We start from the raw sequence: 57,671 nt of genomic DNA, 5'->3' as shown, positions 1-57,671 counted from the left end.
CGCATGAAAGAGGTGCGCGACCAGAGTACGGTGCTGGCACGCGACGTCGAGAATGCCCAGCGCTCGTACGACCTGCTGCTCAACCGCTACAACCAGAGCAACCTGGAAAGCCAGAACCGGCAGAGCAATGCCTCGATGCTGGCCCGGGCGACACCACCGGGCGCGCCGTCGTCGCCGAAGGTCGCGGCCAACCTGATGATCGGCATCTTCTTCGGCATCGCTGTCGGCCTCGGTGTGGCGTTCTCGCTCGAGCAGTTCGACAAGCGCATCCGCGTGCCGGGTGACGCCATCACCGCGCTGGGCTTGCCTGTGATCGGCATCATGCCGACGCCGACGATCGGGCGCCGCATGCGGGTGCAACTGGCCCAGGCCCAGGACCGCATGATCTCGGGCCGCCGCCTGCCCGCGCCGGGCAAGGGAAGCTAGTGCGCCATGGCACGTAATCGCGGGACAGGACACTAGATGAGCGATACCGGGGACCCCACCCAGCACGACTTCTCCGATTCGATCCATGCGCCGCTCGCCGAGACTGACAGCAAGGTTCGTGCGATCGGCGAGTTGATCCGCGATGCGCGCAACCTGAGCGCCGAGGACGTCGAGCGCATCAGCAAGTACCAGCGCGAGCACAAGATGCGCTTCGGCGAAGCGGCGATCGCGCTCGGCCTGGCGAATGCCGAGGACGTGCTGTACGCGTTGTCGCAGCAGTTCCAGTACGCCTACGGCGACGAGGACCGGCGCAAGGCCAACCCGGAGCTGGTCGCGCTGACCCAGCCCTTCGGCCACCAAGCCGAGGCGTTTCGCGCGATCCGCAGCCAGATCCTGCTGCGCACCCATTCCGACGACGGGGCGCAGCGCCACGCGCTGGCGGTCGTCAGCACCGACAGTGGTGACGGCAAGACCTATTTCTGCGCCAACCTGGCGGTCGCACTGGCGCAGCTGGGCGGCAAGGTGCTGGTCGTCGATGGCGACATGCGCGGCGCCCGCCTGCACCAGATCTTCGGCGTCGACAATTCGCGCGGCCTGTCCAACCTGCTGGCCGGCCGCGGCGGCAAGAACGTCGTCAAGGCGGTGCCGGACGTGCCCAACCTCTGGGTCATGCCGGTCGGCACCCAGCCGCCCAACCCGCTCGAGCTGGTCGAGGGCCCGGCCTTCGGCCTGCTGCTGCGCGAGTTGACCTCGAAGTTCGACCATGTGCTGATCGACTCGCCGGCGGCCGTCTTCGGCACCGATGGCGTGGTGATCGCCGCCCGCTGCGGCGCGGCGCTGGTCGTGGCGCGCCGCAACACCAGCAAGGTGGCCCGGCTGCAGGACCTGGTCGCCTCGTTGCAGGCCGCCCAGACGCGCCTGGCCGGCGTGGTGATGAACGAGTACTGAGGCGGAGCCCCTGTTGCAGCCCATGGCCGCCAGCCCGAGCGCTGCGCCGCGAAGCTCGGCGCCCTGGTTGCCGTGGGCGTTGGCCCTGGCTGGTCTAGCCGTGCTGTACGGGCCGACGCTGCGCGACCTTGTGCAGACCATCTGGTCGACCGACGAACAGGGCCATGGACCGGTCGTGCTGCTGTTGTGTGCCTGGCTGTTCTGGCGCCAGCGCCAGGCGCTGGCCGGCGCGGCCGGCGAGCCGGATGCCACGCGGCCGGGTTGGGCCTGGGCCTGGCTCGCGGTGGCGCTGCTGTTGCACGTCTTCGGTCGCTCGCAGCGCATCCTGAGCGCGCAGGCGTTGTCGGCCATCCCGGCGCTGATGGCGGTGCTGCTCATGCTGCGCGGGCCGCAGGCCGTCAAGGCCGTCTGGTTTCCGCTGTTCTTCATGCTCTTCCTGGTGCCACTGCCCGCGGCACTGGTCGAGGCGGTGACCCAGCCGATGAAGCTGGCGGTATCGACGGTGGCGGCCAACCTGCTGTACAGCGTGGGCTATCCGGTCGCGCGCAGCGGCGTGATCCTTCAGGTCGGGCCCTACCAGCTGCTCGTGGCCGATGCCTGCGCCGGCCTGTACACGCTGTTCACGCTCGAGGCGATGGGGCTGCTGTACCTGAACGTCGTGCGCTCGTCATCGCTGTTGCGCAACGTGCTGCTGGCCCTGGCCATCGTGCCGATTTCCTTCGTGGCCAACGTGATCCGCGTGATCGCGCTGTCGCTGATCACCTACCACCTCGGCGACGCGGCGGGCCAGGGCTTCCTGCATGGCCTGGCCGGCATCGTGCTGTTCCTGTCGGCATTGATGCTGATCGTCGCCTGCGATTCGCTGCTGCGCTGGCTGCGGCCGTCGGCATGACGACAGGCGCCCCGCCGCTGGCCCGCCGCGCGGCGCTGATGGCCGCGTTGATGGGCGCCGCCTCGCTGCTCGGCGCGGCGCTGATCCCGACCCGCCACATGGCCGACCGCCGGGGCGCGTTCTCGCTCGCCGAGGCCGTGCCGACCCGCTTCAACGGCTGGGAGCTGGATCCGGTCGGGCGCGGCATCGTCGTCAACCCGCAGACCGAGGCCTTGCTGCGCCGGCTCTACACCGAGACGCTGGAGCGGATCTACGTTCGCGGTGCCGGCGAGCGCATCATGCTGTCGATCGCCTATGGCGCCGACCAGTCGGACGTCAGCCTGCAGATGCACTACCCCGAAGTCTGCTACCCGGCACAAGGCTTTCAACTCGAGCGCAAGCGAGAGGACCAGCTCGATCTGCCCTTCGGGCGCTTGCCGGTGCGCCGCCTCGAGACCGTGTTCTCGACCATCCGGCACGAACCGGTGACCTACTGGACGGTGATCGGCGACGAGCTGACGATGAATGCGCTGGACAAGCGGCTGGCCGAGATCCGCCACGGCCTGCGCGGCGAGATCGTCGACGGCATGCTGGTGCGTGTGTCGTCGATCAGCACCGACACCGACGGCGCCTTCGCCCTGCAGGACCAGTTCATCCGGGACCTGCTGTCCAGCGTGACGCCGGCGGCGCGCCGGCGCCTGGCGGCATTGCCCTGATACCGCCCGTTACGACGGCGCCCGACTGCAGCATTCACTTACCAATTGCGCGGCCCCTGTGACGCCTGCCGCGGCGCCTCGCATGCATCATCCGCCGCTGGCGCGCAGCCCCCTAGGTCAGGGGAGCGTCGCACAACGAACGATACGAGGGCATGCACTTGGCGGAGGGCTTGGCGGAGGACATCCACGGTCGACGTGGTCGCCTGCGGCAGATGGCCGCCGGCGTGCTGGGCGCCGCGCTCATGTCGTCGGCGCTGGCCGCTGCGGCGCCGCGTGCCGGCGTCGGGCTCAACCTCGCGAGCTGGGAGTACTTCAGCCCCGACTTTCCGCTGATCGACCAGTTCAAGCGCAGCTCCGGGTGGCTCACGCAATGTGAGCCCTCCCGCGACGCGCGCTGCCGCGACTTCGCCGGCCAGGCCAGCGCCTGGGACACGCTGGAGGAAGCTCGGCTCGACCTGGATCCGCAGGGCTGGCCGCGCCGGCTGCCGGCGGCCGACGACCCGGCGACACGATACCGGGCCGTCGCGGTGCTGCTGTTCAACGGCAACGGCCATGCGCACCCGGCCGGAAAGTATGTGGTCACCTACGACGGCAAGGGCGTGCTGGCGCACGACCTGATCGGCCGCAAGATCGACCGCGAATCGCGCCCTGGGCGCGACGTGGTGGAGGTGTCGAACCAGATCGACGGCGGCTGGCGGATCACGATCCGCGCGACCGACCCGAAGGATCACCTGCGAAACATTCGCGTCTATCCGCCCGGCGGCGGCTGCCAGCGCAACCTGGACCGCTACGCGGCCAGCACCGCCGACTGCGATCCCAAGGCAGACGGCGCCTTCGTCCCGTTCGAGAAATACCCCGCCGACCGCTACTGGCACCCCCGCTTCCTGCAGGACCTGCGCGGCTTCCGGGTGCTGCGTTTCATGGACTGGGGCAAGACGAACAGCAGCCCACTGGCACAGTGGCGCGACCGGCCGCAGCTCGACGCAGCCAGCTGGTCGGGCGACGGCGGCGTGCCGCTGGAGGCGATGCTCGCGCTGAGCCGGGCGGCCGGCGCCGACCCATGGCTGAACCTGCCGATGCGCGCCAGCGACGACTATGTGAAAGGTTTCGCCCGCCTGTTGAAGGAGCAGCTGGCGCCCGGGCAGGTGGCGATCGTCGAATACGCCAACGAGCCCTGGAACGAGGCGTTTCCGGTCGCGCGCTGGATGCAGCAGCAGGCCGCGGCCCAGTGGCCCGGCGCGGCGGCCAAGGCGGGCGGGCCCGCCGCGCTGGCGGCCAGCTGGTATGCCCGCCGCTCGGCCCAGATCTGTCAGGCAGTCAAGGCCGAATGGGGCGGCCCGGGTGCGCCGGTGCGCTGCGTGCTGAACGGCCAGGCGGCCAACCCCGACCTGCTTCGCCAGCTGCTCGCTTGCCCGCAGGCCGCGGCCGAGCTCGGCGCGCCCTGCGCCAAGCGGGTCGATGCGCTGGCCATCGCGCCGTATTTCGGTGCCTACCTGGCCGAGCCCCGCCTGCGTGCGGCGCTCGCCGACTGGCCGCGCGACCCGGACGGCGGCCTGGGCCGGCTGTTCCAGGAATTGCTCGGCGAGGATGCGCGGGGCGCCCCGGTGCGCCCGCCGCTGCAAGGCCGGCCCGAGGCCGCCGATGGCGGCGCACTGGCCCAGGCCCGCGGGTGGATGCGGGCGGCCAAGGCGCAGGCCGATGCCTTTGGCCTGCCGCTGTGGGCCTACGAAGGGGGCCAGCACCTGACGCTGCCGCCGGACCTCGATGACCCGGCCTGGCTGGCGCTGATCGTCGCGGCCAACCGCGACCCGCGCATGGGCCGGGCCTACGAGCGCCACCTGGCCGACTGGCGCGCGGCCGGCGGCCAACTTTTCGTGTGGTTCAACCACATGGCGGTGCCTTCGAAGTGGGGCGCCTGGGGGCTGAAGGAGACGCAGTTCTCCGATGCCGGCGTGAAGTGGCAAACCGTCCGCACACAGAGGGACAGCCTGACCTGCTGGTGGTCGGGCTGCGAGCGCTGATGCGGCGCAGCCAGATGGACCGCGGCCGGATCCGGCCCGCCCGCGAGCTTGCCTTACCCCGGGCCCTGAGCCCGTGATTCGCGAAATAGAGCATGCAAGACCGGCCAGTTGCCACTGGTTGCAGACGCTTGGCTTTGCTTGCTTTCGACCCAGGGTGTGGGGCCGATCAACTGTGCATCGCTGATGCAGATGTCTCGGTGAAGCGATACGGCCCCTCCGCCCCTATGCCTGCATGGCCCTGTTGAAGAAGGTTCATCCGATGAAACTCAAGCTTTTCTCCCGTCCCGCCTGGCTGGCCTCGGCTGCGGCGGTCGCTCTGACGGCCACCATCTCGCTGCCGGCGCATGCGGTCGGGGTTCCGTCGAACCACGGTGCGGGCGTCAACCTGGGCTCGTTCGAGTACTGGTCGCCCGACTTCCCGACGATCAACCAGTTCAAGCGCGGCGGCGGCTGGCTGACCCAGTGCAGCTACCCGAAGGATGCGGGCTGCACCAACTTCACCAACGGGGCGAGCAGCTGGGACACGCTCGAGCAGTCGAAGATGAACGTCGACGAGTTCGGCTACCCCACCAGCCTGCCGGCGGCGGGCGACACCAGCGCCAAGTACCGCAAGGTGTCGGCGCTGATGTTCCAGGACGACGGCCGCGTGCACCCGGCCGGCAAGTACACCGTGCTGTATGACGGCGCGGGCACCATCGAATACGGCCTGGCCGGCACCAAGGTGGGGGCAGAGTCCAAGCCGGGCCGCGACATCGTCAGCGTGACGAACAGCGACAGTTCCGGCCTGCTGCTGTCGATCACCGCGACCGACCCGAGCAACCACATCCGCAACGTCCGCGTGCTGCCCCCGGGCGGCGTGTGCAGCCTGGACAAGAACCAGTTCGCGCTGACCTCGGCCGACTGCTCGGCCAAGAACCTGGGCAGCCTGATCACCTTCGAGAACCTGACGGGCCGCATCTGGCACCCGCAGTTCGTGGCCGACCTGAAGGGCTTCCGCACGCTGCGCTTCCTCGACTGGAACAAGGTCAACTCGTCGCAGCTGGCCAACTGGGCCGACCGCCCGAGGCGCGATGACGCCCTGTGGACCGGGCCGGACGGCGTGCCGATGAACATGCTGATCTCGCTGGCCAACGAAGTCGGCGCCGATCCCTGGATCAACCTGCCGATGAAGGCGACCGACGACTACGCGAAGTACTTTGCCCGCCAGGCCAAGGCCACGCTGGCGCCGAAGCTGAACCTGATCCTCGAGTACAGCAACGAGCCCTGGAACTACGCCTTCCCCGCGTCCCACTGGATGCGTGAACAGGCCCGCAACACCTGGCCCGACCAGATTGCCAAGGGCATCAGCGACTACGAGCTGCAACCCAGCTGGTATGCGATGCGCTCGGCCCAGCTGTGCCAGATCGTCAAGAAGGAGTTCGGTGCCGACGCGGCCCGCGTGAAGTGCGTGTTCAACGGCCAGGCCTCCAACTCGTGGATCAGCGCGCAGCAGCTCGACTGCCCGTACGCGGTGTCCAAGCTCGGCCAGGCTTGCTACAAGATGGTGGATGGGCTGGCGATCGCCCCGTACTTCGGTGCCTACATCGGTGACGCGTCGGTGCGCAGCACGGTCAAGACCTGGTACGCGGACTCCGACGGTGGCCTGGGCAAGCTGTTCCAGGAGATCCTGGGCCAGGACGCCAATGGCAACAAGGTCACCCCGCCGCTGTACGGCAAGACCGGTGAGTCCTACATCGACGGCGCCGTGGCGCAGGTCAAGACCTGGATGGTGGCGAACAAGAACATCGCCTCGGCCCGCGGCCTGCCGCTGCTCTCCTACGAAGGTGGCCAGCACCTGATCATGTACGGCGGCGACACCGACCAACAGTGGCTGAACCTGATCACCGCAGCGAACCGCGATCCGCGCATGGGCACCGCCTACACCCGTACGCTGAACGATTGGCAAGCCGCCGGCGGCCAGATCTACGCCCTGTACAACCACGTGTACAAGCCCAGCAAGTACGGTATGTGGGGCCTGAAGGAGAACGAGTACCAAGAGGGCAACGTCAAGTGGCAGGCGGTGCTGCCGTACCGCGACACCAAGCAATGCTGGTGGACCGGTTGCACCCGCTGACCTGAAACGCTGAAAACTTCAAGGCCGCCGGCGCTCAAGCGCCGGCGGCCTTTTTCTTGCATGCGGCATCGGCCAGAATGGTCGCGCCAGGGCCCACCCCGTGCCGCTGTCCTCCCCCCCATGAAGTTGCTCGTCGTCATCCTCAACTACAAGACCGCCGATCTCACCTTGCGCACGCTCGATGCGGTCGTCGCGCAACTGGACCAGGTGGGGGGCGCAAGCCAGGCCTGGGTCGTCGACAACTGCTCGCCTGACGACTCCGTGGCGGTGCTGCGCGCCGGGCTGGCGGCGCGCAGCTATGGTGAGCGAGTGCGCCTGCTCGAATCGCCGCGCAACGGCGGCTACGGCGCCGGCAACAACCTGGCGTTCCGGGAAGCATCGAAGCTGGCCGACCCACCCACCTACTACCACGTCCTCAATCCCGATGCGACGCCCGACCCAGGCACCTTGCGTTGCCTGGTCGAGTTCATGGACGCGAACCCGCGCGTGGGCATTGCCGGGGGCCTGCTGCGCTACCCGGACGGCCGGCTGCAGTGCTCGACCTTCCGCTTTCCGTCGCTGCTGAGCGAGGTCGACAGCTACCTGCGGCTGGGCTTCGTCACCCGGCTTCTGCGCGAGCACACGCTGTACATGGATCCGCCGCCGCCCACGTCACGGCCGGTCGACTGGGTCAGCGGGGCCAGCTTCGTCGTCCGGCGCGAGGCCCTTGACCGTGCCGGGATGTTCGACGAGACCTTCTTCCTCTACTTCGAAGAGATCGACCTGTGCCGTCGCGTGCGCGCGGCGGGATATTCGATCCATTTCGTCGTCGACGCGACGGTGTGTCACGTGAACGCCGTCTCCACCGGCATGACGCTGCCGCAGCAGCGCATGCCCGAATACTGGTTCGCGTCACGCCGGCACTACCTGCGCAAATTCCATGGCGCAGTGGGCCTGGCCGCATTCAACGTCGTCGCGCTGATGTGCCTGGCCCTGCAGCGCACGCGGCAGGCCATCGGCGGGACCGCCGTCGACACCCCCTTCTTCCTGCGCGATTTCGTGCGGTTCAATTTCTTCGGCCGTCGCGCCGGCATCGATCATTGAGCGGCTCCGCCCGTTGATGGCATCGGGGCCGGGGAGGGACCCATGGAACAGAAGAACATCCTGCTTCTCACCGCCACGATCACGCCGATGCCCGGCCTGCCCTCGCTGGCCCGGGTGGACCCGAAGGCCCGGCTGGACGACTACCTGACGGCCCTTCGGTTCTACGCGCCGTTGCTGGGCCGCTGCTTTGACGCCATCGTCTTCGCCGAGAACTCCAACTCCGACGTCCAGGCCCTGAAGGACCACGTCCGGCAGGCCGGGGTGGCGGATCGGGTCGAATTCGTTTCCTTCGACGGGCTCGATTTCCCCGCCTCGCATGGCCGCGGCTATGGCGAGTTCAAGCTGGTCGATCATGCGATGGCGCATTCCGCCATCCTGCGCGAGCGCAGCGACGCGGTGGTCTGGAAATGCACAGGCCGCTATGTCGTGGAAAACATCGAGCAGCTCGTGCGGGGCCGCCCACCCGTCGACCTGTACTGCCACAAGCGCGACTACCCGTACCGCTTGTGCGAGCTGTTCATGCTGTCGTACACCGCCAAGGGCTACGACAGGCTGATCCGCGGCGTCTACCGACAGCTCTGCAACGATGTCGTGCCGGGCGTCCATTCCACCGAGGAGGTCCTGTTCCGCACCATCATCGATGCGGCGACTCGGGACGCGACGGTCTGCCCCCGCTTTCGATCGACTCCCCTCATCAGGGCCATCCGGGGCTGGAACAACGCCAGCTACCGCAGCCGCACGGACCCGCGGATCATCCTGCGCCAGGTCGCCAACGTGATCGCGCCGTGGCTGTGGATCTGAGCCCGCCTGCCCCGCTACCATGACCGACACGCCCACGCCCACGCCCACGCCGACGCCCACGATGCCGTTGCTCGTCATCCTGATCGCCCCCAACGTATCCGAGCAGATGGGCGGCGAGGCGATGAAGGCCCTGCAGATCCTGCGTGAGATGCGGCGTCCGCTGCCCGAGACCTTGCAGGTCACCCACGAGCGCAACGCGACCGAAGTGCGGCGCCTGCGGCTCGACGGGGTGCATCTCGTCGAGGACACCTGGCTTGCGCTGGCGATCTGGCACTCGGTGGTGCTGCGTTTCCTGCTCGGGCCCTGGTTCTCGTGGAAGGCGGTGCGCCTGGCCGAGCGCCTGGCCGACGCCCATGCGCGCCAGGGCACGAAGGTCCTGATCCACCAGGTCGAGCCGAACTCGCCGGTGATGCCGCGCTGGCTGTCGCGGCGGTTCCCGAACGTCCTCGGGCCGGTCAACGGCAACATCTACTACCCAGCGCCGTTTCGACGCCACGAGACGCTGAGCGCCTCGCTGCGGCGGCAATGGCACATGCCGATCCAGTGGTTGCGCCGCTGGCAGCCGTTCCGGCGCCGCGGCGCGGAGCTCATCCTGGTGGCCGGCGGCGATCGAACCCGCCGCTCGCTGCTGGCCGCCGGTGACGACCCAGCCAGTATGGTCGACACCGTGGATTGCGGCGTCCCCGAGGCGCTGCTCGACCGCCCGCGCATCGAGCACCACGGCGTCAACCCGCGCTTCGTGCATTTCGGCCGGCTGGTGTTCCACAAGGGCACCGCGTTGATCGTGCGGAGCCTGGCGCACACCCGGCTGAAGATCGAGCTGGACATCGTCGGCCGCGGCCCCGAGCTCGATCGCTGCCGGGCCCTGGCGCAGGAGCTGCAGCTCGGCGAGCGGGTGCGCTTCATCGACTGGTACGAGCGCCACGAGGACCTCATCGCCTCGTTCCAGGCCTACCGCGGCATGGTCCTGCCGAGCCTCGAAGACGCCAACGGCATCGTGGTGCAGGAAGCCCTGGCCCTGGGCCTGCCGCCGATCTGCCTGGATTGGGGCGGCCCGCAGCTGCTCATCCAGCATGGCGTCAACGGCTTCCTCGTCGATCCCTCTACCGAAGACGCCATCGTGCGCGGCATCGCCGGCCATCTGGACGCGCTTGCTGCCGACCCCGGCCTTGCCGAGCGCATGTCGCAGGCCGGGCGCGTTGCCGCCGAAGCCTGGCGCTGGCCCAAGGTGATCGCCGAGTGGATCGCCCTGTACAGGAAGCTGGCGACGCAGGCTAGCTGACGAGCCAGCCGGCGCCCCAGCCGACCGGGACGATGGCCAGCACGCCCAACTCGAAACGCCAGTCGATCAGCCCGCGGGCATGCTGGACCTTGAGCAGGAACGGCACCGCCCCGAACTGCGCCAGCAGCACGCCGATCAGCGCGCCACGCATGCCGCCGAGCGAGAAGCCGACCGGCACGGCCGTGTACAGCATGAGGTTCTGCAGCAGGGCGCGCTTGAAGAGCTGATTCGTCTCGCCGGTGGCGATGAGGTATTGGTCGGTGACCGTGTAGCGGTGGGCGATCAGGCCCAGGCCAAGGATCGACAGCGCCTGGCTGGCGCCGCTGTAGCGGCCGTCGTAGACGAGGCCGATGATCCGCCCGGCAGCCGCGTAGAGGAAGCCGGCGCCGAACAGGCAGACGGCGTCGATCGGCCAGCGACACCGCAGGTAGGCCTCGCGCAGGCGCGCCGGCTGCTCGCGGGCCACCTCGGCCAGCGCCGGCATGCCGACGAAGCCGGCCAGGCGGTAGACCACGTCGCGTGTCGCGTTGACCAGCAGCACCCCGATCGCATAGATGCCGAGCTCCGCGGGGCTGAGCATGCCGCCGAGCAGGATGCGGTCGCCTTCTCTGAACAGGTAGTGCAGCGCCGACGCGAGCAGGATCCACTTGGAGAAATGCCAGGCGGCGGTGGCGGCCGAGGCCTCCCAGCCGAGCCGGTTGCGCGGGCCGGGCAGCGTGACGTGGCTCAGCGCCGTGGTCGCGCCCGCCATGAGGACCCAGCCCAGCGGCAGCACCCAGTACGACGGCCAGTGCAGCGACAGCACGATCATCAGCGTCGTGACGCCGAGCTGGACGATCACCTCGTTGCGCACCACCTGGCCCATCGCCAGCGCCCGCTGTGCGCGGGCCAGGTTGGTCGATTCGAACCCCGTCGCGACCGGAACCAGCGACAGGATCGCGATGACGGCCGGCAGGTGCGGATCGGCGTAACTGCCGCGTAGCAGGCCAGGCCACCAGCCGGGGGCCACGAGCAGCCCGAACGCGATCAGGTTCATCAGCAGGCAAATCGCGAAGCCGCGCATCAGCTGCATCGACCAGATGGTGTTGAGGAAGGCCGGGTCGTCGCCGCGCGGGTTGTGGATGACGCTCTGCGAGAAGCCGAAATCGGACATCAGCACGACCGCGGCGATGATGACGGTGCCGATCGCGACCAGACCGTACATCTCGGGCGCCAGCAGGCGGGTCAGCACGATGCTGCTGCCCAGCCGGATCGCTTGGGTCAGCGCGAACCCGAGGCCGATCCACAGAGCCGCCGAGCCCGCCCGCTGGCGTAGCGTGCTCGAAAGCGGCGGGGTGGCGGCGGGGGGCGGCGGCATGGAGGGCATCGCGAAGCGGCCTATTGTGTCGCCATTCGCGGCCTCGATCGGCCCACCGCACGGGCCGCTGCGACGAAGCGGTCGCGTGGGTAAGGTACGCTTGCGCGGCCGCCTCTCCGCGCCCCCTCTTCCCGCATGTCTTCCCACCTCAAGGCGTTGCCGATCATCCTCGCGGCGGCGCTGCTGCTGTTCTGGATCGCCGGCCTGGCCTGGCCCGGGCTGGCGCGCGAGGGCGAAATCCGCCGGTTGCGCTGGGCCTTCATCCTGGTCACGGTGATCGCGTTCGTCTCGCCCAGCATCTGGGTCTATGCGCTCGCCATGCCGGTCGTCGTGCTCGCCTTCCTTCTTCCCGGCGGCGAGCGGGCCGAGCGCGCGGCCACGCTGTGGGCACTGCTGCTGCTCGCGGTGCCCAACGTGGGCAGCTACATCCCCGGCTTCGGCAGCATCGGCAACTTCTTCGAGATGACGCATTCGCGGGCGCTGAGCTTCGCCCTGCTGCTGCCCACCGTCGTGCTGATGCCCCGGGGCCCGCGGCGGCCAGGGCCCCTCGGCATGGTGACCGACTGGTTCGTGCTGGCCTATTTCGCGGTGCAGCTGGCGGTGCTGCTGCCCTACGCGTCGCGCACCGACCTGATCCGCCAGGCCTTCGTGCTGGCCATCGACACGCTGCTGCCGTACTGGGTGTTCAGCCGCGCCTTCGGCAGCATCGACGGGCTGCGCGGCGCGCTGCGCGCCTACGTGCTGACCGCGATGCTGCTGTCGGTGCTGGCGATGTTCGAATCGGTGCGCCGCTGGCCGCTGTACGACGCGGTGCCAGTGGGGTGGAACCTGTATTGGGACTTGACGGTGTTTCTCGAACGCGCCGGCTTCCTGCGCGCCAAGGCCTCGGCCGGCCACTCGCTGATGTTCGGCTTCGTGCTGGTGCTGGCATTGGGCTTCTGGGGCATCGTTCGCACCGACGTGCGCCACCGCGGCCTGGCCTGGCTCGGCACGCTGGCGCTGCTGGGCGGCCTGGCGGCCTCGCTGGCGCGCGGCTCGTGGCTGGGCGCCGTGCTGCTGTTCGTGCTGCTGATCGTGCTGGGCGAAGGCGGGCTGAAGCGGCTGCTGCTGTTCGGCATCGGCGCGGTGGGCTTCGTCGCGGTGGCATCGCAGGTCTCGGCGCTGCACTTCGTCGTCGACATGCTGCCCTTCATCGGCCAGGTGGATGCCGAGAACGTCGAGTACCGCAAGCGCCTGCTCGAGATCTCGATGAGCCTGATCGCGGGCAGCCCGTGGCTCGGGGTGCCGGGCTACCTGAACTACATGGAAGAACTTCGCCAGGGGCAGGGCATCATCGACATCGTCAACTCCTATGTCGCCATCGCGCTGGCTACCGGCGTGATCGGGCTGGCCTGCTTCGTCGGCATCTTCGGCTCGATGATGGGCTCGCTCTGGCGCCTGCGGCGCGACCCCGAGGTGTCGGCCGACAGCCGCCAGCTGGCGAACTACCTGATCGCGACGACGCTGGCGGTGATGTTCGTGCTGGTCACGACGAGCAGCATCGTCGTCGTGCCGCAGCTTTGCTACATGCTGGCCGGGCTGGGCGTGTCGAGCGCGCGGCTGCTGCGGCCCGAGCGGCGCTCGGCGGCGGAGCTGGGCGCCTTGGTCGGGGTGCATCGATGACGGCAGCCGCGCGCGCGCCTGCCGCCGGCGTCGTCGTCATCGGTCGCAACGAGGGCGCGCGACTGGTCGCCTGCCTGCAGGCGCTGCGTGCGCAGCCGCGGCCGGTGGTCTATGTCGATTCGGGCTCGTCCGACGGCAGCCTGGAGCGGGCGCGGCCGCTGTGCGACGCGGTGCTGCCACTGGATCCGGCGCGGCCGTTTTCCGCCGCGCGCGCGCGCAACGAGGGGGCGGCGTTGCTGCGCGCGCGCCACCCGGCGCTGCGCCACGTGCAGTTCCTCGATGGTGACTGCCTGATGCTGCCGGGCTGGCTGGATGCGGCCGAGGCCGCGCTCGATGCCGAGCCGCGCTGCGCGGTGGTACTCGGCCATCTGCAGGAGCGGCACCCCGACGCGACGGTCTACAACCGGCTGTGCGCGCTGGAGTGGCGCGCGCCGGCCGGCGTGATCACCAACTACGGCGCCCTGGGCGGCATCATGATGGTGCGGGTCGATGTCTTCGAGGCGCTCGGCGGCTTCAATGCCGAGGTCATCGCGGGCGAGGATTCCGAGTTCGGCGTGCGGGTCGGCGCAGCCGGCCACCAAGTGCGCAAGCTCGACGCGGCGATGGCGCAGCACGATGCCGACATCCGCCGCTTCGGCCAGTGGTGGACGCGTGCGGTGCGCGCCGGCCACGCGATCGGCCAGCGCGCCCACCTGCACGGCCAGGGCCCCGTGCGCGACTGTGCGCGCGAACGCCGCAGCACCTGGTTCTGGGGCCTTGGCGTGCCGCTGCTCGTGCTGGCCACCGCCATCCCGACGCGCGGCGCGAGCCTGCTGCTGCTGGGCGGCTACGGGCTGCTCGCGTGGCGCATCTTCCGCTTTCGCCGCGGCCGGGGCGACAGCGCAGCCGACAGCTGGCTCTATGCGCGCTTCAACCTGCTGGCCAAATGGGCCAACGCCTGGGGGCTGTTGAAGTTCCAATGGAACCTGGCGCGCGGGCGCTACCGGATCATCGAATACAAGTAACAAGCAAGAACACGACCGAACCATGACCCCACCCCGATTCCGCGTCGGCCTGCTCGGCGCCGGCTACATCCTGCAGGCCCACGCGGCAGCGCTGCGGGCGCTGCCCGGCGTCGAGCTGGCGGCCGTGTGCGACGTCTCGCGCGCCCGCGCCGAAGCGGCTGCGGCGAGCCACGGCATCGCGAGGAGCTTCACCTCGCTCGACGAGATGCTGGCTGCGGGCGTCGACGCGGTGCACGTGCTGGTGCCGCCGCAGCTGCACGTGGACCTGACGCGGCGCATCCTCGAAGCCGGCGTGCACGCCTTCGTCGAGAAGCCGATGGGGCTGGACGCGGCGGCCTGCGAGGCGCTGGCCGAGCTGGCCGCGGCGCGCGGCGTGAAGCTCGGCGTGAACCACAATTTCCTCTTCCTGCCGAGCTACGAGCGGCTGCGTGCGCAGGCGAAGGACGGCACGCTGGGTCGGCTCGACCACCTGTCGCTGCGCTGGCTGTACCCGCTCGGGCTGATCCAGTTCGGCCCCTACAACAACTGGATGCTGCGTGCCGAGGCCAACCTGCTGTTCGAGCTCGGGCCGCACCTGGTGGCCTTCCTGCTCGACCTCGTCGGCCCGCTCGATGCGCTCGAAGCGCGCGCTTCGCTGCCGATCGAGCTGCCCGGCGCGCAGCGCGTGTGGCGCCACTGGAGCCTGATCGGCCGGCGCGGCGACACGGGTGTCAGCCTGGAGCTGTCGGTCCAGCCCGGCCAGCCCGACCGCAGCCTGCGCCTGCGTGGCTACGCGGCGAGTGCGGCGCTGGATTTCGAGCACGACCTGCTCTTTGGCGAAGAAGCGCGCAGCAACAGTGCGCTGTTCGACGGCCTGCGCAGCGGCCGCGAAGGCGCCGCGGCGTGGCGGGCCCAGGCCTGGGCCAATTTCCGCCGCCAGTTCGTCTCGACGCTGAGGAAGGGGCCGCATGGCAACCCCTTTCTGGACAGCATCGCGCGCAGCGTCGCGGTCTTCTACCAGGGCGTGGCGGCCGGCTCGATCGATCCGCGGCTCGACGGGCGCTTCGGCGCCGAAGTGATCCGCACCTGCGAGCGCATCGCGGCCAGCGCCGGCGTGCTGGCCACGCCGCGGCCGGTGCCGGCGCCGCCGGCGCCCGAACGGCCGTCGACGGTGCTCGTCGTCGGCGGCACCGGCTTCATCGGCAAGCGCCTGGTGCGTGCGCTGCTCGCGGCGGGCCACGGCGTGCGTGTGCTGTCGCGCAGCGCCGCCTCGGCGCGCTACGAGCTCGAGGGCCTGGCCGTCGAGGTGGCCGAAGGGGCGCTCGACGACCCGGCGGCCGTGGGCCGAGCGCTGCAGGGCATCGAGGTGGTCTACGACCTGGCCAAGGCGGTCGGCCAGCGCTGGCAGGACTATGTCGACAACGACCTGCGGCCGACCCGCGTGCTGGCCGAGGCCGCGCTCGCTGCCGGCGTGAAGCGCTTCATCTACACCGGCACCATCGACTCCTACGACGCCGAGAAAGCCTCGACGGTGATCAGTGGCGAGACGCCGCTCGACCCGGCGATCGCGTCGCGCAACCTGTATGCGCGATCCAAGGCCGCCTGCGAGGCGCTGCTGCGCGAGCTGCATGTCACCCGCGGCCTGCCGCTGGTGATCTTCCGCCCGGCGGTGGTGATCGGCGAAGGCTGCCCCCCGGCCCACTGGGGTGTCGGCATGTTCCACAGCGACACGCGGGTGCAGTACTGGGGCAGCGGCCAGCACAAGCTGCCGCTGGTGCTGGTCGACGACGTGGCCGATGCGCTGGTGCTCGGGCTGGACAAGCCCGGCCTCGAGGGGCAGGCCTTCCTGCTGACCGACGCACCGCTGCTGACTGCACGCGAGTACGTCGACGAGGTCTCCCGCCTGACGGGCACGCGGCTGCGCGCGACGCCGACGCCGGTATGGAAGTTCTTCCTGCTCGACGTGGCGAAAGAGGCCGTCAAGAACGCCATCCGTCACCCGAACCGCAAGCGGCCGAGCTACCACGACTGGGCTTGCCGCCAGCTCGCCGCGCGTTTCGACAACCGCCGCAGCTGCGAGCTGCTGGGCTGGCGCCCGGCCGGCACGCGCGAGGCGCTCGTCGAGCGCGGCATCGCCGCCTCGGTGCGCCACTACCTGCGCTGAAGATGCGCGTCGCGTACCTCGTCAACCAGTACCCGAAGGTCAGCCACACCTTCATCCGGCGCGAGATCGCGGCGCTCGAGCGCCAGGGCGCGACGGTGCTGCGCTTCGCGCTGCGCGGTTGGGACGCCGAGGTGGTCGACGCCGAAGACCGGGCCGAGATCGGGCGCACGCACTACCTGCTGCGCGACGGGCTGCTGTCGCTGCTGGGGGCCGCGTTCACGCAGGCGCTGGCTTCGCCGCAGCGGTTCGGCGCCGCGCTGGCGCTGGCGTTGCGCATGTCACGACGCGCTGACCGGCCCTGGCCCTATCACCTGGTCTACCTGGCCGAAGCCTGTGCGCTGGTGCGTGCGCTGCGCGGGTCCGGTGGTGCCGGCCAGCTGCACGCGCACTTCGGCACCAATGCCGCCGAGGTGGCGATGCTGGCGCACGCGCTCGGTGGGCCCCCGTTCAGCTTCACGGTGCACGGGCCGGAGGAGTTCGACAAGCCGCAGTTCCTGGGCCTGGCCGAGAAGATGCGCCGGGCCAACGTGGTGGTCGCGATCAGCGCCTATGGGCGCAGCCAGCTCTGGCGCTGGGCGGCGCTCGCCGACTGGCCCAAGGTGCGCGTCGTGCACTGCGGCCTCGAGGCGGGGTTCTTCGGCGACGAGGCGGTGGCTCCGAGCAGCGCGGCGCGCCTGGTCTGTGTCGGCCGGCTGTGCGAACAGAAGGGCCAGCTGCTGCTGGTCGAGGCGGCGGGCATGCTTGCCGCCGAGGGGCTCGATTTCGAGCTGGTGCTGGCGGGCGACGGCGAGATGCGGCCCGACATCGAGGCCGCGGTGCGGCGCCTCGGGCTGGAGGCCAAGGTGCGCATCACCGGCTGGATCTCGAGCGCGCAAGTGCGCGGGGAGCTGGTGGCGGCGCGTGCGATGGTGCTGCCGAGTTTTGCCGAAGGGCTGCCAGTGGTCATCATGGAAGCGCTGGCCGTCGGCCGGCCGGTCCTCAGCACCTATGTCGCCGGCATTCCGGAGCTGGTGCGCGATGGCGTCGAGGGCTGGCTGTTCGAGGCCGGCTCGCCGGCCGCCGCCGCGCGCGCGATGCGGGCCTGCCTGGCCGCGCCGCCCGAGGCGTTGGCGGCCATGGGGCAGGCCGGCCGGGCACGCGTGCTGGCGCGCCACCAGATCGACACCGAGGCGGCCCGGCTGCTGGCGGCGTGGTCCGAGGCGCAGGCCGTGGCGGGGAGCGTGACGTGATCGCGGTGCTGGCGGGCCTTGCTTCGCTGCTGCTGACCCTGGCTGCGCTGGTGCTGGCGGTGCCGGTCGTGGTGTTCGTGTTGGAGATCGCGGCCGCTTTCCTGCCCGCGCGACGCGGGCTCGGCGCGGTGCCGCGGCCGCCACTGGCGGTGCTGGTGCCTGCGCACGACGAGGCGGCCGGCCTTGCGGCACCCTTGGGAGCGATGCGAGCCCAGCTGCGCGCCGGCGACCGGCTGCTGGTGGTGGCTGACAACTGCAGCGACGACACGGCCGCCGTGGCGCGTGCCGAAGGCGCCGAGGTGGTCGAGCGCAGCCACGACACCGAACGCGGCAAGGGCTACGCGCTGGCCTTCGGCGTCGCGCACCTGCGCGCCGCGCCGCCGCCGGTGCTGGTGATCGTCGATGCCGATTGCCTGCTGCAGCCCGGTGCGCTGGATGCACTTGCGGCGGCCTGCGTGCGCTGGGATGCGCCGGTGCAGGCGAGGTACCTGATGACCCATGCGGGGCCGACCGGCGTCAATGGCCGGGTCGCGGAGTTTGCCTGGCGGGTGAAGAACTGGGTTCGCCCACGTGGCGCGACCCGGCTCGGCTGGCCCTGCCAGCTGACGGGCAGCGGCATGGCCTTTCCATGGGCGCAGGTCGAGCACGCGCCGCTGGCCAGCGGCAGCATCGTCGAGGACATGCAGCTCGGCCTCGCGCTGGCGCGCGCCGGCCATGCGCCGCGGTTCTGCGAGGCGGCTGGCGTCCAGAGCCACTTCCCTTCCTCCGCGGCGGCCGCGGCGACGCAGCGCACGCGTTGGGAGCACGGCCATCTGGGCATGCTGAGCCAGCACGCCGTGCCGATGCTGCGCGACGCGCTGGGCCGGCGCGATCGGCGGCTGTTCGGCCTGGCGCTGGACCTCGCGGTGCCGCCGCTGGCGTTGTTGATGCTGCTGGCTTTCGCCCTGTGGGGGCTGGCCGGCGCGGCGGCCTGGGCTGGCGTCGGCGCGGTCGCCTGGGTGGCCGCGAGCGGCCTGCTCGCCCTGCTGGGAGCGGCGGTGCTGGCCGCGTGGCTGCGCTGGGGCCGCAGCGTGCTGGGCCCGTGGGACCTGCTGCGTGCGCCCTGGTATGCGCTGTCCAAGCTGGGGGTCTACCTGCGCTTCTGGTCACGGCGCCAGAAGGATTGGGTGCGCACCGAGCGCAAATGAGCTGGCGCTCGCCGCATGTCAGAATTTTCCGGCCCACCCCTTGCTGACCCAATGAGCCACGTACCGCCTCGGATCTCGCAGACTGCACCTGTCACGGCTCCCCGCGTTTTTGCGATCGCCGGGCGGCCGTGGCGCCGCGTGCCGCTGCTGAACGTATGGGCCGACGACCTGACGATGCCGCAGCTGCTCGACCGGCTGGACGCCGACGGCGGAATGGTCTTCACCATCAACCCCGACCACCTCTACCACCTGCAGACGAGCGCGCCCTTTGCCGCGGCCTACCGCACGGCCGACTTCATCACTGTCGACAGCCACTACGTCTGGTGGGCGCTGCGCTGGCAGGGCCACGGCGTGGCCGAGAAGATCACCGGCTCGGATCTTTTCCCCGCGTACTGCCGGCGCCACGCGGCCGACCCGGCGGTGCGCATCTTCCTGTTGGGTGCCAGGCCCGGCGTTGCCCAACGGGCGCGGGAGCGGATCAACGCGATGGCCGGGCGCGAACTGGTCGTCGGCGCCCACGGGCCATCGATGGACTTCGTCGACGACCCCGACGAGATCGCGTCGGTGCTGGGCATGGTGCGCGCCAGCGGCGCGACCGCCCTGATGGTCGGCCTGGGCGCACCCAAGCAGGAGGTCTGGCTGGCCCGCCACCGCGCCGCGCTGCCCGGCGTGCGGGTGCTGATGGGCATCGGGGCGACAATCGACTACGAGGCCGGCGAGGTCAAGCGTGCGCCGGTCTGGATGCGCCGGCTCGGCCTCGAATGGGCCTACCGCGTGCTCAGCGAGCCGCGCCGCTACGGCTTGCGCTACCTGCGCAACGCGCGCTTCCTGTGGTGGATGGCGCAGGCGCGTGCCGGCCAGTACCGTGACCCATTCCCCCAGGCCGGCCCCGCGCCGCGCCCCATCATTGGAGATTCCCCGTGACTCATGCCATGACGCCCGCCCGCAAAGGCATCATCCTCGCCGGCGGCGCCGGCACCCGTTTGCACCCGGTGACGCTCTCGATCAGCAAGCAGCTGATCCCGGTCTACGACAAGCCGATGGTGTACTACCCGCTGTCGGCGCTGCTGCTGGCCGGCATCCGCGACATCCTGCTTATCAGCACGCCGCAGGACACCCCCCGCTTCGAGCAGTTGCTGGGCGACGGCGAGCGCTGGGGCATCAAGCTGCGCTACGCGGTGCAGCCCAAGCCGGAGGGTCTGGCCCAGGCCTTCCTGATCGGCGAGGAGTTCCTCGCCGGCGCCCCCAGCGCACTGGTGCTCGGCGACAACATCTTCTATGGCCACGACCTGGGCCGGCGGCTGCAGGCCGCGGCGGCGCGCCCGTCCGGCGCCACGGTGTTCGCCTACCCGGTGACCGACCCCGAGCGCTATGGTGTCGTCGAGTTCGATGCCGGCGGCCGTGCGGTCAGTCTCGAGGAAAAACCAGCGCAACCCAAGAGCCGCTATGCGGTGACCGGCCTGTACTTCTACGACCACCAGGTCGTGGGCCACGCGAAGGCACTTGCACCGAGCGCCCGCGGCGAGCTCGAGATCACCGACCTGAACCGGCGCTATCTCGAGGCCGGCGAACTCGACGTGCAGATCTTCGGCCGCGGCGACGCCTGGCTCGACACCGGTACGCACGACAGCCTGCTCGAAGCCGGTGCCTTCGTGCAGACGCTGGAGAAGCGGCAAGGCCTGAAGGTCTGCTGCCCGGAAGAGATCTGCTGGCGCCAGGGCTGGATCGGCGACGAGCAACTCGCCGGCCTGGCGGCGCCGCTGGCCAAGAGCGGCTATGGCCAGTACCTGCAGCAGGTGCTGCGCGACCGGGTGTTCTGAGAGACGTGTCGATGACCGCCACGCCAGACGCCGAAGCTGCCAGCGCCTGCCCCTTGTGCCGAGGCGAGATGCACCGGTTGTTCGAGGCGCGCGACTACCGCCGGCCGCAGCTGGCGCAGACCTTCCGTGTGGTCTGGTGTTCGCGGTGCGGCTACGGCAGGGTCGCGGCGCGCCTTTCGCCACAGGATGTCGCGGCGTTCTACCGGGTCGACTACTACACGCACGCCGAAGCGGGCGACGCCGCGGCGCCGGCGGCACGCCGCCTGCTCGACCGGTTGCGCACCCACCTTGCGTGGCGCTTTGACCGCGGGGCGGATTTCGCACCGCAGGAGCTTGGCGCGCCGGGCCGAATCATCGACATCGGCTGCGGCGCCGGCCCCAACATGGCCAAGCTGCAGGCGGCAGGGTTCGAGGTGGTCGGCATCGAGCCGGACCCGGCGGCACGCCAGGTCGCGAGGCAATTCGGCCCGGTGCACGAGGGCACCGCCGAGGACCCGCCGGCCGAGGCCGGCACGGGCTTCGACTATGCGTTGATGTCGCACGTGCTGGAGCACACGATCAACCCGGCCATGGCGCTCCAACGCGTCCATGGCCTGCTGCGCCCCGGTGGCACTGCGGTCGTCGAGGTGCCGAACTGCGCCGCGCCGGGCTTCGGCCGGTTCGGCCCGAGCTGGCCCTGGACCGATCTGCCGCGCCACCTGCACTACTTCACGCGTGGCTCGCTGACGGCGATGCTGACGTCGACGGGCTTCAAGCCGGTCGGCTTGCACTACACCGGCTTCACCCGCCAGTTCGACCCGGCGTGGATCCGCGCACTCGACGCGATCCATGACGAACTGCAGTGTCCCGACGACCGCAGCACGGCACTCGGCCGGCAAAGCTGGGGTCTGCTGTTGCGCAGCGCCTGGGCACCGGCAGATCGCAAGTACGACTCGATCCGGGTGCACGCCACCCGGGTTTGATCAGCTTTGCAGGCCGGGCGATTTCAGCGCGGTCACCAGCGGAGGCAGCAGCGCGACCTGCTTGACCAGCTCGACCATGCTGTGGCAGTGCGTCTTCTCTTTCAGGTTGTGCACATGGCTGCGCACGGTGGCCACCGCGACGCCCATCCGCTCGGCGATCTGGGTCGGGCGCAGGCCCTCGCACAGGGCCGTCAGCACCTCTTCCTCGCGCTGCGAGAGCCCGCGCGCGCGGGCGAACGCGCCGACCGAGAGCTTTTCGACGAGCTGGGCGCGCTGCAGGGTCAGCAGCACGGCATTGCCGCTCGTGTGGTTCGACAGCGCCAGCGGCAGCGGCACGATCGACAGGCCGACGCGCGCCTCGGCGCCGCCCAGGTTCAGCAGGCAGCGTGCGCCGCGGCGGCGAGCCGCTTCGAGTGCATCGGCCAGCGCCGGCTGCTCTTGCGGGTCGCGTGCGCGCAGGCGCCGGCTGCGCAGCTCGAGCGGGTGGTGCGAGCCCATTTCACGCAGCGCGGCGTGGTTGGCATGCACGACCAGCCCATCGGCAGAGATCAGCATCAGGCCGTAGTCGACCTCGTCCAGCACGCAGGCCATCAGCCGTACCAGGCCGGCGTTCTCGGCGCCGCGACGCTCCGGCCCGCGGTAGGCGAGTTCGGATTCGAGGGCGATCAACGCGGTGTTCATGATCGGTTCGGGCGCAGACATTCGGATTCCTGGGCACTTGATCATCGGCGACGGAAGCCGCCGGAACAGGGTGGGCGGCGCTGCGCCGTTGCCCAAAGCGTGAACAATTGGTTACCAGGACGGGGCTTGTGGGCCCCATGGGACAATCCCGCCGCATGAAGATCGAGAAGACCGCCATCGAGGGCGTGCTGGTGCTGGAGCCGAAAGCCTTCGGCGACGCGCGCGGCTTTTTCATGGAGAGCTACAACCAGCGCCAGTTCGAGGCGGCGGTCGGCTCGCCGGTGGCGTTCGTGCAGGACAACCATTCGCGCTCCGCCCGCGGCGTGCTGCGCGGCCTGCACTTCCAGCGCGCGCCGCACGCCCAAGGCAAGCTGGTGCGCGTGGTCAGCGGCGCGGTGTTCGACGTGGCCGTCGACATCCGCCCGGGCAGTGCCACTTTCGGCCGCTGGGTCGGGGCCGAGCTGAGCGCCGACAACCACCGCCAGCTGTGGATCCCGCCCGGCCTGGCGCATGGTTTTCTGGTCCTCAGCGACTCGGCCGACTTCCTCTACAAGACCACCGACTATTACGCCCCCGAGGCCGAGGGCGCGCTGCGCTGGGATGACCCGGAAATCGGCATCGCGTGGCCCGATGCCGGAGTGGCGCCGATCCTGTCGCCCAAGGACGCGGTGGCCCCTGCCTTGCGCGAACTCGCCAACTGAAAGCTAAGAACAATCCATGAAAGTCACCGTCATCGGCACCGGCTATGTCGGCCTGGTCACCGGCGCCTGCCTCTCCGAGATGGGCAACCACGTCGTCTGTCTCGACGTGGACGCCCGCAAGATCGAGATCCTCAATACGGGCGGCATCCCGATCCATGAGCCGGGCCTGCAGGAACTGGTGCAGCGCAACGCGTCGGCCGGCCGTCTCGAGTTCACCACCGACATCGCGCGCGCGGTGGCCCACGGCACGCTGCAGTTCATCGCGGTGGGTACGCCGCCCGACGAGGACGGCTCGGCCGACCTGCAATACGTGACGGCGGCGGCGCGCAACATCGGCCGACTGATGACCGACCACAAGGTCATCGTCGACAAGAGCACGGTGCCGGTGGGCACGGCCGATCGCGTGCGCGCGGCGGTGGCCGAAGAACTCGCCAAGCGTGGCGTCGAGCTGGCCTTCTCGGTCGCCTCGAACCCCGAGTTCCTGAAAGAGGGCGCCGCGGTCGAGGACTTCCTCAAGCCCGACCGCATCATCATCGGCACCGAAGACGAACGGGCGACGCTGCTGCTGCGCGCGCTGTACTCGCCCTTCGTGCGCAACCACGACCGGCTGCTGGTGATGGACATCCGCAGCGCCGAATTCAGCAAGTACGCCGCCAACGCGATGCTGGCCACCCGCATCAGCTTCATGAACGAGCTGTCGCGCCTGGCCGAAGCCGTGGGTGCCGACATCGAGCAGGTTCGCGTGGGCATCGGCTCCGACCCGCGCATCGGGACCCACTTCCTCTATCCCGGCGCCGGCTACGGCGGCAGTTGCTTCCCGAAGGACGTCAAGGCACTGGCCCGCAGCTCGGCCGAGGCCGGCCTGCCGAGCAAGATGATGGCCGCGGTCGAGGCGGTCAACGAAGAACAGAAGCTCGTGCTGGTCAAGAAGATCGTCGCGCAGTACGGCGAGGACCTGCACGGCAAGACCTTCGCCGTCTGGGGCCTGGCCTTCAAGCCGAACACCGACGACATGCGCGAGGCGCCCAGCCGCGTGGTCATTGCCGAGCTGGTCAGGCGCGGCGCGCGTGTGCAGGCCTACGACCCGGTCGCCGCGGCCGAGGCCAAGCGCGTGCTGGCGCTCGACCTCGGCCCCGACGCGCTCTCGGCCGTGCACTTCGCGCCGTCGGCGCCGGCCGCGTTGGCCGGTGCCGACGCGCTGGTGATCGTCACCGAGTGGAAGGAGTTCCGCACGCCCGATTTCGACGTGCTGGCCGCCACCTTGGCCGACAAGCGGGTCTTCGACGGCCGCAATCTCTACGACCCCGCGCTGGTGCGCGGCTTCGGCCTCGCCTACCACTCGATCGGCCGGCGCTGACGCGGGCCGCCGGATCGAGGCGGCTCGGCGCTCGGCTGCGGGCCGTTACGATCAGCCGGCGCTGGCGTGATGGAATGCCCATCTAACACGGCCCGAACCTTGCGTCCTAGGGAGTCCTAGGGGGCCGGGCCGCTGGGGCTTGTTTGCCACAATAGCCCGCACTTGCACCGCTGCCTTGCCGTCGCGGGCGGTGCGCATTCCATCTGCCATCGAGGTTGTCCATGTCCCGATCCATTTCCGTGTTGCCGGTGATCATGGCCGGCGGCAGCGGCACGCGGCTGTGGCCGCTGTCGCGCGCGGGCTATCCCAAGCAGTTCCTGGTGCTGACGGGTGACGCCAGCCTGTTCCAGCAAGCCGCGGAGCGCGTGGCCAACCTGGCTGACGGCGACATCGTCGTCGACCCGCCGGTGGTGGTGGGTAACGCCGAGCATCGGTTCATGGTGCTCGAGCAGCTGCGCGAGCTGGGCATGGACAGCACCGCGGTGGTGCTCGAGCCTTCGGGCCGCAACACCGCGCCCGCGCTGACGCTGGCCGCGCTGCAGGCCCAGGAGGACGGGGCTGACCCGGTGCTGGTGGTGACCCCCGCCGACCAGACGGTGGCCGACGCGGCGGCCTTCACTGCCGCGCTGCAGGAAGCCGTGCGCGGTGCCGCCGAAGGCTCGATCGTGATCCTCGGCATCACGCCCGACCGGCCCGAGACCGGGTACGGCTATATCCGCGTCGCTCCCGGCGCCAGGGCCGGCGAACTCGCGGCCGTCGCGCAGTTCGTCGAGAAGCCGAACCTCGCCACGGCCGAGCGCTACCTGGCCGAAGGCGGCTACTACTGGAACAGCGGCATGTTCGTGCTCAAGGCCTCGGTTTGGCTGAAGGCGCTGCAGTCCTTCCGCCCCGACATCCTCGAAGCCACCCGGGCTTCTTGGGAGGCCCGGCGCTCGGATGCCAAGTTCGTGCGCCCTGGCAAGAAGGAGTTCGAGCAGGTGCCGGCCGACTCGGTCGACTACGCAGTGATGGAGCGCTGCCCCGGCAGCGCCTTCGACATCCGCATGGTGCCGCTGGCCGCGGGCTGGAGCGATCTCGGCGCCTGGGACGCTGTCTGGCAGATCGCCGGCAAGGACGGCTTCGGCAACGCCTCGGTCGGCGACGTGATGATGGAGGACACCCGCAACACGCTGGTGCATGCGACCGGGCGGCTCGTCAGCACCGTGGGTGTCGACAACCTGGTCGTCGTCGAGACGGCCGACGCGGTGCTGGTGGCCGATGCGGCGCGCAGCCAGGACGTGAAGAAGATCGTCAGCAAGCTGGCCGCCAACGGCCGCGGTGAAGGCCTGCTGCATCGCAAGGTGCACCGTCCCTGGGGCTGGTACGACAGCATCGACGCCGGCCCGCGCTTCCAGGTCAAGCGCATCATGGTGCGCCCCGGCGCCTCGCTGAGCCTGCAGATGCATCACCACCGCGCCGAACACTGGATCGTCGTCACCGGCACCGCCGAGGTGACCTGTGGCGAGAAGAAGATCCTGCTGACCGAGAATCAAAGCACCTACATCCCGCTCGGCGAGGTGCACCGCCTGGCCAATCCGGGCAAAGTCGATCTCGAGATCATCGAAGTGCAGTCCGGCAGCTACCTCGGCGAGGACGACATCGTCCGCTACGAAGACACCTACGGCCGCACGGCCTGACGCCGGCGGCCCCGACCGTCGATGTTTGAAGAACGCAGCGCCCGCAAGCAGTTCCTGAGCGCACCGCCCAGCGTGCCGTCGGCGATCGCGGCGGTGCTCGAGCCGGTGCTGGCGGCGGTGATGCTGGCGGTGTTCCACGCCATCTTCGACGAGCCTTTCGGCGGCCCGGCGATGGCGATGGCGATCCTGTTGCTGGTGCTGATCTTCCCGGGGCTGAACCGTTTCGGCAAGACGGGCATCGGCGTCGGCATCGACATCTTCCTGTCGTGGATCGGCGTGCTGTTCGTGCTGGTGCTGGTGGGCTACGCCACCGGCGGGCTGCAGGCCTTCAACCCCGAGCTGCTGCTGGGCTGGGCCATCGCGACGCCGCTGGTGCACTGGCTGTGCGTCGTGTTCGGCACGGCCTACATGCGCCATCGCGCCGCGCTGCCCGAGTTCCGGCGCCCGGCCGTGATCGTCGGCGCCCACCGCATGGGGCAGCGGGTGGCCGAGATGCTGCAGGCGCGCCGGGGCTACGGCCACGACCTGCTCGGCTACTTCGACGACCGCTCGGCGGCCCGGCTCGAGCTGCCGGTGGACGTGCCGCTGCTGGGCGGCCTCAACGAGCTGCCGCAGTTCATCGAGCAGCACGGCGTGAAGGACGTGTTCATCACCTTGCCGCTGACCTCGCAGCCGCGCATCCTGCAGCTGATGGAGACCCTGCAGAACACGACCGCCTCGGTGCATTTCGTGCCCGACGTGTTCGGCGTGAGCATCATCCAGGGCCGGCTGGAGGACATGGGCGGCGTGCCGGTCGTCGGCCTGCTGGTCACGCCGTTCACCGGCATCAACGGCCTGCTCAAGCGCGCCAGCGACATCGTGCTGGCCACGCTGATCCTGCTGCTGATCACCCCGGTGCTGATCGCGGTGGCGATCGGCGTGAAGCTCAGCTCGCCCGGGCCGGTGATCTTCCGCCAGCGCCGCACCGGGCTCGACGGCGAGGTCATCGAGGTCTACAAGTTCCGTTCGATGACCGTGCAGGACGATGGCGCCGTGGTCGCGCAGGCCACGCGCAACGACCCGCGCGTGACCCGCTTCGGCGCCTTCATCCGCAAGACCTCGCTCGACGAGCTGCCGCAGTTCTTCAACGTGCTCAAGGGGCAGATGAGCATCGTCGGCCCGCGCCCGCATGCGGTGGCGCACAACGAGCAGTACCGCAAGATCGTCAAGGCCTACATGGCGCGCCACAAGGTCAAGCCCGGCATCACCGGCTGGGCGCAGGTCAATGGCCTGCGTGGCGAGACCGACACGGTCGACAAGATGGCGCGCCGGGTCGAGTACGATCTGGAGTACCTGCGCAACTGGTCGCTCGGGCTCGATCTGCTGATCATCGCCCGCACCGCCAAGCTGATGTTCTTCGATCGCAAGGCGTACTGACATGACTACCCCCATGCTCCCTCCGGTCGCTGCCCCCCGAGGGGGCTTTTGCAGCGGACCGGCCAAGCCGGATCCGCGCAAATCCCTTGGTTGGGTCGGCGTCGTGCGTCGCGGTTCTTGTCCGGCCGGGGCGCTGATCGCTGTCGCGGCCGCCTGGGTCCTGGCCGGTGCGGCCCACGCCCAGGCCCAGGTCGACACCCCGCCGCCGCCGCCCGTATCGCCACCGCCGCCGATCACGCAGCCGCAGCCCGGCCCGGCCCAGCCGTTCAGCATCGGCCTGTCGGAAACCCTGACGCACGATTCCAACTTCTTCCGCACCAGCACGAACGAAGAAGCCGAGTGGACCTCGGTCACGGCGCTCAACTTCGGCCTTGACCAGATGTTCGGCCGCCAGCGCCTGCACGGCAACGCGGCCCTGCAGATGAACCGCTACAAGGAGCACGACGAGCTGAACAACACCGGCCACGACGTGGCGCTGCAGCTCGACTGGGAAACGGCCGGCGACCTGTCCGGCGTGCTCGGCGCGCAGTCGATCCGTCGCCAGTACCGCTTCGGGCTGGACAGCGCCACGCCGCTGGACGACGCCCGCAACATCGAAAGCACCCAATCCGGCTACTTCCAGGGGCGCCTGGGCGGCATGGGTGAATGGGCGCTCCTGGTCGGCGCGAACGCGTTGGACCGTGGGTACTCGAACGCCACCTTCGCGGCCGACAACGACCTGTCGCAATGGAGCGGCGAAGGCGGCATCGGCTACAAGCCCAGCCCCGATCTCGGGGGCCAGTTGCTGGCGCGCTACACCCGCATCTCGCGGCCGGACACCAGCTTCTACGACGATTCCAGCCGCAAGGATCTCGAGCTCGGCGTTTTCTGGCAGGCCTCGGGCGCGAGCCGGTTCGACGTGCGGCTGACCCGATCGGAGGAGAAGCACGCGGTGCTCGCCGACCGCAGCTTCTGGACCGGCGGCATCGGCTGGGACTGGGCGCCCAGCGGCAAGCTGCGCCTGCGGACCCAGGTCCTGCGCGACATCGAAGGCGGCAGCGGCAACGTCGCGACGCCCGAGGCGACGATGCCCGCGGTGCCCGCAGGCGACCAGCTGCGCGACGCCTTCATCTGGTCGGCGCAGTGGGCGGCCACCGCGAAGATCAACGTGATCGGCGGCGTGCAGTGGTCGCGCCGCAAGCTCAGCCAGCTGCTCGAAGTCGGCGGCGGCCACCTCAGCGATCGCACGACCGCGGTGACACTGGGCGTGCAGTACAGCCCCGCGCGGGCGCTGGACCTGGGCTGCAACATCGCCAGCGAGCGCCGCGACAGCAACGCCGTCAGCATCGCCGACCTGGCGCTGACGCGTGACTACGATGCGCTCGCCGCCGGCTGCACGTTCCAGTTCTGGTTCCGCTAGGTTCCCCACCGCGATGATCCACCCCACCGCGGTCATCAGCGGCGACGTCGAGATCGACCCGACTGCCGAGATTGGCCCGTGGTGCGTGCTGGAGGGTGAGATCCGCATTGGCCCGCGCACGCGGCTGATGAACGGCGTCTCGCTGCAGGGGCGCGTGACGATCGGTGCCGACAACCTGTTCGGTGCCCATGCGGTGATCGGCGGTGCGCCGCAAGACCAGAACTACCACGGCGAACCCACCGAGGTCGTGATCGGCGACCGCAACCAGGTCTTCGAGTTCGTCACCATCCACCGCGGCACGCCGCGCCAGCACGGCTGCACGGTGCTGGGCGACGACAACTTCGTGATGGCCTACGTGCACCTGGCGCACGACGTGGAGCTCGGCAACCACTGCCGCATCACCAGCTACTCGGGCATCGCCGGCCTGTGCACGATCGACGACCACGCGGTGATTGCCGGCATGGTCGGCATGCAGCAGTACGTGCGGGTCGGTGCGTACTCGTTCATCTCGGGCATGTCGGCCGTCGCGCAGGATGTGCTGCCGTACTCGATCGCCTACGGCACCGAGGGGCAGACGCACCTGCGCGGCGCCAACCTGATCGGCCTGAAGCGGCACGGCTTCTCGCGCGAGGACATCGACATCGCGCGCCGGCTGCTCGCCTGCTTCCAGGGCAGCGAGAAGCCGCTGGCCCAGGTGATGGCCGAGGCCGAGGCCGAGTTCGACACCACGCACCCGATCGTGGCGCGCGTGCTCGACTTCGCCCGCGCACCATCGGTCCACGGCATCACGCGGTGAGGTGGTGCCCCCACGCTCCCTCCGGTCGCTGCCCCCCGAGGGGGCTCTTGCAGCGGACCGGCGAAGCCGGATCCGCGCAAGCACCTTGGCGGGCCCGCGCCATGCACGCCTAGATCCAAATGGCAGCCGAGTTTGAGCTCCAACCCTACCGCGCGAGCAACGAGGCCGCGTGGAACGCGCTCGTCGCGGCGAGCCCGAACGGCACCTTTCTGTTCGACCGAGGTTTCATGGGCTACCACGCCGATCGATTCGACGACGCTTCGCTGCTCGTCGAGCGGCGCGGCAAGCTGATTGCCGTGCTGCCGGCGAATCGGCAGGGCGCTCGCGTCGTGAGCCATGCGGGCCTGAGCTACGGTGGCCTGGTGCTGGCCGACACCCTCGGGGCGCAGGCCACCTGGGCGCTGCTGCAGGCGCTGCAGGCGCACTGGCGTGCGCAGGGCGTGGCCGAGCTGCTGTACAAGACCGTGCCGCCGATCTACCACCGCCTGCCCTGCGAAGACGACCGCTGGGCGCTGTGGCGCTGCGGCGCGCAGCCGGTGCGGCGCGACGCCCTGTCGGTGATCGGCCCGACGCCGGCGCACTGGCCACCGAAGCGGCGGCGCGCCATCACCCAGGCCACGCGGCGCCGCACCGAACTGAGCCTGGTGTCCCACCCCGGCGCGGCCGCTGAATCAGCCGACGACTGGGCCGCGTTCTGGGCCGTCCTCGACCGAGAGCTCCAGGCGCGCCACGGCAACCGGCCGGTCCACACGCTGGCCGAGATGCGCCTGCTGGCCGCGCGCTTTCCGGCCGAGATCAGCTTGCGCGTGGCGCGCTGGAACGGCGACCTGGTGGCCGGCCTGGTGCTGTTCGACACGCCGACCGTCCGCCACCTGCAGTACATGGCCGCCGATGCACAGGGCCGGCGCTGCGCGGCGCTCGATCTGCTGCTCGAGCAGTCGATCGCCGAGGCCCAGGCGAGCGCCAGGTGGTTCGATTTCGGCCACTCGAACGAGGACGAGGGCCGGGTGGTGAACACGGGGCTGGCCTTCTACAAAGAGAGCTTCGGCGCCAGCACCGTGGTGCATGATCACTACCTATTGCCTTGCTAGCGAGGAGAGCGCCGTGGCCCATGTCGACGATTGCCGCCTGGTCGAGTTGCGCACGGTGTACGACCACCGCGGCTCCATTTCCTTCGTCGAATCCGGCGTCGACTTCGAGTTCCCGATCAAGCGGGCCTACTGGACCTACGACGTGCCTTCGCGTGCCTCGCGCGCCGGCCACGCGCACCTGAAGCTGCGCCAGCTCTACGTGGCGATGTCGGGCTCGTTCCAGGTGCATCTGGACGACGGCGTGCACCAGCGCGTGGTCCCGCTGGGCCACCCGAACGAGGGCCTGCTGATGGTGCCGGGCATCTGGCGCGAGCTGCACGGCTTCTCGTCGAACGCCTGCCTGCTGGTGCTCGCTTCGGAGCTGTTCGACGAGGCCGACTACATCCGCGAGCACGCCGATTTCATGCGCTGGGTCCAGGCGACAGGCCTTTAGCCGTCGATCAGCTCGGCGAAGCGCGGCAGGTCGACGTTGCCGCCCGACAGCACCACGCCGACTCGCTTGCCGCGCACGTCGAGTGCGCCGTTCATCACCGCCGCGGCGCCGAGACAGCCGGTGGGCTCGACGACCAGCTTCATCCGCCCGGCGAAGAACTTCATCGCCCCGACGAGCTGCGCGTCGCTGGCGGTGACGACGCGGACGCCGAGCTGCTGCAGCACCGGGAAGGTGTGCCGCCCGAGCGACCGGCTCTGCGCCGCATCGGCGATCGTCCTCGGCGTGTCGATGCGCACGATCTCGCCCTTGGCCAGGCTTTGCTGGCCGTCGTTGCCGGCCTCCGGCTCGACGCCGACGATCTCGCACGCCGGCGCGAGGTGCCGCGCCGCGACGGCGGTGCCCGACAGCAGCCCGCCGCCGCCCAAGGGCGTGACGATCATGTCCAGTGCGCCGACCTCCTCGAACAGCTCCTTGGCCGCTGTGCCCTGGCCAGCCATCACCTGCGGGTGGTCGAAGGGCGGGATGAAGGTCATGCCGCGCTCGCCGGCGAGCCGCTCGATGATCACCGCCGGATCCTCGGCATAACGGTCGTAGCGCACGACCTCGGCCCCATAGCCGGCGGTGGCCGCGACCTTCATGGCCGGCGCGTCCTGCGGCATCACGACCAGCGCCGGCACGCCCAGCCGTTGCGCCGCCCGGGCAATCGCCTGGCCGTGGTTGCCTGACGAGAAGGTGATCACGCCGCCGGCGCGCTGGGCGGGCGTGAACTGCGCCACCGCGTTGTAGGCGCCCCGGATCTTGAAGGCCCCGGTGCGCTGCAGGTTCTCGCACTTGAAGTGGAGCGTCGCGCCGGTCAGCGCGTCGGCCGTGGCCGAGCGCATCACCGGGGTGCGTTCGGCGATGCCGGCCAGGCGCTCGTGGGCGCGAGCCACGTCGTCGTAGGAAATCGAAAGCGTCGTCGTCATGATCGGCACGCTAGCAGCGCTGCCCCGGCCTGAAACTGTGTGGCTGCATGGGCTGACACAGTGTGTGGCGCTGCGCGCCGCGCTGTGGCTTCACGCCCACCGCGGGCGCCGCGAGACTGGCAGTCCGCTTCACCTGACGTGCCTGCCATGACCGACCTGCTGCCGCTGCTGACCTACTCGTTCGTGATGTCCAGCACCCCGGGCCCGAACAACCTGATGCTGACCGCCTCGGGCGCCAACTTCGGCTACCGGCGTTCGCTGCCGCACATCCTGGGCATCGCCGCCGGCCACGGGCCGCAGATCTTCCTCGCCTGCCTGGGCCTGGGTGCGCTGTTCCAGGCCTTTCCGATGCTGCACCAGGCGCTGCGCATTGCCGGTGCCGCTTACCTCGCCGTGCTGGCCTGGCGCCTGGCCGGCTCGGCGATCGGGCAGCGCGACCTGCCGCAGCCGCTAGGCTTCTGGCAGGCGATGGGCTTTCAGGCGGTCAACCCCAAGGCCTGGGTCAAGGCGATCACGGTGGCCACGGTCTTCATGCCGAGCGGCCTGGCGCTGCTGCCGGCGGCGGCGCTGGTGACTGCGATTTCGATCGCGATCAACCTGCCGTGCGTGTCCGCGTGGGCGCTGTTCGGCGTCGCGATCCGCCGCCTGCTGACCGACCCACGCCGGCGCCGTGTCTTCAATGCCATCATGGCGGCCACGCTGCTGGCGCTGGCCATCGGCCTGTTCCTCTGACCCCCTGTGATTTCACCGCTCGACCGTTCATCCGCTGCCCCGCTGGCCGACCAGATCGAGTCGCGCCTGGCGCTGCTGATCGGCTCGGGCCAATTGCCGGTCGGCGCCAGGCTCACCTCGATCCGGGCGCTCGCGGCCCAGCTGGCGGTCAGCCCGAACACGGTGGTCACCGCCTACGATCGCCTGGTGGCCCAGGGCCTGGTCGACACGCGCGGCACGGCCGGTTTCTTCGTCGCCGAGGCGAACACGCCGCCCGCCTTGCCGAGCCGGCTCGAGGCCGGCGAAGCGCATGACGCCGTCTGGCTGGTGCAGCAGGCGCATGACCAGCGTGCCAGCCTGCTGCCGGCCAGCAGCGGCGCGCTGCCGGTCAGCTGGCTCGAGGATGCGATACCAGCGGCAGTCGTGCAGCGCGGCCTGGCGCGCAGCGCCGGCGGCATGGCCGCGCGCTGCCCGCCGCAGGGCCTGCCCGCGCTGCGCGAGCGCATCGCGATGCTGATGCGCAGCCAGGGTATCGCGGTCGATGCGAGCCGGGTGCTCACCTGCTTCGGGGGCACCCACGCGATCGACCTGATCTGCCGCAGCTTCCTGCAGCCCGGCGACGCCGTGCTGGTCGAGACGCCGGGCTACCACCTGCTGTTCGATCGGCTGCGCGAGGCGGGCGTCAAGATGATCGGCATCGCCCGACGCCACGACGGGCCGGATGTCGACCAGCTCGACGCCGCCTGCCGCGAGCACCGGCCGAAGCTGTTCTTCATCCAGAGCGTGCTGCACAACCCGACTGGCTGGGGCAGCAGCGCGGCCCGGCTGCACCAAGCGCTGAGCCTGGCCGAGCGGCACGACCTGCTGCTGGCCGAGGACGACGTGCACGGCCACTTCCTGCCCGGGCCGGCGACGCGGCTGGCGCAGCTGTCGGAGCTGCGGCGTGTCATCTACTACTCGAGCTTCTGCAAGGCGCTGAGCCCGGCGCTGCGCGTGGGCTACCTGGCCGCCGAGCCGGCGCTGCTGAAGGCGCTGCTGGCGGCCAAGATCCGCTCGGTGCTGACGACCGCGACGCTGAACGAGAACGTGCTGCTCGAGCTGCTCGCCAGCGGCCGTTTCCGCAAGCACCTGGACCGGCTGCAGGCCAAGCTCGCCGCTGCGCGACAGGCCTCGATGCGCGCGCTGCACGGCGCCGGCATCCTGCTGGACCGGCCGGCCGAAGGCGGCCTGTTCCTCTGGGGCACGCTGCCGGCCGGCATCGACGCCGACGAGCTCGTGAAGGAGGCCTACCGCCAGCAGATCCTGCTCGCCGGCGCCGCTTTCGACGCCGCCCAGACCGACCAGCGTCACCTGCGCTTCAACGTCGTGTACGCCCAGCATCCGAAGCTGGCCGAGTTCCTGTCTCAGCGGCTGCAGGCTTCGACGGCGGCGCAGCAGGCGATCCGGCGCGCGGCGGCGGGGGCGCGCTGAAGGGGCGCGGGGTCAGGCTGCACTCAGGCCCCCGGCCGGCGCGCCAGCAGCGCGATCTCGGCGGCTTGCATCGGGAAGTGCTGGCCCAGCTCGATCAGGCCCTGCACGCCGCGCTCGCCGAGGCTGGGCAGCAGCAGGGCCATCTGGGCATGCGTGAAAGGCTTGAAGAGGTAGCCGTCGAGGGCGACTTCGGCCAGGCCGAGGGGGGCGACGAGTTCGCGCAGGTCTTCGGGGCGGTAGACGCGTGGCTGGCCGAGCAGGCGGTTGCGGTCGCTCAGCGCTTCGGGCGAACCGATCAGGCCCATCTGCACCGCCAGCAGGCGGTGAAAGGACAATGCGTTCGGCACGCTGACCAGCAGGTGGCCGCCGGGTTTGAGCCAGCGCAGCGCCGCGCGCAGCAAGGCCTCGGGCTCGGCGGTTTCGTGGATCACGCCGGAGACGATCACCAGGTCGGCGCCCGGGCCGGCGGGCCACAGCGCGGCGAGCGCATCGCCGGCGTGCTCGATGTAGTCGTGCACGACCGTCAAGCGCGGCTCGGCCGCTGCCGCTGCGCGCGCCGCCTCGGCCCAGCGCGCGGCGGGCTCGACGGCGACCCAACGCGTGAGGCCGTTCGGCTGGCCGAAGGCCCGCAGCGCGAGCAGCTCGGGGCCGCAGCCGACCTCCAGCACGGTGGCCGGCTGCAGCGCCTGCACCTGTGCCAGGTTGTGCTGCTGGCGGGCGGCGAGGCAGACGGTCTCGAAGTCGAGCGCGGCGTCGTGGCGGGCGGCGTAGTCGTCGGCGGCCAGCGGCTTGCCGCTCGGGGGCAGGCTGCTCATGATGTGCTCTCGCGCTGCTGGCAGAACGCGGCCACGGCGTCAGCCACGCGGTCGATCTCGGCCGGCGCCAGGTGCGGGCCGATCGGCAGGCTCAGGGCTTCGTCGCAGATCGTGTCGCTCACCGTGCGCCCGGCGGGAGCCATCTCGGCGAACGGCGCGAAGCGGTAGACCGGCTTCGGGTAGTGGATCAGCGTCTCGATGCCCTGCGCCTGCAGCGCCGCCTGCAGGGCATCGCGCCGGGCATGGCGCACGACGAACAGGTGCCAGACCGGCTCGTCGCCCGCCGGCACCGCGGGCAGCACGAGGCCGGGCGCACCGGCCAGGCGCTCGGCGTAACGCGCCGCCTGCGCCCGGCGCTGCGTGTTGTGCGCATCCAGCTGCGCCAGCCGCACCCGCAGGAACGCCGCCTGCAGCTCGTCGAGCCGGCTGTTCACGCCTTCGCTGTCGTGCTGGTAGCGCCGCGCGCTGCCGTAGTTGCGGCGTGCCCGCAGTGCCGCGGCCAGCGTGTCGTCGTCGGTGACCACGGCGCCCGCATCGCCGAAGGCGCCGAGGTTCTTGCCGGGGTAGAAGCTGTAGGCGGCCAGCCGCCCGAAGCCGCCGACGGCTTCGCCCTGGTGGCGCGCGCCGTGGGCCTGGGCCGCGTCTTCGATCAGCAGCAGGTGGCGCTCGGCACAGAGCCGGCGCAGCGCCGCCGGGCCGGCGGGGGCGCCGTACAGGTGCACCGGCATCACCGCCCGCGTGCGCGGCGTGATCGCGGCGGCCACACCGGCCGCGTCGATGTTGAACGAGCCCGGGGCGGGCTCGACCGGCCGCGGCCTCGCGCCGGCCAGCGTCACCGCCAGCCAGCTCGCGATGAAGGTGTGGGCGGGCACCAGCACCTCGTCGCCGGAGCCGATGCCGGCCACCTGCAGCGCCAGCGCCAGCGCATCCAGCCCGTTGCCGACACCGATCGCGTGCCGCCGGCCGCCGTGCGCGGCGAACTCGGCCTCGAAGGCCTCGAGCTCGGGCCCGAGGATCCAGCGGCCGCTGTCCATCACGCGGCGGTAGGCTGCGTCGTAGGCCGCCTGGTCCTGGCGGTAGATGGCCTGCAGGTCCAGGAACCTGATCATGCCCCGCGCACCCACTCGAGCTCGCGGCGCGCGAGCTTCAGGTCGACCGAGAACGGCGAGGTGACGACCGACACGCTGTCGAAGCCGGCCACGCTTTTCGCCTGCAGCCAGCGGTGGTGCTGGCCGCGCAGGAACGACAGGTCGAAGAAGGTCGGGCCATTGATGTCCTGCTTGAAGATCGTCAGCACGCGCGTGCCGGCCGGCGCCCACATCAGGTTGGTGAAGGCCGCGCCGGGCGGGCCGGCGATGCCGCGCGCGCCGGCGAACAGGCGCACCTGATCCAGCAGGCTCAGCGTCTCGGCAGCGACGATCTCGAAGCCGAGCTCCTCGGCGATCGCGATGACCTGCTCGGCCTCGGCCATCGGACGGCGCGTTTCGCCGCGGCGGGCGAGGTAGATCAGCCGATCGCCGGCGGGCGGGGCGTCCGGGTCGAGCCCGGCGGCGCGCATCAGCGTCGCGCGCAGCTCGGCCACCAGCGTGCCGCTGGCGAATTCGGTCGGCGAGGCGATCACCGCGTCGGTCAGGCGAAGGTCGTCCTGCGCCGAATACCAGCGGATGCGCGATTCGTCCAGGCCGATGTCCTTCAGCGAACCCTGCATCCAGCCGGTCAGCTCGCGCGGCAGCAGCAGCTTGCGAGTCTTCAGGATGCCGCGCGACAGCAGGGCCTGGATGCGCGTCAGCGTCAGCACCATCCAGTGGTAGTAGTTGCGGTGGAACGGCGCGTCCATGTTGGCCAGCACGGCCAGCGGTTCGTCGTGCCGCTTCCACAGCCCGGCGCGGCGCAGCACGGTGCCGTGCGCGCCGCGCGCCAGCACGTTGGGATGCGGGTAGGGGAACTCGCCCATCTGCAGGTGCCAGGGGTGGGGTTTGAGCACGCCGCCCTTCTGGCCGATCAGCAGGTGCACGTTGCGCACGCGCAGGTCGGTGACCCGGGCGAGGCTGAGCGCGGTCGCCACCGCGCTGTGGTGCTCGGTGCGCAGGCGCCCGTTCACGTCGACCACCTCGAACTCGCCGCTGCAGGCAGCGTCCTGCACCAGTGCATGGGCCGCCACGCCTTCGGCGCGCAGCCAGTCGTCCCATTCGCGCATCGGCCATGGCTCCGGGCTGCGCGGAGCCTGGGGCTGGGCGCCGGGCACGGCGGCCAGCTCGGCCCGCAAGGTGTTGATTTCGCCGGCACCAAGCAGGGCGCGCTCGCGCAGTGCCGGCAGCGCGCCGGCGCCGAGCGGGCCGAGGCGCTGCTGGGCTTCGTCCAGATCCGCCAGCGCCTCGCGCGCCTGCTTCAGCGTGAGCTGCGCGTCGAGCTGCTGGCGCATCAGCTCGAGCAGCAGCGCGATGCTGGCGTCACCCGGCGCGCCGCGCAGCGGCCGGTCGCGGCGCTGCATGTGGCGGCCGAGCGCGATGAGATGCTTCAGCACGCCCTGGGATTGCGCGCGACAGCGGTAGCCATCGAGCGTGCCGAAGGCCGGGCCCACCTCGAAGGGGAACACGCCTTCCCAGTTCGCCAGGTCCAGCGCGCCGCTGTTGGCCAGCTCCCACAGGTGGCTGGCTGCCGCGCTCGCCTCGGCCAGCGTCAGGCCCTCCAGCGCGGGCAGCGCGCGCTCGAACGCGGCCAGCGCCCGGGCGCAGCGCAGCTCCATGTCGGCGACGCTGACGGGGCTGTCGTGCCGCGGTGGCAGCGCCAGCACGGCGTCCAGCGCGGCCAGGGGCTCGGCCAGCGGGCCGAGTTGCTCGGGGTCCAGTCGCTGCGGGCCGGCTTCGGGCAGCTCGGGCGACGGCGCCGGGGCGCCCGTGCCCGTGCCCGTGCCATGCAGGCTGAGGTGCGCCTGGCGCAGCTGCGACTGCTCGTCGAGCGCACCGAGCTCGGCCAGGCGCTGGTAGCACTCCTGCGCCAGCGCGAGCTCGCCGTCCTGGAAGGCGTATTCCGCCAGCAGCTGCCAGGCGGCCGGCGTGGCGGGGTGGCTGGCCTCCAGCGCGCGCAGCGCCGGGGCGAGCTCGTGCACGGTGGCGCCGGCGGCGCGGGCCATCCGGGCCTGCTCGATCTGGATGGTCGGCTGCTTGGGCCAGGCCTTGGCGGCGCGCTCGACCAGTGGCCGCGCGGCGCCATCGGGCGACAGCACGGCCAACGCCTCGATCGCACTGGCCAGCGTGGCGCCGACGCCGGGGTCGGGCTCCGCCTCGCCCAGCATTGCCTCGGCCAGCGTGCGCAGCGCTGGCAACGCGGCGCAGCGCACCGCGGCGGCGGTCAGGGGCGCGCGCCACGCTTGAGCCTCCGGCCGGCCGGCGTGCGGCGCCAGCCGGTCGAGCCAGGCCGCCACGCGCTGCAGGGGCTCGATCGTCTCGGCGGCGCGCGCGATCATCGCCAGCGTGCCGGCGATCTCGTTCGTCCAGGGGGCGTCGGGCGCCCAGCGCCGGCCCAGCCCGTCGATGAGCACGAAGCTGGGCGCCAGGCTGGCTTCGCCCTTGAGCTTGCGCAGCTGGCGCAGCAGCGCCAGCGCCACCGCCTCGTGCTCGGGTTCGGCCAGCGCCGCCTGCCATTGCAGCGCGGCGCGGGCCAGCGGCTCGATGCGGCCGAGTGCGCCCTGCGCCCGCACCCAGGCCGGCACGAGCCCGGCGCTCAGCGGGGTGCTGCCCTCGGGCAGCAGTTGCCACCAGGCCTCGATCGCCTCGACCAGCGCCTGCAGCTGCCAGGCGGGCACCTCGTTGTGGCCCTTGACCCACTCGTTGTGGATCGCCTGGGCCAGCTTGCCGCGGGCGCCCATCGGCGGGTCCGATTGCGCCAGCTTCTGGTGCAGCGCCTCACCGCCCGGCAGCGGCACGCCTTCCTTTGCGCAGCGCTCGGTCAGCTCGTGCAGCCACAGACGGCCCAGCGCCGGCACGATGGCCTGGGAACCGCTCGCCATCGCCATCACGCCGCCTCCATCCCCGCCCGCGCCACCCAGGCCAGCTCGCGTTCGGCCAGCGCCGGATCGACGCTGAACGGCGCATTGACACTGGACATCAGCGCGAAGCCGGGCAGGTTGCGTCCGAGCAGCCAGCGGTGCGACTGGCCGCGAATGATCGACAGATCGATGAAGGTCGGCAAGTTGGCTTCCTCTTTGAAGATCGACAGCACGCGCGCGCCGGGGCCGGCCCAGATCAGGTTGGTATAGGCCGCTCCGGGCGGGCCGGCGATGCCGCGCGCGGTGGCGAACAGGCGCACCTGCTCGGCCAGCGTCAGCGTCTCCGGCGCGACGACCTCGAAGCCCATCGCCTCGGCAGCGCGCTGGATGCGCGCCTCCTCGACCAACGGGCGCCGGCCTTCGCCACGGCGTGAAATGTAGAGCAGTCGCGTGGCCGCAGGCGGCGCCGCCGGGTCCAGCCCGGCATGGCGCCACATGGCCTGGCGCAGCCCCTCGATCAGCGAGGGGCTGGCGAAATCGATCGGCGAGGCGAGCAAGGCGTCGGTCAGTTGCAGGTCGTCGTCCGCGCCGTAAAGCAGCATCTGTTCCTCGCCGAGGCCCAGGTCGGCGAGCGACGAGCGCATCCAGCCCGAGAGCTCGCGCGGCAGCAGCAGCCGGCGGCCGCCGCGCAGCAGGCCGCGCGCGCGAACTGCCTCGATGCGTGCCAGCAGCAGCACCACCCAGTGGTAGTAGTTGCGGTGGTAGGTCGCGTCCATGTTGGCCAGCACGACCACCGGCGTCGCGAGGCGCTGCCACCGGGGCGCGCGCAGCACGGCACCACCGGCGTGCAGGCCGCCGCCGCGCAATCGCACGTGACGGTGCTCGTACGGGTAGTCGCCCATGCTCAGGTGCCAGGGCCCGGGCCGCAGGATGCCGGCCTGCGGGCCGATCAGCAGATGCGAGTTGCGCACCCGCAGGTCGGCGTGGTGCAGCACCTCGAAGCGGGTCGAGGCGAGCCGGTGGGCGTGCCGCTGAATTCGGCCGTCAGGCTGCACCGATTCGAAGTGGCAGGCCGGCGGCGGGTCGTCAGCCACCAGGGTCTGTGGCTCGGCGAGCTCAGCGGCCAGCCACACGGGCCAGTCGGCGAGCGGCAGCACCGCGTCGCTCCCCGGCGTCAGCAGCGCCGGCACCTCGCCGAGGCGACCGAGCGTCAGCAGGCTGCGCGCGCGCAGCTCGCGCAGCGGCAGCTCGCCCATCGGGCCCAGGCGCTGCTGCAGCGCGGCCAGCTCCTGCTGCGCCGGCCCCGGCTCGTCCAGTGCCCAGCGGGCCTCGGCGCGCAGCTCGGCCAGGTCGAGCGCCTGGCGCAGGCTGGCCTGGCCGGACGCGCCCTGCAGCGCCTGGGGGCGGTCGAGCGCGAAGTCGCACAGCGCGACCAGATGCTGCTGCAGCGCGCGGCCGAGTGCCTCGCAGCGCTGCGGGTCGATGCGGCCGTAGGCGGCCACCAGCGGGAACGGAAAGGCCTCGATCCACTGCCGGTGGCTGGCGAACGCGCCGGCCTCGAGCTGGGCCAGGTGGCGGGCCAGCTGCAGGCAGGCCTGCATCGTCAGGCCGGTCACGCCGGGCAACGCGGCACGCCATTGGGCACAGGCCGCGTCGCCGGCCGCGGCCAGGGCCTGGGCGGTGTGCGGGCTGTCGTGCAGCGGCGCGATCTCGAGCAGGGCCACGAGGGGCCCCAGCGCCGGCATGAACGGGCCCACCGCCTCGGCCGGCCAGGCCGACGGCGCGTCGGTCGGCACCATGGTCGTGTCGGTGGGCGTCGCGTCGTCGTCGCGTGCGCGCAGGTGGCCCAGGCGCAGGCGATCGGGCGCGGCCAGCGCCTGGTGCGCCGCGAGCTGCTCGTACAGCGCCAGCGCGCCGGCGTCGTCACCGCCGTGAAAGCGCGTGCCGGCCAGCCAACTCAGCGCCGCTGCGCCGCCGGGCTGGTTGGCGTCGATGCCGTCGAGCAGCTCGGAGAGGCCGGCCAGCTCGGCGCCTTCCGCGTGGGCGATGCGTGCGCGCGCGAGCTGGATCGCCGCATGCCGCGGGGCCTGTGCCGCGGCCTCGGCGAGCAGGGCACGCGTCGAGGCGTCGGGCGCGAAGCTGCCGAGCAGGCCGAGCAGCTGCACCAGCAGCGGTTGCGTCTCGGGATGGGTCATGCCCTGGCCGCGCAGCAGTGCACCGGCGACCCGCTGCATCGCGCCGACCTGCAGCGTGCGCTGCGCCAGCTTGCCGAGTTCGCGCCAGTTCGCTTCGTCGGCATGTCCGTCGGCTTGCGCCGCGTCGACCAGCTCGGGCAGCCAGGCGGCCGCGCTGCGCAACGCAGCGAAGTCGCCGGCCTCGCGCGCCAGCGCCAGCACGCCGGCCAGCAGCGGCGCACTCCAGGCGCGGCCCGGCCGCCAGGCCGGGCGCAAGGCATCGAGCAGCGCGTGCAGTGCGCCGAACAGGCGGCGTTGCCGCAGCTGGCGCAGCAGCGCGGCGAGCGGGTGCTCGGCCTCGTCGATGTCGGCGCAAGCCGCCAGGCGCGGCGCGAGGCCGGCCAGTGCATCGTCGCGGCCGGTGGCGGCCAGTGCGCGGATCAGCGCAGGGTACAGGCCGCTGTGCAGCCGTTCAGGCTCGCCCAGCCCGCTCCACGCGAGCGCGACGCAGTCGATGAACAGCGCCTGCGGCTCGGGGCCATCCGGCTCGCGCCCCTTGAGCCAGTCGGCATGCAACGCATGGGCCAGGCGCAACCAGGCGGCGCCTGGCGCAGCGCCTTTGGCCAGCTTGGCCAGCAAGGCGTCGCCGCCGGGCGACGGCCTTCCTTGCGATGCGCAAAACGCCTGCAGGCGCTCGAGCAGCGCCTCAGGCGACGGTGAGGTTTCTTCGAGCGCGAGGGTGGGCACGCTCGAAGTACACCACAGGGCTACGCCAGCATGAACCCCAGGTTGCGCTGGCTCAGGTTCCAGCCGGACAGGCCGGGCAGCACCGCGAGCAGCTCGCTGTCGGTCAGGCCGAACCACTTGCCCAGCGTGCTGGCATAGGCCTCGACACTGGTCGTGGGCAGCAGCGCGCCGGCGTCGAGCTGGTCGTCGCTGGTGAAGCCGCCCTTGCCGTCGCTGGTGCCGTAGATGGGCAGCTTGCCGTAGATGTCGCCGCCGCGCACGGCGCCGCCCATCACGATGTGGTGGCCGCCCCAGCCATGGTCGCAACCGTCGCCATTGGAGGCGAACGTGCGGCCGAAATCACTCGCGGTGAAGGTCGTGACGAAATCGTCGACGCCCATCTTGGTGGTCACGCTGTCGAAGTAGGCCAGCGCATGGTTGAGCTGGGCCATCAGGCGGGTGTGGCGCTGCTGTTGCGAGTCGTGGGTGTCGAAGCCGGGGATGCCGACGAAGAACACCTGGCGCGACATGCCCAGCGTGGTGCGGGCCGCGATCGTGCGGGCCACCGCCTGCAGCTGCTGGGCCGCCGGGTTCAGCGTCATCAGGCCGGTCTCCGGGTCCTTGTATTGCAGCAGCGGGTCGATCTGCCCTGCCGGCAGGCCGGCGGTCCCCCAGGGGCCCGCGCCCGCGCCCGGCAACGCGGCGGACAGCAGCGATTCGGCGTCGATCGAGCGGCCGACGACCGCGGCGTGCTCGCGCTCGGCCACGCTGTTGTTGCGCGTGCTGCGCATCAGCGCCAGCATCTTCTGCTGCACGGTGGTCGAGCCGAAGGTCTTGCCGTCCACGCCACCGATGTGGATCGCGCCGGTCGCGCCGAGCTGGTACTGCCGGGCGGTCTGGCCCGACAGCCACACCGCGCTGCCGGTCAGCGAGATCGAGGTGAACATCGAACGGGTGTTGCCGGCCAGCACGCGGTCGGCCATCTGGCCGCCCCAGCCGCGCGTGGCGCCCTCGGTCGAGAAGGCCTGCCACACCGACTGCTGGTCGTTGTGCGAGAACAGCTTGGGCGGCCGCGGCGCGGTGCCGTCGAGGAAGCCCGCCTTGGTCGTCGGGCCGGACAGCGGGCCGACGTTGCTGACGAAGGCCACGCGCTGGGCGGCGAACAGGTCGCGCACGCCGCTGAGAACCGGGTGCACGGCCAGCGTGCGGCCCTGGGCGTTGAGCGGGCTGATCGGCAGCACGCCGCCGAGCTTGGCATGCAGGTACGTTCCGTTGAGGTTGGGCGGCGTGCCGGGTGCGGCCAGCGCAATGCCTTCGTAGCTCGTGGCGCGCGCCGCGTTGTAGGCGGTCCACGAGGCGCTGTCGGTGGCCAGCAAGGTGTTGTAGGCGTCGTTGCCGCCGGTCAGGAACAGGCACACGAGGGCCTTGTAGCCGCTGGTGTTGGCCGCGGCGGCCGGGCCCATGGCCGCGAGGCTCAGGCCGAGGCCGCCCAGGCCGCTCATCACCGGTTGCGACAGACCGAGCAGGGCGCCGCGGCGCAGCAACTCACGGCGGGTGGGGTTCGAAAGAGGACGGTTCATGGCTGGTTCGATTCGTCGAGTGACCGTCACTTTTGGACGATGAATTCGGGGCTGACCAGGGCCAGCGAAGTCGCGGCCCACACGCGGCTGGCCTTGGCCTTGTCGATCTGGGCCTGGTTGCTGCCGTCGGGCTTCAGCACGGGAACCGTGATCGAGTCGACCGCCGCCACCATTTCGCTGCGCAGCGTGGCGTTGACCGCGCTGTCGCCGAACAGCCGGGTGTTCACCTTGTCGACCAGGACGCCCGAGTCGGCGGCCACGGCCCGCAGGGCGCTGTAGTCGGGCTGCAGGTCGGGCCGAGCGGCCTGGCCGTCGACGCCCTTCTGGCCGACGCCGCGCCACACGGCCGCCAGCATGAAGTTCGCGTAGCCGGCGACGCTGGTCTCGTTGGTGATCTGCATCTCGGGCAGCGTCATGCCGGCCGCGGCAGCCTCCCCGCCGGCCGGCACGTAGCCGGGCCGGAAGAAGTTGAAGACGCTGGGCGAGCGCAGCGGGGTCTGAGCCAGCGTCTGGCCGGGGTCGTCGGTGTAGATCATCAGCACCTTGCCGCTGTCGCTCTTGGCACCGTAGGCGCGCAGGAACGCGGTCAGGCGCAGCACCGGCTCGCGCAGCTTGCCGTACTGGGGGCCGGACGCGATGGTGGCCGAGCGGGCCTCGTCGTCGAGCAGGATGGCCCGCACGACGGCCTTCATGTCGCCGCGCACGCCCGAGCCGTTGTTGTTGAACACGGCGGCCACCCGGCCGACGTAAGCCGGGCTGGGCGAGCTGGTGACCAGACGCTGGATGAGCTGGCGGCTGATGAACGGACCGACGTTGGGATGCGCGAACAGCGTGTCGATCGCTGCCTGCAGGCTCGCCGAAGGGTTGGCCGGCGACTGCGCGGCCACGGTGGTGCCGAGGAAGCTCTTGGCCAGCGTCGAGTGGTACTGCGGGTAGCCCTGCATCGGCATGACCAGGCGGTTCGGGTCCGCCAGGGTGCCCGAGAAGCGGCTGTTCAGGGTGTCGGGGCCGTACCAGGAGAAGCCGGTGAACACCGAGGACAGGCCCTCGATGTCGGCCACGCCATAGGTGTCGATGGTCGCGCCGTTGGCGTCGCGCTTGGGCGTGCCGTCGCTGTTCAGCTGCATCAGGCCGATCGAGAACAGCTGCATGATCTCGCGGGCGAAGTTCTGGTCCGGCACGCGGCCGGTCAGCGCGTCTTCCTTGCGGTTCCTCATGTGCGACAGGTACAGGCCCATCGCCGGGTGCATCGCCACGTCCTGCAGCAGCGTGCGGAAGTTGCCGAAGGCGTTGCGCGTGAGCATGTCCTGGTACGAGGCCACGGCGCGCGTCCGTTCACCCAGGATCTCGTTGGTCGAGACGACGAAGATTTCCGACAGCGCGAAGGCCGTGCGCTGGCGCAGCTGGTCGTCGGCCTGCAGCGCTTGCTGGTAGAACGACGAGATCATGCTCGGTACGCCGGCGGTGGCCTTGGGGTCCTTGGCCTTGGCGGCAGCGTCGTCGGCGTCCCAGCGCGCCAGGTGCGCGAGCTTGAGCGGCTTGGCGAGCTGCTCGTCGACCCAGCCGGCGGCGCCCAGCGTCATCGTGCGGGTGACTTCGGCCTCGGTGGCGCCGAAGCTGGCTTGGGTCAGCAGGCGGTAGGCATCGGCCCGCGTCGCGGTGGCGCGGTAGGCGTTGGCCTGGGCCTGCGCCGTGTCGGTGCCGGCCTGGCCGGATTGATCGGTCTGACCGGATTGGCTGGTCTGGCCCGTCTGGCCACTCTGGCCGGTCTGGGTGTTGTCGACTGGCGTGCCGACGCTGACGCCGACCTCGGCCGGGGCTCCGCCACCGCCGCCGCCGCAGGCAGCCAGGAACATCGAGGCCAGCAGGGCGGCGACCTGGGTCGTCCGGTGGCGCGCCGAAACAAGGGAACTGGGCATGCGAAATCTCGATTCAGAAGTGTTTGGTGTCCGAAGACACCTTCCGTATCGAGATATCGGCGGGCCGCCGGGCTCTTTGAGCCGGCGGCCTTGTAAACACCCGTGACGAGTCAGCCCTTCGTCACGGATTGGGCTCTTGTCAGATCAAGCCCAGTTCCTTGATCTTCGAGATCACCGCGTCGGCGGCTTGCTCGGAGTTGAGCAAAGTGGTGTCGATGCGCAACTCGGGCGCCTCGGGCGCCTCGTACGGGCTCGAGATGCCGGTGAAGTTGGCGATCTCGCCGCGCCGGGCCTTCTTGTACAGGCCCTTGACGTCGCGGTCCTCGGCCACGTTCAGCGGCGTGTCGACGTGGATCTCGATGAACTCGCCCGGGCCCAGCAGGCCACGCGCCATCGCCCGCTCCGAGCGGAACGGCGAGATGAAGGCCGTCATCACGATCAGGCCGGCGTCGACCATCAGCCGGGCGACTTCCGACACGCGGCGGATGTTCTCGACCCGGTCGGCCTCGGTGAAGCCCAGATCCTTGTTCAGGCCGTGGCGGATGTTGTCACCGTCGAGCAGATAGGTGTGGCGGCCCATCGCGTGCAGCTTCTTCTCGACCAGGTTGGCGATGGTCGACTTGCCCGCGCCCGACAGGCCGGTGAACCACAGCACGCCCGGACGCTGGCCCTTGGCATGGGCGCGCGCGGCCTTGTCGACGTCCACGTGCTGCATGTGGATGTTGTGCGAGCGGCGCAGCGCGAAATTCAGCATCCCGGCGCCGACGGTGTTGTTGGTCAGCCGGTTGATCAGGATGAAGCCGCCGGTGTCGCGGTTGTCGGTATAGGCATCGAAGGCGATCGGCCGGTCCAGCGCCAGGTTGACGACGCCGATCTCGTTGAGCCCCAGCTGCTTGGCGGCCAGGCGCTCCATCGTGTTGACGTTCACCTTGTACTTCGGCTCGGTGATCGAGGCGGTGACGGTCTGGGTGCCGACCTTCATCAGGAAGGAGCGGCCCGGCATCATCGGCTCGTCGTGCATCCACACCAGCGAGGCCTCGAACTGGTCGGCCACCTCGGCCGGCGATTCGGCGGCCGAGATCACGTCGCCGCGCGAGATGTCGATCTCGTCCTCGAGCGTGATGCAGACCGACATGCCCGCCACGGCCAGCGGCAGGTCCCCGTTGGCGGTGACGATGCGTGCGACCTTGCTTTCGCGACCCGAGGGCTGGGCACGGATGCGGTCGCCCGGCTTGATCATGCCGCCGGCGACCACGCCGCAGAAGCCGCGGAAGTCGAGGTTGGGCCGGTTGACCCACTGCACCGGCAGGCGGAAGGGCTCGTTCTGCAGCCGGGTCTCGTCGATCTCGCAGGTTTCCAGGAAGCCCATCAGCGTGGTGCCGTGGTACCAGGGCGTCTTCTCGCTGGCCACGAGCATGTTGTCGCCCTTGAGGCCCGACAACGGGATGGAGGTGATGTCGCTCAGGCCGATCTGCTTGGCGAACTCGCGGTATTCCTCGTCGATCTGGTTGAAGACCTTCTCGGAGTAGTCGACCAGGTCCATCTTGTTGATCGCGAGCACGACCTTGCGGATGCCGATCAGGCTGACCAGGAAGCTGTGGCGGCGGGTCTGCGTCAGCACGCCCTTGCGCGCGTCGATCAGGATCACGGCCACGTCGGCGGTCGAGGCGCCGGTGATCATGTTGCGCGTGTACTGCTCGTGGCCCGGGGTGTCGGCGACGATGAACTTGCGCTTGTCGGTCGAGAAGAAGCGGTAGGCCACGTCGATCGTGATGCCCTGCTCGCGCTCGGCGGCCAGGCCGTCGACCAGCAGCGCGAAGTCGATGTCACCGCCCTGGGTGCCCCACTTCTTCGAGTCGTTCTCGATCGCGGCGAGCTGATCCTCGAAGAGCATCTTCGATTCATAGAGCAGCCGGCCGATGACGGTGGACTTGCCGTCGTCCACCGAGCCGCAGGTGATGAAGCGAAGCAGGCTCTTCCTCTCGTGCTGCTTCAGGTACTTTTCGATGTCGACGGCGATCAGGTCCGATTGGTGGGCCATGTCGATTCCTTTGGATGTTCGGTGTGCTTGGAGAAGGGAGACGGCTTAGAAGTAGCCTTCCTGTTTCTTCTTCTCCATGGAGGCTGCCTGGTCGTGGTCGATCATGCGGCCCTGGCGCTCGCTGGTCTTGGTCAGCAGCATCTCCTGGATGATCGACGGCAGTGTGTCGGCTTCCGATTCGACGGCGCCCGACAGCGGGTAGCAGCCCAGCGTGCGGAAGCGCACCTTCTTCATCATCGGCACCTCGCCGTCGCGCAGCGGCATGCGGTCGTCGTCGACCATGATCAGCGTGCCGTCGCGGTCCACCACCGGGCGCTCGGCCGCGAAGTACAGCGGCACGATGGGCACGTTCTCGAGGTAGATGTACTGCCAGATGTCGAGCTCGGTCCAGTTCGAGATCGGGAACACGCGGATCGACTCGCCCTTCTGTTTGCGGCCGTTGTACAGGCGCCAGAGCTCGGGGCGCTGGTTCTTCGGGTCCCAGCGGTGCTGTGCCGAGCGGAAGCTGAAGATGCGCTCCTTGGCGCGGCTCTTTTCCTCGTCGCGCCGGGCGCCGCCGAAGGCAGCGTCGAAGCCGTACTTGTCCAGCGCCTGCTTCAGGCCCTGCGTCTTCCACATGTCGGTGTGGATCTGCGAGCCGTGGGTGAACGGGTTGATGCCCAGCTCCACCGCCTCGGGGTTGTGGTGGACGAGCAGCTCCATGCCCAATTCCTTGGCCATGCGGTCGCGCATCTCGTACATCGCGCGGAATTTCCAGGTCGTGTCCACGTGCAGCAAAGGGAAGGGCGGCGGCGACGGGAAGAAGGCTTTCCTGGCCAGGTGCAGCATCACCGCCGAGTCCTTGCCGATGGAATACAGCATCACCGGGTTTTCGGCCTCGGCGACGACCTCGCGCATGATGTGGATGCTCTCGGCCTCCAGCCGCTGCAAATGGGTCAGGTTCATGGGGGTTGCGTCCGTGTGGTCAGGCAGGGAAGAAAGGGTCGGCGGCGCCGGATCGGGCCGGGCGGCGTGCGGCGCCGCGATGATCGCAGGCGATGCAGGCGTGCCGGCGGCGGCAGGCGTCGAAAGCGTGATGGATGTCGGCTCGCTCGCCGAGGGCGGCGGCGCCGGCAAGGGCAGCGGCTCCGCCGGCGATGCGGGCTCGGCAGCCCGGCGGACGCGCGCCGGCAGCGGGCCGGGCAGCAGCGTCAAGCGCGGGTGCCGGTCCAGCCATTGCCGGACCGCTGGCACGCGACGGAAATCCGGCCCGTGCAGGAAGAGCTGCCAGGGCCCAGCGCCGCTGCGCAGCACACGGGCCAGGAAATCGAGGTAGGCGTCGGCCGAGGCCAGCGGGCCGGTGACTGGCAACCAGGCCAGGCTGCCGCGCGGGCGCGAGGCGACCAGCAAGCCCCCGGGCGCCGGCCGGTCGGGGTGTGCCAGGCTGCCGGCCCAGGCGAGCTGGCTGCCCTGGGCGCGGGCCGACTCGACGGCGGCCGGCCAGGTCGAGGCCAGCCACTCGGCTTCGGCCGCCGCGCGCGCGGCCTGCGGCGCGCGCAGCGACACCAGCGCCAGCCCCCAGCGCTCGAGCAGGCGCGACACGGCGCGCGGCTCCAGCGCCACATTGAAGTGCCGCAGGGCCAGCGTGCGCAGCGCGGCGCCGGTCCACAAGGCGGGCGGCAGGCCATGGCGCTCGGGTGGGTCGCTCAGCGCGGCCAGGCGCAAGGACTGCTCCTGCGCCGCACTCAGCACCCGGCCATCGCCCTTGGGGCGCCCGCGCCGCCCGACCGCGATCGCTGCCCAGCCGCCGGCCTCGAAGGCCTTGCAGGCCTGGATGATGGTCGGCACGCTGAGCCCGGTCGCCCCGCGGATCTCGCTCAGGCTGCGACCGTCGACACGCAACTCCACCGCACGCCGACGGCGCGCGTTCAGCGCAGCGATGTCTGGGGTGGGCTGGGTCACAAAGCACGGTCAGAAAATGTTTTAGGGGGTTTGATTGTGGCACGACCCGGGCACAATCGCTTATCCCTCATTTGCTTATTCGTGCCATATGACCACCCTCACGCCGACCGATGCCGCCGCACTGCTGGAGCGCCTCACGCCCCTGATCCGGGACGCCGGCCGGGTGATCATGGACATTTACGCGACCGACTTCGACGTGACGAAGAAGGGCGACGACTCGCCGGTCACCCAAGCCGACCAGAAGGCGGAGACCGTGATCCTCGCCGGCCTGAAGGCCATCGCCCCGGATGTTCCGGTCGTGGCCGAAGAGGCCGTCGCGGCAGGTGATATTCCGGATGTGAGCGACCGCTTCTTTCTTGTCGACCCGTTGGACGGCACCAAGGAGTTCATCAGCCGCAACGGCGAATTCACCGTCAACATCGCACTGGTCGAGCATGGCCGCCCGGTGCTGGGGCTGGTCTATGCACCGGCGATCGGGCGCCTGTTCTGCGGCGCCGCCGGGCTGGGCGCCTGGCTCGAGGAGGATGGCCAGCCCAAGCGGGCGATCCGCTGCCGCGCGGTGCCGGCCGAGGGGCTGACGGTCGTCGCCAGTCGCTCCCACGGCGACGAAACCGCGCTGGACGCTTTCCTCGATGGCCGCAAGGTGGCCTCGCGCACCAACGCCGGTTCGTCGCTGAAGCTGTGCCTGGTGGCCGCCGGCGAGGCCGATCTGTACCCGCGCCTGGGCCGCACGATGGAGTGGGACATCGCCGCGGGCGACGCCGTGCTGCGTGCGGCCGGCGGCCGCGTGACGGTCGTTGCCGGCGGCGCCGATCTGCGCTACGGCAAGCCCGGTTTCGACAACCCGCACTTCGCCGCGAGCGGCCTCGCCTAAGCAAGACGTTGGCCCGGCTGTCTTCCCTGCGGCCCCGGGCAGTCCGAAAATCGCGGCCGGAACCGTACTTCCGGGGGGCTGCGATGAAGACAACAAGATGGATCACCTGGGCCGTGGCGGGCTGGGTATCGTGGGCAAGCCTGTCGGCGCCGGCCGTGGCGGCCACGCTGACCCACGGGCCCATGATCGGCGCGCTGGGCGTCGACTCGACCGTCGTCTGGGCCCGCTGGGACGTGCCCGGCACGGCCCGCATCCGCTACCGGTCGACCGGCGCGACCAGCTTCGTCGACGGCCCCTCGGACGCCATCGTGGCCGAGCGCGACCTGACCGGCCGGTTCACGCTCGGTGGCCTGAAGGCCAACACCAGCTACCTTTACACGCTCGAGTTCACCGCCGACACCGGCGAGGTCGTCAGCACCCCCAGCGCCTGGTTCCGCACGCCGGCCAAGCTGCCGACCAGCCTGAGCTTCTCGGTGCTGGCCGATTTCATGACCAAGGAAAAGGCCGCGCCGGCCCTGCGCGCGGCCACCAGCCCGCGGCCGGCCTTCGCGCTGATCATCGGCGATCTCGACCACTCCGACCCGGCCCGCCAGCCCGGTACGCAGGACTACCTGCCGGTCGAGGATGCCGCCACCGCGCTGGCCAACATGCGCCAGATGCGACGCGCGACACGCGACCCATCGCGTCCGGTGGGCGCCGATTTCGTCAAGGCCTTCGTCACCTCGAAGACCGCGCAGCAGGTGCAGATCCCGCTGTACTACGTCTGGGACGACCACGACTTCTGCAAGAACGGCGCCGACGCGGCCTGCCCGTTCGTCGACCAGGCGCGCCAGGTCTATTCGGAATACTTCCTCCCTGCCGCCGACAACGGCCTGGCGGGCGGCCTGGGCTGCGAGGGGCGCGGCGTGTGGCAGCGGTTCGCCTACGGCGGGCTGGCCGAGTTCTTCCTGCTCGACGCGCGCAGCAACCGCGGCGCCTTGGGCAGCAGCCTGCTCGGCACCTGCCAGAAGCAGTGGCTGCTGGATGGCCTCGCGCGCTCGACCGCGAACTGGAAGTTCATCGTGTCGCCGGTGACCTTCAATCCCGGCACCAAGCCCTGGGATGCCTGGGGTGCGTTCGCCGACGAGCGGGCCGAGCTGCTCGGCTTCATCCGCGAGCGCGGCATCGCGAACGTCGTCGTGCTCAGCGGCGACATCCATTCCGGCGGCGCGATCGACGATGGCAGCCACGCTGGCCTGCCCGAAGTCTCGGTGCCGCACGCCAACATGCCGGCCACCTGGGTCGACACCTACTGTCGCCTCGACCCGCAGGACAACGGCCTGCTGGTCAGCGCACCCGGCACCTGGACGCTCGGCGGCCTGGTCGACGCGAACCTGCAGAACCGGGCGTGCCTCGGCAACGACTATTCGAAGAAGCGCCTCGCCCCGCCGGCGGTGCCGCCGTACCCGCTGGCGGGCGCGAGCAACCCCGGCTTCCTCCGGGTCGACCTGACGGCGAGCCTGCTCACGATCCGCGTGATGGACGCCGTTGGCCAGCTCAAGGCCGGCTATGCTGCGGACGGAAGCCCCGCGGACATGAAACTTGAGCTCTCTCGCTAGGCCGCCGCTCGATGAGGCCCATGCAGCACACGTTGCCGCACCCGACCCGGGGCGCGGTGACCCGCTGGCGCGCTGGCACCGCGCGATCGTCCACGGCAAGGGCTTGCTGGCGCGCCAGCGCACGCTGCCCGCGCTGCTGCCCGAGCTGGCGCTGCTGACCCGGCTGCAGGCCGCGGGCCAGCGGCCCGACGGCGTGCTGGCCTGGGGCCGCAAGCCGAGCGCACGCCGGGCCGAGGCCTGGGCCGCTGCGCAGGGGGTGCCGCTGGTGCGGCTCGAGGACGGCTTCCTTCGCTCGGTGGGCCTGGGTGCCGACGAGCCGCCGCTGTCTATCGTCGTCGACGAGCTCGGCATCTACTACGACGCCGGCAGCCCGTCGCGGCTGGAACGGCTGATTGCCGCGCCCCTGGCCCCGGCGCAACAGGCCCGCGCGCTCGCACTGGCCGCGGCCTGGCGCACGGCGCGCGTCTCCAAATACAACCAGGCCCGCGAAGCGCCGGGGCTGGTGCACGAGGGCGACGTGCTCGTCGTCGACCAGACCTTCGGCGATGCCTCCATCGCCTTCGGCGCCGCGACGCCGGCCAGCTTCACCCGCATGCTCGAAGCGGCGCTCGACGAGCACCCGGCCGCGCGGATCTGGCTGAAGGTGCATCCGGATGTGCTGGCGGGCCGCAAGCGCGGCCATTTCCCGGCATTGCCGGCGGGCGCCGCGGCGCGCGTCACGCTGCTGGCCAGCCCGGCCCATCCGTGCGGGCTGCTCGAGCGCGCTGCGGCGGTCTACACCGTGACCTCGCAGATGGGATTCGAGGCCCTCCTGTGGGGCCGGTCGGTGCGCTGCTTCGGCCTGCCGTTCTACGCCGGCTGGGGCCTGACGCGCGACGAGCTCCCGGCGCCCGACCGGCGAGGCCGGGCCAGCGCCGCGGCGCTGTGGCACGCCGCGCTGATCGACTACCCGCGCTACCTCGACCCGGAGACGCGACAGCGTTGCGAACCCGAGCGCCTGATCGAGTGGATGGGCCTGCAGCGGCGCATGCGCGAGCGCTTCCCGGCACGGATGGTGGCCGTGGGCTTCTCGCGCTGGAAGAAGCCGATCGCCCGTGCCTTCTTCGCCGGCAGCGACCTGCGCTTTCAAGGCGTGGATCGGCCCGTGCCCGAGGGCGCGGGGCTCGCGCTGTGGGGGCGACGCCCGGTGCCCGCGGCGGCGAGTGGCACGCCCCGCGTCGTGCGCCTCGAGGACGGCTTTCTGCGCTCGGTCGGCCTGGGGGCGGACCTCGTTCGCCCCTTGTCGTGGGTGATGGACGACGAGGGCATGTATTACGACGCCACCGCCCCGTCCGCGCTGGAGCGCCTGCTGGCGGACACGACCTTCGATGACGCCCTGTGTGCGCGCGCCGCCGCGCTGCGCGAGCGAATCCTCGCGCTGGGCCTGACCAAGTACAACGTCGGCCAGGCGCGCTGGCAGCGGCCGGCCACCCCGAAGCCGGTGGTGCTGGTGGTGGGCCAGGTCGAGGCCGATGCATCGATCCGCCTCGGGGCGCCGGGCCTGCGCAGCAACATCGCGCTGCTCAAGGCCGTGCGTGCCGAGCGCCCCGGCGCGCACCTGGTCTACAAGCCACACCCTGACGTGGTCGCCCAGCTGCGCGAGGCGGGGCGCGGCGAGGGGGGCGCCTCCGCCTGGTGCGACGAGATCGTCGTCGACGCACCGATGGACCAGGTGCTGCGCCAGGTCGACGAGGTTCATGTCCTCACTTCGCTCGCGGGTTTCGAGGCCTTGCTGCGCGGCAAGCCGGTGGTCTGCTGGGGCTGCCCCTTCTACGCCGGCTGGGGCCTGACCGACGACCGCGAGCCGATGCCGCGCCGCCAGCGCCGCCTGAGCGTGGACGCACTCGTGGCCGGCGTGCTGCTGCTGTACCCGACCTACGTCAGCCGCGACACTGGCCACTTCACGACGCCCGAGCGGGCGCTGACCGAACTGCAGGCCTGGCGCGACGAGCGTCCGGCGGTCGGGCCGCAGGTGTCGGTGGGTCGGCGCGCCTGGCGCTGGACGCTTCGCCATGCGGTGGCGCTGCGTCGCCTGTGGAGCGGCGAAGCCGCCTGACGGGCCGACTGCTGGCGCCCCGGGACCGGCTGAGCGTGGCTCGAATGAAACGCGGCCGGCGGCAGAAATTGCCGCAGTTTCGTTGGCCTGCGGTCGATTCGTGCGGTATTGCACAGTGCGCGCTCCTTTTGCGTTGGTGAGCCGACATCGGTATCGGTCGTTACCGTCAACAAACATCAAATCCGGCACGAGTGCCACCGATTCGTGGGATCGTCACGTTCCCCGCGAATGCCTAGAGTGCCACAGTGGATCGTCACAGCGAGCTGTGTTGTACCCGTGGGAACGCGGGTTGCTTGATCTGGAACCTAGTTGCCGGCCTGGCGTCGTGATGGTGCATCACGACGCCGGCGGGCCGAACCGACCTGTCGACGTTCATCGATGATCCCGACCTCGCTCGATCGATTGCTCTGCCAGCGGCGCACGCTGCTGCTGCAGGGGCCGATGGGGCCGTTCTTCGAGCGGCTGGCGGTGACGCTGCGCGCGCACGGCCAGCAGGTCTGGAAGGTCAACTTCAATGCTGGCGACGACTGGTTCTTCCGCGGTGACGAGCAGGTGATCCGGTTCCGCGAGCCGATGGAGCAGTGGCCCGCCCGGCTGCGCCGGCTGGTCGCCGATCTTCGGCTCGATGCGATCGTGCTGTTCGGCCAATCGCGCCGCATGCACCAGGCCGCGATCACCGAGGCCCAGGCGATGGGCGTGACCGTCTTCGTGTTCGAGGAAGGGTACGTGCGGCCCGATTACGTCACGTTGGAGCTGGGCGGCGTCAACGCCGAGTCGCCGCTGCCCCGCGACCCGGCCTTCTACCGCGCGCTGAACGCCGAGCCGCTGCCCGCGCCGCTGCCCACCGGCCAGAGTTTCGGCGCCCTGGCCACGGCGGCCATGGCCTACTCGCTGGCCCGTTCGCTCGGGCACGGGCGCTATCCGCACTACCGCCACCACCGCTCGATCGCGCCGATCCGCCAGGGCGTGAAATGGGCCCACGGTGCCTGGCGCAAGTGGTGGTACCGGTTCGCCGAGCGCGGCATGCAGGACTTCCTCGCCGCACCGGAACAGCACAAGCGCTTCTTCCTGGTGCCGCTGCAGGTCTACAACGACAGCCAGATCCGCCGGCATTCGAAGTACAAGGATGTGCCGGCCTTCATCCGCGAAGTGCTGACCTCGTTCGCCGGCCACGCGCCGGCCGATCAGCTGCTGGTGTTCAAGCACCATCCGCTGGACCGGCCCTACAACGACTACACGCGGCTGATCGAGCGTGAATCCAGGGCGCTGGGCATCGCCGAGCGCGTGCACTACATCCACGACCAGCACCTGCCGACGCTGCTCAAGCACGCCTGCGGCGTCGTCACCGTCAACAGCACGACCGGCTTGCAGGCGCTGTACCACGGCACTCCGGTGATCCCGCTGGGGGAGTGCATGTACGCGATCGAGGGCCTGGTCCACCCCGGGCCGCTCGACAGTTTCTGGGCCGAGCCGGGCCCGGTCGATGCCGAGCTGTTCCAGCGCTTCCGGACCTACCTGGTGCGCGAGACGCAGCTCAACGCGAGCTTCTACGCCGAGGCGCCCGGGTTGCCGTCGATCACCGACAGCAACCGCCGCCGCGCGCTGGCCTCCGACAAGCCCAGTGCCGTGGCCCAGGCCGCGAGCTGGTCCTCGCCAACCCGACCGACATTGAAATAGGTCGCCTGCGGGTGGGCGAGGTAGAACCCGCTCACGCTCGCCGCCGGCGTCATCGCCAGGCTTTCGGTCAGCCCCATGCCGATCTCCTCGGCGCCCAGCACGCGGAACATGTCGGCCTTCACGCCGTGGTCCGGGCAGGCCGGGTAGCCGGGCGCCGGGCGGACGCCGCTGTACTTCTCGCCGATCAGCTCTGAATTCGACAGGTGCTCGTCGGGCGCATAGCCCCAGAGCTCGGTGCGCACGCGCTGGTGCAGGCGCTCGGCAAAGGCCTCGGCCAGGCGGTCGGCCAGGGTCTTCAGCATGATCGCGTTGTAGTCGTCGTGCGCGGCCTCGAACTCGGCCGCCTTGGCCTCGGCGCCGATGCCGGCGGTCACCGCGAACAGCCCGATGTGGTCGGGCTGCGTGCCCTTCGGGGCGATGAAATCGGCCAGCGACCTGTTGGGCCGCCTGACGCCGTCGATCACCGGCCGCTCGCTTTGCATGCGCAGCGGCGCCCAGCGCAACAGCACCTGCTTGCGCGACTCGTCGGCATAGACCTCGATCACGTCGTCGTCGACCGTGTTGGCCGGGTACAGCCCGATGACACCATGGGCCTGCAGCCAGCGGCCGTCGATGATCTTCTTCAGCAGCGCCTGGCCGTCGGCGAAAACCTTGCTGGCCGCGTCGCCGACCACCTCATCCTTCAGGATCGCGGGGTAGGGCCCGGCCAGATCCCAGGTCTGGAAGAACGGGCCCCAGTCGATGTACTGGGCGAGCTCCGCCAGGTCGTACTGGCGGAACAGCCGCCGGCCGATGAAGCGCGGTGCGGGTGGGACCGTCGCCCAGTCGATCGGCGTCCTGTTCGCGCGCGCCTGGGCCAGCGGGACCAGCGGCGTGGCCTTCTTGCCGGCGTGCAGCGTGCGCACGCGCTCGTAGTCGGCCTTGAGCTCGTCGATGTAGGCGGCGGCGCGCTCGTCCGACAGCAGCTCCGAGCAGACGCCGACCGCGCGCGAGGCGTCGGGCACGTAGACCACCGGCCCTTCGTAGTGCGGCGAGATCTTCACCGCGGTGTGCACGCGGCTGGTCGTGGCGCCGCCGATCAGCAGCGGCAGCTTCTTTTCGCGGAACCAGGTGTCGCGCTGCATCTCGGCCGCCACGTGCTGCATCTCTTCGAGGCTGGGCGTGATCAGGCCCGACAGGCCGATCAGGTCGGCGCCCTCGGCGCGTGCCTTCTCGAGGATGTCCTGGCAGGCGACCATGACTCCCATGTTGACGACCTCGAAGTTGTTGCACTGGAGCACGACGGTGACGATGTTCTTGCCGATGTCGTGCACGTCGCCTTTCACGGTCGCGATGACGATCTTGCCTTTCGGCTTGGCCTCGCCGCCGGCGTCGACCAGTGCCTTCTTCTCGGCCTCGATGTAGGGCAGCAGGTGGGCCACCGCCTGCTTCATCACGCGCGCGCTCTTCACCACCTGCGGCAGGAACATCTTGCCCTGGCCGAACAGGTCGCCGACGACGTTCATGCCGGCCATCAGCGGGCCCTCGATCACATGCAGCGGGCGGCCGCCTTCGGCCTTGATGCGCTGGTAGACCTCTTCGGTGTCTTCGACGATGAACTCGTTGATGCCATGCACCAGCGCATGCGCCAGGCGTTCGTCCACGGGCTTGGCGCGCCAGGCGAGCTTGGCGCTGTCGTCCTTGGCCGCACCCTTGGCGGTCTCGGCGATCTCGACCAGGCGCTCGCCGGCATCGGGCCGGCGGTTCAGCACCACGTCTTCGACGCGCTCGCGCAGCACCGGATCGAGATCGTCATAGACGCCGACCATGCCGGCGTTGACGATGCCCATGTCCATGCCGGCCTGGATCGCGTGGTACAGGAACACGGTGTGGATGGCTTCGCGCACCGGGTCGTTGCCGCGGAAGCTGAAGCTCACGTTCGA

The 57,671-nt window shown here is 70.6% G+C and carries 42 protein-coding genes and 2 pseudogenes (1 of these 44 running past the window's edge); 31 read left to right on the top strand and 13 right to left on the bottom strand.

Features of this window, described 5'->3' with window-relative positions:
- The 9 genes from epsF to VJ693_RS17130 form a co-directional block, all read left to right on the top strand.
- On the top strand, positions 1 to 426 hold the final stretch of the coding sequence (gene epsF / locus VJ693_RS17170; protein ID WP_324156080.1) for a chain length determinant protein EpsF. The gene continues 1,008 nt to the left of window position 1, outside the view; 426 of the gene's 1,434 nt are visible here — the last part of the coding sequence; its start codon lies beyond the left edge, outside the window; its stop codon occupies positions 424 to 426.
- A gap of 36 nt (positions 427 to 462) precedes the next feature.
- A complete protein-coding gene (locus tag VJ693_RS17165) occupies positions 463 to 1,374 on the top strand; it encodes a CpsD/CapB family tyrosine-protein kinase (RefSeq protein ID WP_324156079.1) in 912 nt (303 codons plus the stop codon).
- Between the two features lie 22 nt (positions 1,375 to 1,396).
- On the top strand, positions 1,397 to 2,266 hold the full coding sequence (gene xrtB, locus VJ693_RS17160) for an exosortase B (RefSeq protein ID WP_324156196.1): 870 nt from the start codon (positions 1,397 to 1,399) through the stop codon (positions 2,264 to 2,266).
- Positions 2,263 to 2,961 (top strand): exosortase-associated protein EpsI, B-type, encoded by a 699-nt coding sequence (epsI, locus tag VJ693_RS17155; RefSeq protein WP_324156077.1) that lies wholly within the window; start codon positions 2,263 to 2,265, stop codon positions 2,959 to 2,961. Before xrtB ends, epsI begins: the two co-directional genes overlap by 4 nt.
- Before the next feature lie 152 nt (positions 2,962 to 3,113).
- Positions 3,114 to 4,982, top strand: a complete 1,869-nt coding sequence (locus tag VJ693_RS17150) for a hypothetical protein (protein ID WP_324156076.1) — start codon at positions 3,114 to 3,116, stop codon at positions 4,980 to 4,982.
- Positions 4,983 to 5,241: 259 nt separating this feature from the next.
- Positions 5,242 to 7,095, top strand: coding sequence for a hypothetical protein (locus VJ693_RS17145; RefSeq protein WP_324156074.1), 1,854 nt, complete (start codon positions 5,242 to 5,244; stop codon positions 7,093 to 7,095).
- A gap of 120 nt (positions 7,096 to 7,215) precedes the next feature.
- Positions 7,216 to 8,178, top strand: a complete 963-nt coding sequence (locus tag VJ693_RS17140; RefSeq protein ID WP_324156073.1) for a glycosyltransferase family 2 protein — start codon at positions 7,216 to 7,218, stop codon at positions 8,176 to 8,178.
- Positions 8,179 to 8,220: 42 nt separating this feature from the next.
- Entirely contained in the window at positions 8,221 to 8,979 is a 759-nt protein-coding gene (locus tag VJ693_RS17135) for a hypothetical protein (RefSeq protein WP_324156071.1), read from the top strand.
- Positions 8,980 to 8,998: 19 nt separating this feature from the next.
- Positions 8,999 to 10,261: a glycosyltransferase family 4 protein gene (locus VJ693_RS17130; RefSeq protein ID WP_324156069.1), complete on the top strand. Its 1,263-nt coding sequence runs from the start codon at positions 8,999 to 9,001 to the stop codon at positions 10,259 to 10,261.
- On the opposite strand, the gene VJ693_RS17125 is transcribed toward VJ693_RS17130, so the two are convergent.
- Positions 10,254 to 11,618 carry an oligosaccharide flippase family protein gene (locus VJ693_RS17125; protein WP_324156068.1) on the bottom strand — a complete coding sequence of 455 codons (1,365 nt, stop codon included), beginning with the start codon at positions 11,616 to 11,618 and terminating at the stop codon, positions 10,254 to 10,256. The genes VJ693_RS17130 and VJ693_RS17125 overlap by 8 nt on opposite strands.
- Positions 11,619 to 11,753: 135 nt before the next feature.
- Here VJ693_RS17125 and VJ693_RS17120 point away from each other — a divergent pair, with 135 nt between their 5' ends.
- The 8 genes from VJ693_RS17120 to VJ693_RS17085 all read left to right on the top strand — a co-directional run bounded on the left by VJ693_RS17120 (position 11,754) and on the right by VJ693_RS17085 (position 21,625).
- The gene (locus VJ693_RS17120) at positions 11,754 to 13,280 is read left to right on the top strand and encodes an O-antigen ligase family protein (RefSeq protein ID WP_324156066.1); all 1,527 of its coding nucleotides are present in this window, start codon (positions 11,754 to 11,756) and stop codon (positions 13,278 to 13,280) included.
- Positions 13,277 to 14,284, top strand: a complete 1,008-nt coding sequence (locus VJ693_RS17115) for a glycosyltransferase family A protein (RefSeq protein WP_324156065.1) — start codon at positions 13,277 to 13,279, stop codon at positions 14,282 to 14,284. Before VJ693_RS17120 ends, VJ693_RS17115 begins: the two co-directional genes overlap by 4 nt.
- 22 nt (positions 14,285 to 14,306) lie before the next feature.
- Positions 14,307 to 16,427, top strand: a complete 2,121-nt coding sequence (locus tag VJ693_RS17110) for an NAD-dependent epimerase/dehydratase family protein (RefSeq protein WP_324156063.1) — start codon at positions 14,307 to 14,309, stop codon at positions 16,425 to 16,427.
- Positions 16,428 to 16,429: 2 nt separating this feature from the next.
- Positions 16,430 to 17,656 carry a glycosyltransferase gene (locus tag VJ693_RS17105; protein WP_324156062.1) on the top strand — a complete coding sequence of 409 codons (1,227 nt, stop codon included), beginning with the start codon at positions 16,430 to 16,432 and terminating at the stop codon, positions 17,654 to 17,656.
- Entirely contained in the window at positions 17,653 to 18,843 is a 1,191-nt protein-coding gene (locus VJ693_RS17100) for a glycosyltransferase family 2 protein (protein WP_324156060.1), read from the top strand. The genes VJ693_RS17105 and VJ693_RS17100 overlap by 4 nt, the downstream gene beginning before the upstream one ends.
- Before the next feature lie 138 nt (positions 18,844 to 18,981).
- Positions 18,982 to 19,767: a WecB/TagA/CpsF family glycosyltransferase gene (locus VJ693_RS17095; protein ID WP_324156058.1), complete on the top strand. Its 786-nt coding sequence runs from the start codon at positions 18,982 to 18,984 to the stop codon at positions 19,765 to 19,767.
- An 8-nt stretch (positions 19,768 to 19,775) separates the two neighbouring features.
- Positions 19,776 to 20,663, top strand: a complete 888-nt coding sequence (gene rfbA, locus VJ693_RS17090) for a glucose-1-phosphate thymidylyltransferase RfbA (protein ID WP_324156194.1) — start codon at positions 19,776 to 19,778, stop codon at positions 20,661 to 20,663.
- An 11-nt stretch (positions 20,664 to 20,674) separates the two neighbouring features.
- Positions 20,675 to 21,625 carry a class I SAM-dependent methyltransferase gene (locus VJ693_RS17085; RefSeq protein ID WP_324156057.1) on the top strand — a complete coding sequence of 317 codons (951 nt, stop codon included), beginning with the start codon at positions 20,675 to 20,677 and terminating at the stop codon, positions 21,623 to 21,625.
- Here VJ693_RS17085 and VJ693_RS17080 read toward each other — a convergent pair whose 3' ends face one another.
- On the bottom strand, positions 21,626 to 22,327 hold the full coding sequence (locus tag VJ693_RS17080; protein ID WP_324156055.1) for a helix-turn-helix transcriptional regulator: 702 nt from the start codon (positions 22,325 to 22,327) through the stop codon (positions 21,626 to 21,628).
- A 134-nt stretch (positions 22,328 to 22,461) separates the two neighbouring features.
- Between VJ693_RS17080 and rfbC the strand changes: the two genes are divergently transcribed.
- The 8 genes from rfbC (at position 22,462) to VJ693_RS17040 (ending at position 31,175) form a co-directional block, all read left to right on the top strand.
- On the top strand, positions 22,462 to 23,007 hold the full coding sequence (rfbC, locus tag VJ693_RS17075) for a dTDP-4-dehydrorhamnose 3,5-epimerase (RefSeq protein ID WP_324156054.1): 546 nt from the start codon (positions 22,462 to 22,464) through the stop codon (positions 23,005 to 23,007).
- A 16-nt stretch (positions 23,008 to 23,023) separates the two neighbouring features.
- Positions 23,024 to 24,364 (top strand): UDP-glucose/GDP-mannose dehydrogenase family protein, encoded by a 1,341-nt coding sequence (locus VJ693_RS17070; RefSeq protein ID WP_324156052.1) that lies wholly within the window; start codon positions 23,024 to 23,026, stop codon positions 24,362 to 24,364.
- A 221-nt stretch (positions 24,365 to 24,585) separates the two neighbouring features.
- Complete coding sequence (locus tag VJ693_RS17065; protein ID WP_324156050.1) at positions 24,586 to 26,040, top strand: mannose-1-phosphate guanylyltransferase/mannose-6-phosphate isomerase; 1,455 nt, start codon at positions 24,586 to 24,588, stop codon at positions 26,038 to 26,040.
- A gap of 21 nt (positions 26,041 to 26,061) precedes the next feature.
- Positions 26,062 to 27,456, top strand: a complete 1,395-nt coding sequence (locus VJ693_RS17060) for an undecaprenyl-phosphate glucose phosphotransferase (protein ID WP_324156049.1) — start codon at positions 26,062 to 26,064, stop codon at positions 27,454 to 27,456.
- 103 nt (positions 27,457 to 27,559) lie between these two features.
- Entirely contained in the window at positions 27,560 to 28,855 is a 1,296-nt protein-coding gene (locus VJ693_RS17055) for a hypothetical protein (RefSeq protein ID WP_324156047.1), read from the top strand.
- A gap of 13 nt (positions 28,856 to 28,868) precedes the next feature.
- Complete coding sequence (lpxA, locus tag VJ693_RS17050) at positions 28,869 to 29,651, top strand: acyl-ACP--UDP-N-acetylglucosamine O-acyltransferase (protein WP_324156046.1); 783 nt, start codon at positions 28,869 to 28,871, stop codon at positions 29,649 to 29,651.
- Between the two features lie 119 nt (positions 29,652 to 29,770).
- Positions 29,771 to 30,742 carry a GNAT family N-acetyltransferase gene (locus VJ693_RS17045; protein WP_324156044.1) on the top strand — a complete coding sequence of 324 codons (972 nt, stop codon included), beginning with the start codon at positions 29,771 to 29,773 and terminating at the stop codon, positions 30,740 to 30,742.
- 13 nt (positions 30,743 to 30,755) lie between these two features.
- Positions 30,756 to 31,175 carry an FdtA/QdtA family cupin domain-containing protein gene (locus tag VJ693_RS17040; RefSeq protein WP_324156042.1) on the top strand — a complete coding sequence of 140 codons (420 nt, stop codon included), beginning with the start codon at positions 30,756 to 30,758 and terminating at the stop codon, positions 31,173 to 31,175.
- Here VJ693_RS17040 and VJ693_RS17035 read toward each other — a convergent pair.
- On the bottom strand, positions 31,172 to 32,140 hold the full coding sequence (locus VJ693_RS17035; protein ID WP_324156040.1) for a threo-3-hydroxy-L-aspartate ammonia-lyase: 969 nt from the start codon (positions 32,138 to 32,140) through the stop codon (positions 31,172 to 31,174). The two genes, VJ693_RS17040 and VJ693_RS17035, sit on opposite strands and share 4 nt — an antisense overlap.
- Positions 32,141 to 32,287: 147 nt before the next feature.
- Between VJ693_RS17035 and VJ693_RS17030 the strand changes: the two genes are divergently transcribed.
- Together VJ693_RS17030 and VJ693_RS17025 are read left to right on the top strand one after the other, a co-directional pair.
- On the top strand, positions 32,288 to 32,872 hold the full coding sequence (locus VJ693_RS17030; protein ID WP_324156038.1) for a LysE family translocator: 585 nt from the start codon (positions 32,288 to 32,290) through the stop codon (positions 32,870 to 32,872).
- Positions 32,873 to 32,878: 6 nt separating this feature from the next.
- Entirely contained in the window at positions 32,879 to 34,321 is a 1,443-nt protein-coding gene (locus VJ693_RS17025) for a PLP-dependent aminotransferase family protein (protein ID WP_324156037.1), read from the top strand.
- A gap of 23 nt (positions 34,322 to 34,344) precedes the next feature.
- Here the strand turns inward: VJ693_RS17025 and VJ693_RS17020 are convergent, their stop codons facing one another.
- The 9 genes and pseudogenes from VJ693_RS17020 to VJ693_RS25720 all read right to left on the bottom strand — a co-directional run.
- Entirely contained in the window at positions 34,345 to 35,136 is a 792-nt protein-coding gene (locus VJ693_RS17020) for a methyltransferase domain-containing protein (protein ID WP_324156036.1), read from the bottom strand.
- Positions 35,133 to 36,245: a DegT/DnrJ/EryC1/StrS family aminotransferase gene (locus VJ693_RS17015; protein ID WP_324156034.1), complete on the bottom strand. Its 1,113-nt coding sequence runs from the start codon at positions 36,243 to 36,245 to the stop codon at positions 35,133 to 35,135. Before VJ693_RS17015 ends, VJ693_RS17020 begins: the two co-directional genes overlap by 4 nt.
- Positions 36,242 to 39,145: a glycosyltransferase family 61 protein gene (locus VJ693_RS17010; protein WP_324156032.1), complete on the bottom strand. Its 2,904-nt coding sequence runs from the start codon at positions 39,143 to 39,145 to the stop codon at positions 36,242 to 36,244. The genes VJ693_RS17015 and VJ693_RS17010 overlap by 4 nt, the downstream gene beginning before the upstream one ends.
- 5 nt (positions 39,146 to 39,150) lie before the next feature.
- A complete protein-coding gene (locus tag VJ693_RS17005) occupies positions 39,151 to 42,045 on the bottom strand; it encodes a glycosyltransferase family 61 protein (RefSeq protein ID WP_324156030.1) in 2,895 nt (964 codons plus the stop codon).
- A 20-nt stretch (positions 42,046 to 42,065) separates the two neighbouring features.
- Entirely contained in the window at positions 42,066 to 43,604 is a 1,539-nt protein-coding gene (locus tag VJ693_RS17000; RefSeq protein WP_324156029.1) for a DUF1501 domain-containing protein, read from the bottom strand.
- A gap of 26 nt (positions 43,605 to 43,630) precedes the next feature.
- Positions 43,631 to 45,523: a DUF1800 domain-containing protein gene (locus VJ693_RS16995; RefSeq protein WP_324156028.1), complete on the bottom strand. Its 1,893-nt coding sequence runs from the start codon at positions 45,521 to 45,523 to the stop codon at positions 43,631 to 43,633.
- 139 nt (positions 45,524 to 45,662) lie between these two features.
- Positions 45,663 to 47,564 (bottom strand): sulfate adenylyltransferase subunit CysN, encoded by a 1,902-nt coding sequence (gene cysN / locus VJ693_RS16990; RefSeq protein ID WP_324156026.1) that lies wholly within the window; start codon positions 47,562 to 47,564, stop codon positions 45,663 to 45,665.
- A 45-nt stretch (positions 47,565 to 47,609) separates the two neighbouring features.
- On the bottom strand, positions 47,610 to 48,536 hold the full coding sequence (gene cysD, locus VJ693_RS16985) for a sulfate adenylyltransferase subunit CysD (RefSeq protein ID WP_324156192.1): 927 nt from the start codon (positions 48,534 to 48,536) through the stop codon (positions 47,610 to 47,612).
- A 576-nt stretch (positions 48,537 to 49,112) separates the two neighbouring features.
- Positions 49,113 to 49,505: pseudogene (locus VJ693_RS25720) on the bottom strand (helix-turn-helix domain-containing protein); the annotation flags it as partial.
- Positions 49,506 to 49,593: 88 nt separating this feature from the next.
- Between VJ693_RS25720 and cysQ the strand changes: the two are divergent.
- The 4 genes and pseudogenes from cysQ to VJ693_RS16960 all read left to right on the top strand — a co-directional run.
- Positions 49,594 to 50,379, top strand: a complete 786-nt coding sequence (cysQ, locus tag VJ693_RS16975) for a 3'(2'),5'-bisphosphate nucleotidase CysQ (protein WP_324156024.1) — start codon at positions 49,594 to 49,596, stop codon at positions 50,377 to 50,379.
- Positions 50,380 to 50,462: 83 nt separating this feature from the next.
- On the top strand, positions 50,463 to 51,977 hold the full coding sequence (locus VJ693_RS16970) for an alkaline phosphatase D family protein (RefSeq protein WP_324156023.1): 1,515 nt from the start codon (positions 50,463 to 50,465) through the stop codon (positions 51,975 to 51,977).
- Complete coding sequence (locus VJ693_RS16965; protein WP_324156021.1) at positions 51,961 to 54,072, top strand: capsular polysaccharide biosynthesis protein; 2,112 nt, start codon at positions 51,961 to 51,963, stop codon at positions 54,070 to 54,072. Before VJ693_RS16970 ends, VJ693_RS16965 begins: the two co-directional genes overlap by 17 nt.
- A 378-nt stretch (positions 54,073 to 54,450) precedes the next feature.
- Positions 54,451 to 55,563 (top strand): annotated as a pseudogene (locus VJ693_RS16960) (capsule biosynthesis protein); the annotation flags it as partial.
- A gap of 56 nt (positions 55,564 to 55,619) precedes the next feature.
- Here the strand turns inward: VJ693_RS16960 and VJ693_RS16955 are convergent.
- The coding region (locus VJ693_RS16955) for a vitamin B12 dependent-methionine synthase activation domain-containing protein (protein ID WP_324156020.1) at positions 55,620 to 57,671 on the bottom strand (2,052 nt) is incomplete at its 5' end.

The sequence above is a fragment of the Ideonella sp. genome (assembly GCF_035254525.1).
Taxonomy (GTDB): domain Bacteria; phylum Pseudomonadota; class Gammaproteobacteria; order Burkholderiales; family Burkholderiaceae_C; genus Ideonella.
This window is presented reverse-complemented; position numbering and strand designations above follow the sequence as displayed.

Bases quoted from the DNA above. Each gene is read 5' to 3' on its own strand.
- VJ693_RS17165 (WP_324156079.1), top strand. From the start codon at position 463: ATGAGCGATACCGGGGACCCCACCCAGCACGACTTCTCCGATTCGATC.
- xrtB (WP_324156196.1), top strand. From the start codon at position 1,397: ATGGCCGCCAGCCCGAGCGCTGCGCCGCGAAGCTCGGCGCCCTGGTTG.
- epsI (WP_324156077.1), top strand. From the start codon at position 2,263: ATGACGACAGGCGCCCCGCCGCTGGCCCGCCGCGCGGCGCTGATGGCC.
- VJ693_RS17150 (WP_324156076.1), top strand. From the start codon at position 3,114: ATGCACTTGGCGGAGGGCTTGGCGGAGGACATCCACGGTCGACGTGGT.
- VJ693_RS17145 (WP_324156074.1), top strand. From the start codon at position 5,242: ATGAAACTCAAGCTTTTCTCCCGTCCCGCCTGGCTGGCCTCGGCTGCG.
- VJ693_RS17140 (WP_324156073.1), top strand. From the start codon at position 7,216: ATGAAGTTGCTCGTCGTCATCCTCAACTACAAGACCGCCGATCTCACC.
- VJ693_RS17135 (WP_324156071.1), top strand. From the start codon at position 8,221: ATGGAACAGAAGAACATCCTGCTTCTCACCGCCACGATCACGCCGATG.
- VJ693_RS17130 (WP_324156069.1), top strand. From the start codon at position 8,999: ATGACCGACACGCCCACGCCCACGCCCACGCCGACGCCCACGATGCCG.
- VJ693_RS17125 (WP_324156068.1), bottom strand. From the start codon at position 11,618: ATGCCGCCGCCCCCCGCCGCCACCCCGCCGCTTTCGAGCACGCTACGC.
- VJ693_RS17120 (WP_324156066.1), top strand. From the start codon at position 11,754: ATGTCTTCCCACCTCAAGGCGTTGCCGATCATCCTCGCGGCGGCGCTG.
- VJ693_RS17115 (WP_324156065.1), top strand. From the start codon at position 13,277: ATGACGGCAGCCGCGCGCGCGCCTGCCGCCGGCGTCGTCGTCATCGGT.
- VJ693_RS17110 (WP_324156063.1), top strand. From the start codon at position 14,307: ATGACCCCACCCCGATTCCGCGTCGGCCTGCTCGGCGCCGGCTACATC.
- VJ693_RS17105 (WP_324156062.1), top strand. From the start codon at position 16,430: ATGCGCGTCGCGTACCTCGTCAACCAGTACCCGAAGGTCAGCCACACC.
- rfbA (WP_324156194.1), top strand. From the start codon at position 19,776: ATGACGCCCGCCCGCAAAGGCATCATCCTCGCCGGCGGCGCCGGCACC.
- VJ693_RS17085 (WP_324156057.1), top strand. From the start codon at position 20,675: ATGACCGCCACGCCAGACGCCGAAGCTGCCAGCGCCTGCCCCTTGTGC.
- VJ693_RS17080 (WP_324156055.1), bottom strand. From the start codon at position 22,327: ATGTCTGCGCCCGAACCGATCATGAACACCGCGTTGATCGCCCTCGAA.
- rfbC (WP_324156054.1), top strand. From the start codon at position 22,462: ATGAAGATCGAGAAGACCGCCATCGAGGGCGTGCTGGTGCTGGAGCCG.
- VJ693_RS17070 (WP_324156052.1), top strand. From the start codon at position 23,024: ATGAAAGTCACCGTCATCGGCACCGGCTATGTCGGCCTGGTCACCGGC.
- VJ693_RS17065 (WP_324156050.1), top strand. From the start codon at position 24,586: ATGTCCCGATCCATTTCCGTGTTGCCGGTGATCATGGCCGGCGGCAGC.
- VJ693_RS17060 (WP_324156049.1), top strand. From the start codon at position 26,062: ATGTTTGAAGAACGCAGCGCCCGCAAGCAGTTCCTGAGCGCACCGCCC.
- lpxA (WP_324156046.1), top strand. From the start codon at position 28,869: ATGATCCACCCCACCGCGGTCATCAGCGGCGACGTCGAGATCGACCCG.
- VJ693_RS17045 (WP_324156044.1), top strand. From the start codon at position 29,771: ATGGCAGCCGAGTTTGAGCTCCAACCCTACCGCGCGAGCAACGAGGCC.
- VJ693_RS17035 (WP_324156040.1), bottom strand. From the start codon at position 32,140: ATGACGACGACGCTTTCGATTTCCTACGACGACGTGGCTCGCGCCCAC.
- VJ693_RS17030 (WP_324156038.1), top strand. From the start codon at position 32,288: ATGACCGACCTGCTGCCGCTGCTGACCTACTCGTTCGTGATGTCCAGC.
- VJ693_RS17020 (WP_324156036.1), bottom strand. From the start codon at position 35,136: ATGAGCAGCCTGCCCCCGAGCGGCAAGCCGCTGGCCGCCGACGACTAC.
- VJ693_RS17015 (WP_324156034.1), bottom strand. From the start codon at position 36,245: ATGATCAGGTTCCTGGACCTGCAGGCCATCTACCGCCAGGACCAGGCG.
- VJ693_RS17010 (WP_324156032.1), bottom strand. From the start codon at position 39,145: ATGGCGAGCGGTTCCCAGGCCATCGTGCCGGCGCTGGGCCGTCTGTGG.
- VJ693_RS17000 (WP_324156029.1), bottom strand. From the start codon at position 43,604: ATGAACCGTCCTCTTTCGAACCCCACCCGCCGTGAGTTGCTGCGCCGC.
- VJ693_RS16995 (WP_324156028.1), bottom strand. From the start codon at position 45,523: ATGCCCAGTTCCCTTGTTTCGGCGCGCCACCGGACGACCCAGGTCGCC.
- cysN (WP_324156026.1), bottom strand. From the start codon at position 47,564: ATGGCCCACCAATCGGACCTGATCGCCGTCGACATCGAAAAGTACCTG.
- cysQ (WP_324156024.1), top strand. From the start codon at position 49,594: ATGACCACCCTCACGCCGACCGATGCCGCCGCACTGCTGGAGCGCCTC.
- VJ693_RS16970 (WP_324156023.1), top strand. From the start codon at position 50,463: ATGAAGACAACAAGATGGATCACCTGGGCCGTGGCGGGCTGGGTATCG.